This window comes from Klebsiella sp. K5-204, from assembly GCF_030128585.1.
In the GTDB taxonomy this organism is placed as follows: Bacteria; Pseudomonadota; Gammaproteobacteria; order Enterobacterales; family Enterobacteriaceae; genus Klebsiella; species Klebsiella quasipneumoniae.
In genome coordinates, this window is the sequence record NZ_JAKUZS010000003.1 from 223,294 (window position 1) to 280,964 (window position 57,671).

At 59.9% G+C, this 57,671-nt stretch carries 47 protein-coding genes and 2 pseudogenes (1 of these 49 running past the window's edge); 32 read left to right on the plus strand and 17 right to left on the minus strand.

What is annotated here, in order from left to right:
* Positions 1–73 precede the first annotated feature (73 nt).
* Positions 74–1,252, plus strand: a complete 1,179-nt coding sequence (locus tag MKR05_RS09795) for an acetyl-CoA C-acetyltransferase (RefSeq protein WP_023290922.1) — start codon at positions 74–76, stop codon at positions 1,250–1,252.
* A 249-nt stretch (positions 1,253–1,501) separates the two neighbouring features.
* A complete protein-coding gene (gene ompK26 / locus MKR05_RS09800) occupies positions 1,502–2,197 on the plus strand; it encodes a KdgM family porin OmpK26 (protein WP_004205398.1) in 696 nt (231 codons plus the stop codon).
* Positions 2,198–2,329: 132 nt separating this feature from the next.
* On the opposite strand, the gene MKR05_RS09805 is transcribed toward ompK26, so the two are convergent.
* Entirely contained in the window at positions 2,330–3,505 is a 1,176-nt protein-coding gene (locus MKR05_RS09805; protein ID WP_032453989.1) for an oligogalacturonate lyase family protein, read from the minus strand.
* A 483-nt stretch (positions 3,506–3,988) separates the two neighbouring features.
* Between MKR05_RS09805 and kduD the strand changes: the two genes are divergently transcribed.
* Together kduD and MKR05_RS09815 are read left to right on the plus strand one after the other, a co-directional pair.
* Positions 3,989–4,750: a 2-dehydro-3-deoxy-D-gluconate 5-dehydrogenase KduD gene (kduD, locus tag MKR05_RS09810; protein ID WP_023290920.1), complete on the plus strand. Its 762-nt coding sequence runs from the start codon at positions 3,989–3,991 to the stop codon at positions 4,748–4,750.
* Positions 4,751–5,046: 296 nt separating this feature from the next.
* On the plus strand, positions 5,047–6,468 hold the full coding sequence (locus tag MKR05_RS09815; RefSeq protein WP_004205402.1) for a sugar porter family MFS transporter: 1,422 nt from the start codon (positions 5,047–5,049) through the stop codon (positions 6,466–6,468).
* Here MKR05_RS09815 and MKR05_RS09820 read toward each other — a convergent pair.
* Positions 6,465–7,460, minus strand: a complete 996-nt coding sequence (locus MKR05_RS09820) for a LacI family DNA-binding transcriptional regulator (RefSeq protein ID WP_032453988.1) — start codon at positions 7,458–7,460, stop codon at positions 6,465–6,467. The two genes, MKR05_RS09815 and MKR05_RS09820, sit on opposite strands and share 4 nt — an antisense overlap.
* 94 nt (positions 7,461–7,554) lie before the next feature.
* Between MKR05_RS09820 and MKR05_RS09825 the strand changes: the two genes are divergently transcribed.
* From MKR05_RS09825 to MKR05_RS09840, 4 genes are all read left to right on the plus strand, one after another.
* Complete coding sequence (locus tag MKR05_RS09825) at positions 7,555–7,689, plus strand: hypothetical protein (protein WP_032429210.1); 135 nt, start codon at positions 7,555–7,557, stop codon at positions 7,687–7,689.
* Between the two features lie 12 nt (positions 7,690–7,701).
* Positions 7,702–8,943, plus strand: a complete 1,242-nt coding sequence (locus MKR05_RS09830; RefSeq protein WP_023290917.1) for an MFS transporter — start codon at positions 7,702–7,704, stop codon at positions 8,941–8,943.
* A gap of 19 nt (positions 8,944–8,962) precedes the next feature.
* Positions 8,963–10,396, plus strand: a complete 1,434-nt coding sequence (locus tag MKR05_RS09835) for a glycoside hydrolase family 32 protein (protein ID WP_032429209.1) — start codon at positions 8,963–8,965, stop codon at positions 10,394–10,396.
* A 121-nt stretch (positions 10,397–10,517) separates the two neighbouring features.
* Positions 10,518–11,861, plus strand: a complete 1,344-nt coding sequence (locus MKR05_RS09840) for a carbohydrate porin (protein WP_284118234.1) — start codon at positions 10,518–10,520, stop codon at positions 11,859–11,861.
* Between the two features lie 59 nt (positions 11,862–11,920).
* Here MKR05_RS09840 and MKR05_RS09845 read toward each other — a convergent pair whose 3' ends face one another.
* The 4 genes from MKR05_RS09845 to MKR05_RS09860 are packed head-to-tail and all read right to left on the minus strand — an operon-like array spanning position 11,921 to position 16,149.
* Positions 11,921–13,207: an ABC transporter substrate-binding protein gene (locus MKR05_RS09845; protein ID WP_032453986.1), complete on the minus strand. Its 1,287-nt coding sequence runs from the start codon at positions 13,205–13,207 to the stop codon at positions 11,921–11,923.
* Positions 13,208–13,223: 16 nt separating this feature from the next.
* Positions 13,224–14,351 (minus strand): ABC transporter ATP-binding protein, encoded by a 1,128-nt coding sequence (locus tag MKR05_RS09850; RefSeq protein ID WP_017899248.1) that lies wholly within the window; start codon positions 14,349–14,351, stop codon positions 13,224–13,226.
* Between the two features lie 12 nt (positions 14,352–14,363).
* Positions 14,364–15,266 carry a carbohydrate ABC transporter permease gene (locus MKR05_RS09855; protein ID WP_284118232.1) on the minus strand — a complete coding sequence of 301 codons (903 nt, stop codon included), beginning with the start codon at positions 15,264–15,266 and terminating at the stop codon, positions 14,364–14,366.
* On the minus strand, positions 15,259–16,149 hold the full coding sequence (locus MKR05_RS09860) for a carbohydrate ABC transporter permease (RefSeq protein ID WP_002915995.1): 891 nt from the start codon (positions 16,147–16,149) through the stop codon (positions 15,259–15,261). The genes MKR05_RS09855 and MKR05_RS09860 overlap by 8 nt, the downstream gene beginning before the upstream one ends.
* Before the next feature lie 259 nt (positions 16,150–16,408).
* Between MKR05_RS09860 and MKR05_RS09865 the strand changes: the two genes are divergently transcribed.
* Positions 16,409–16,606 (plus strand): hypothetical protein, encoded by a 198-nt coding sequence (locus MKR05_RS09865; RefSeq protein ID WP_238875611.1) that lies wholly within the window; start codon positions 16,409–16,411, stop codon positions 16,604–16,606.
* On the opposite strand, the gene MKR05_RS09870 is transcribed toward MKR05_RS09865, so the two are convergent.
* On the minus strand, positions 16,603–16,929 hold the full coding sequence (locus tag MKR05_RS09870) for a cupin domain-containing protein (protein WP_023290912.1): 327 nt from the start codon (positions 16,927–16,929) through the stop codon (positions 16,603–16,605). The genes MKR05_RS09865 and MKR05_RS09870 overlap by 4 nt on opposite strands.
* 139 nt (positions 16,930–17,068) lie before the next feature.
* Between MKR05_RS09870 and MKR05_RS09875 the strand changes: the two genes are divergently transcribed.
* Positions 17,069–17,782 (plus strand): aspartate/glutamate racemase, encoded by a 714-nt coding sequence (locus tag MKR05_RS09875; RefSeq protein ID WP_023290911.1) that lies wholly within the window; start codon positions 17,069–17,071, stop codon positions 17,780–17,782.
* Here MKR05_RS09875 and MKR05_RS09880 read toward each other — a convergent pair.
* Positions 17,748–18,674, minus strand: coding sequence for a LysR family transcriptional regulator (locus MKR05_RS09880; RefSeq protein ID WP_023319085.1), 927 nt, complete (start codon positions 18,672–18,674; stop codon positions 17,748–17,750). The two genes, MKR05_RS09875 and MKR05_RS09880, sit on opposite strands and share 35 nt — an antisense overlap.
* Positions 18,675–18,810: 136 nt before the next feature.
* Here MKR05_RS09880 and lysA point away from each other — a divergent pair, with 136 nt between their 5' ends.
* A complete protein-coding gene (gene lysA, locus MKR05_RS09885; RefSeq protein WP_023290909.1) occupies positions 18,811–20,073 on the plus strand; it encodes a diaminopimelate decarboxylase in 1,263 nt (420 codons plus the stop codon).
* On the opposite strand, the gene MKR05_RS09890 is transcribed toward lysA, so the two are convergent.
* Entirely contained in the window at positions 20,066–21,067 is a 1,002-nt protein-coding gene (locus MKR05_RS09890) for a LacI family DNA-binding transcriptional regulator (RefSeq protein ID WP_004229436.1), read from the minus strand. The two genes, lysA and MKR05_RS09890, sit on opposite strands and share 8 nt — an antisense overlap.
* Before the next feature lie 299 nt (positions 21,068–21,366).
* On the opposite strand from MKR05_RS09890, the gene MKR05_RS09895 reads away from it, so the two are divergent.
* From MKR05_RS09895 to MKR05_RS09910, 4 genes are all read left to right on the plus strand, one after another.
* A complete protein-coding gene (locus MKR05_RS09895) occupies positions 21,367–22,704 on the plus strand; it encodes a PTS sugar transporter subunit IIC (protein WP_023290908.1) in 1,338 nt (445 codons plus the stop codon).
* Between the two features lie 7 nt (positions 22,705–22,711).
* The gene (locus MKR05_RS09900) at positions 22,712–24,139 is read left to right on the plus strand and encodes a glycoside hydrolase family 1 protein (RefSeq protein ID WP_023290907.1); all 1,428 of its coding nucleotides are present in this window, start codon (positions 22,712–22,714) and stop codon (positions 24,137–24,139) included.
* 67 nt (positions 24,140–24,206) lie between these two features.
* Positions 24,207–24,980, plus strand: coding sequence for a GntR family transcriptional regulator (locus tag MKR05_RS09905; protein ID WP_087824514.1), 774 nt, complete (start codon positions 24,207–24,209; stop codon positions 24,978–24,980).
* Positions 24,977–25,456, plus strand: coding sequence for a GNAT family N-acetyltransferase (locus tag MKR05_RS09910; RefSeq protein WP_087824515.1), 480 nt, complete (start codon positions 24,977–24,979; stop codon positions 25,454–25,456). Before MKR05_RS09905 ends, MKR05_RS09910 begins: the two co-directional genes overlap by 4 nt.
* Here MKR05_RS09910 and galR read toward each other — a convergent pair.
* Positions 25,417–26,433, minus strand: coding sequence for an HTH-type transcriptional regulator GalR (galR, locus tag MKR05_RS09915; RefSeq protein WP_002915981.1), 1,017 nt, complete (start codon positions 26,431–26,433; stop codon positions 25,417–25,419). The genes MKR05_RS09910 and galR overlap by 40 nt on opposite strands.
* A 93-nt stretch (positions 26,434–26,526) precedes the next feature.
* Between galR and MKR05_RS09920 the strand changes: the two are divergent.
* The 3 genes and pseudogenes from MKR05_RS09920 to lplT all read left to right on the plus strand — a co-directional run bounded on the left by MKR05_RS09920 (position 26,527) and on the right by lplT (position 30,399).
* Positions 26,527–26,791: pseudogene (locus tag MKR05_RS09920) on the plus strand (hypothetical protein).
* A 262-nt stretch (positions 26,792–27,053) separates the two neighbouring features.
* Complete coding sequence (gene aas, locus MKR05_RS09925) at positions 27,054–29,213, plus strand: bifunctional acyl-ACP--phospholipid O-acyltransferase/long-chain-fatty-acid--ACP ligase (protein ID WP_032453978.1); 2,160 nt, start codon at positions 27,054–27,056, stop codon at positions 29,211–29,213.
* A complete protein-coding gene (gene lplT / locus MKR05_RS09930; RefSeq protein WP_248569156.1) occupies positions 29,206–30,399 on the plus strand; it encodes a lysophospholipid transporter LplT in 1,194 nt (397 codons plus the stop codon). The genes aas and lplT overlap by 8 nt, the downstream gene beginning before the upstream one ends.
* Before the next feature lie 198 nt (positions 30,400–30,597).
* Here lplT and MKR05_RS09935 read toward each other — a convergent pair whose 3' ends face one another.
* The 5 genes and pseudogenes from MKR05_RS09935 to MKR05_RS09955 form a co-directional block, all read right to left on the minus strand.
* On the minus strand, positions 30,598–31,638 hold the full coding sequence (locus MKR05_RS09935) for an NADP(H)-dependent aldo-keto reductase (RefSeq protein ID WP_048335224.1): 1,041 nt from the start codon (positions 31,636–31,638) through the stop codon (positions 30,598–30,600).
* 221 nt (positions 31,639–31,859) lie between these two features.
* Positions 31,860–32,078, minus strand: coding sequence for a YgdI/YgdR family lipoprotein (locus tag MKR05_RS09940; protein ID WP_002915974.1), 219 nt, complete (start codon positions 32,076–32,078; stop codon positions 31,860–31,862).
* 123 nt (positions 32,079–32,201) lie between these two features.
* The gene (locus MKR05_RS09945; RefSeq protein WP_023290903.1) at positions 32,202–32,915 is read right to left on the minus strand and encodes a TerC family protein; all 714 of its coding nucleotides are present in this window, start codon (positions 32,913–32,915) and stop codon (positions 32,202–32,204) included.
* 63 nt (positions 32,916–32,978) lie between these two features.
* Positions 32,979–33,674: a DNA mismatch repair endonuclease MutH gene (gene mutH, locus MKR05_RS09950; RefSeq protein WP_048298206.1), complete on the minus strand. Its 696-nt coding sequence runs from the start codon at positions 33,672–33,674 to the stop codon at positions 32,979–32,981.
* Positions 33,675–33,762: 88 nt separating this feature from the next.
* Positions 33,763–33,903, minus strand: a pseudogene (locus tag MKR05_RS09955) (hypothetical protein); the annotation flags it as partial.
* Positions 33,904–34,356: 453 nt separating this feature from the next.
* Here MKR05_RS09955 and rppH point away from each other — a divergent pair.
* The 12 genes from rppH to recD all read left to right on the plus strand — a co-directional run bounded on the left by rppH (position 34,357) and on the right by recD (position 52,843).
* Positions 34,357–34,887, plus strand: coding sequence for an RNA pyrophosphohydrolase (gene rppH / locus MKR05_RS09960; protein WP_004205443.1), 531 nt, complete (start codon positions 34,357–34,359; stop codon positions 34,885–34,887).
* A 12-nt stretch (positions 34,888–34,899) separates the two neighbouring features.
* A complete protein-coding gene (ptsP, locus tag MKR05_RS09965) occupies positions 34,900–37,146 on the plus strand; it encodes a phosphoenolpyruvate--protein phosphotransferase (RefSeq protein ID WP_023290901.1) in 2,247 nt (748 codons plus the stop codon).
* Between the two features lie 244 nt (positions 37,147–37,390).
* The gene (lgt, locus tag MKR05_RS09970) at positions 37,391–38,266 is read left to right on the plus strand and encodes a prolipoprotein diacylglyceryl transferase (RefSeq protein WP_004205445.1); all 876 of its coding nucleotides are present in this window, start codon (positions 37,391–37,393) and stop codon (positions 38,264–38,266) included.
* A gap of 6 nt (positions 38,267–38,272) precedes the next feature.
* On the plus strand, positions 38,273–39,067 hold the full coding sequence (thyA, locus tag MKR05_RS09975) for a thymidylate synthase (protein ID WP_023319077.1): 795 nt from the start codon (positions 38,273–38,275) through the stop codon (positions 39,065–39,067).
* A gap of 188 nt (positions 39,068–39,255) precedes the next feature.
* Positions 39,256–39,807 (plus strand): prepilin peptidase-dependent protein, encoded by a 552-nt coding sequence (locus MKR05_RS09980; RefSeq protein WP_238875654.1) that lies wholly within the window; start codon positions 39,256–39,258, stop codon positions 39,805–39,807.
* Entirely contained in the window at positions 39,804–40,361 is a 558-nt protein-coding gene (locus tag MKR05_RS09985; RefSeq protein ID WP_060592040.1) for a prepilin peptidase-dependent protein, read from the plus strand. Before MKR05_RS09980 ends, MKR05_RS09985 begins: the two co-directional genes overlap by 4 nt.
* Positions 40,358–40,765: a DUF2509 family protein gene (locus tag MKR05_RS09990; RefSeq protein ID WP_023290896.1), complete on the plus strand. Its 408-nt coding sequence runs from the start codon at positions 40,358–40,360 to the stop codon at positions 40,763–40,765. The genes MKR05_RS09985 and MKR05_RS09990 overlap by 4 nt, the downstream gene beginning before the upstream one ends.
* Entirely contained in the window at positions 40,750–41,073 is a 324-nt protein-coding gene (locus MKR05_RS09995) for a prepilin-type N-terminal cleavage/methylation domain-containing protein (RefSeq protein ID WP_023290895.1), read from the plus strand. Before MKR05_RS09990 ends, MKR05_RS09995 begins: the two co-directional genes overlap by 16 nt.
* Before the next feature lie 12 nt (positions 41,074–41,085).
* Positions 41,086–44,463, plus strand: coding sequence for an exodeoxyribonuclease V subunit gamma (gene recC, locus MKR05_RS10000; RefSeq protein WP_087824516.1), 3,378 nt, complete (start codon positions 41,086–41,088; stop codon positions 44,461–44,463).
* Positions 44,464–44,583: 120 nt separating this feature from the next.
* A complete protein-coding gene (ptrA, locus tag MKR05_RS10005) occupies positions 44,584–47,469 on the plus strand; it encodes a pitrilysin (RefSeq protein WP_032453972.1) in 2,886 nt (961 codons plus the stop codon).
* The gene (recB, locus tag MKR05_RS10010; RefSeq protein ID WP_077271446.1) at positions 47,466–51,002 is read left to right on the plus strand and encodes an exodeoxyribonuclease V subunit beta; all 3,537 of its coding nucleotides are present in this window, start codon (positions 47,466–47,468) and stop codon (positions 51,000–51,002) included. The genes ptrA and recB overlap by 4 nt, the downstream gene beginning before the upstream one ends.
* Positions 50,999–52,843 carry an exodeoxyribonuclease V subunit alpha gene (recD, locus tag MKR05_RS10015; RefSeq protein WP_124073688.1) on the plus strand — a complete coding sequence of 615 codons (1,845 nt, stop codon included), beginning with the start codon at positions 50,999–51,001 and terminating at the stop codon, positions 52,841–52,843. Before recB ends, recD begins: the two co-directional genes overlap by 4 nt.
* Before the next feature lie 208 nt (positions 52,844–53,051).
* On the opposite strand, the gene argA is transcribed toward recD, so the two are convergent.
* Complete coding sequence (gene argA / locus MKR05_RS10020) at positions 53,052–54,383, minus strand: amino-acid N-acetyltransferase (RefSeq protein ID WP_004149616.1); 1,332 nt, start codon at positions 54,381–54,383, stop codon at positions 53,052–53,054.
* 226 nt (positions 54,384–54,609) lie between these two features.
* Between argA and amiC the strand changes: the two genes are divergently transcribed.
* Together amiC and cobD are read left to right on the plus strand one after the other, a co-directional pair.
* Positions 54,610–55,863, plus strand: coding sequence for an N-acetylmuramoyl-L-alanine amidase AmiC (gene amiC, locus MKR05_RS10025; protein ID WP_023290890.1), 1,254 nt, complete (start codon positions 54,610–54,612; stop codon positions 55,861–55,863).
* A 17-nt stretch (positions 55,864–55,880) separates the two neighbouring features.
* Positions 55,881–56,957 carry a threonine-phosphate decarboxylase CobD gene (gene cobD / locus MKR05_RS10030; protein ID WP_117136265.1) on the plus strand — a complete coding sequence of 359 codons (1,077 nt, stop codon included), beginning with the start codon at positions 55,881–55,883 and terminating at the stop codon, positions 56,955–56,957.
* Positions 56,958–56,960: 3 nt separating this feature from the next.
* Here cobD and MKR05_RS10035 read toward each other — a convergent pair whose 3' ends face one another.
* On the minus strand, positions 56,961–57,671 hold the 3' portion of the coding sequence (locus MKR05_RS10035; protein ID WP_130952696.1) for an L-threonine kinase. 156 nt of this gene lie beyond the right edge of the window; 711 of the gene's 867 nt are visible here — the last part of the coding sequence; its start codon lies beyond the right edge, outside the window; it ends in the stop codon at positions 56,961–56,963.

The window sequence follows — 57,671 nt, forward strand, 5'->3', positions numbered from 1 at the left end:
TACAAAGTTTTTTGATAACAATTATCTAGTATATCGCTGTTTCTTTGCGCAAAAGCACGGGCAGGGGTAGAGGATGAAGGATGTCGTGATCGTCGGGGCGCTACGAACGCCGATTGGCTGCTTTCAGGGCGCGCTATCGCGCCATTCAGCCGTTGAGCTGGGTAGCGTGGTGGTGAAGGCGCTGGTGGAGAAGACGGGAATCGATCCGCAGAGCGTGGATGAGGTGATCCTCGGCCAGGTGCTGACCGCGGGAACCGGGCAAAACCCGGCCCGTCAGTCCGCTATTCGCGGCGGGTTGCCCAACACTGTATCGGCTATCACCATTAACGACGTCTGCGGTTCCGGCCTGAAAGCCCTGCACCTCGCCACCCAGGCCATCCAGTGCGGGGAGGCGGACGTGGTGATCGCCGGCGGCCAGGAGAACATGAGCCGCGCTCCGCATGTCCTCACCGACAGCCGCACCGGCGCCCAGCTGGGCAACAGCCAGCTGATTGACAGTCTGGTCCATGACGGCCTGTGGGACGCCTTCAACGATTACCATATGGGCGTCACGGCGGAAAACCTCGCCCGGGAATACGGCATCAGCCGCGAACTGCAGGACGCCTGGGCGCTCAGCTCGCAGCATAAGGCGCGCAAGGCGATTGATTCCGGACGCTTTCGCGATGAGATTGTCCCGGTCGTTACCGAGCATAACGGCGCGCCGCGCACCGTAGATACCGATGAACAACCGCGGGTGGATGCCAGCGCGGAAGGGTTGGCCAGCCTGCAGCCTGCCTTCGATCGTCTCGGATCGGTGACCGCCGGCAACGCATCCAGCATCAATGACGGCGCGGCGGCGGTGATGATGATGAGCGAGGCGAAAGCCGAGGAGCTAGGGCTGCCGATCCTCGCGCGGATCCGCGCTTTCGCCAGCGTCGGCGTCGATCCGGCGCTGATGGGCATCGCCCCGGTGCACGCCACCCGCCGCTGTCTGGAACGGGCCGGCTGGCGGCTGGACGACGTCGATCTGATCGAAGCCAATGAGGCCTTTGCCGCTCAGGCTATCTCCGTTGGCCGGGTACTGGAGTGGGATGAGCGACGGGTCAACGTCAACGGCGGCGCGATCGCCCTCGGCCACCCGATCGGCGCCTCCGGCTGCCGGATTCTGGTGTCGCTGGTGCATGAAATGATCAAGCGCGATGCGCGTAAAGGGCTGGCGACGCTGTGCATCGGCGGCGGTCAGGGCGTGGCGCTGGCGGTAGAGCGCGCGTAGCGCTGAATGTCGATTTCCATGGCCTCCTGCGGGAGGCCTTTTTTATGCGCCGCGCTTTGCCGACCCCCTCTTTTTTGCCGTATTTCCCTTCTCCCCATCGTCAATTTATTGAGCTCCGTCACGTCTTGTTGTGCCACCTTTTTTGAAACAAATAACTACGATCCTGGTCACTAAAACTGAGGTGCTTAAAAAATAAAATAACGTTTCATAAAAACGAAATGACATTTTATTTATTATAAGGGGTACCCTATGTTAAAACGATCTCTGGTTCTGGCCGCTCTCTGCGGTATGTCTTTTGCGGCAACCGCGGTCACGATAGATTTACGTCATGAATTTATTGATGGCGGCAAGAGCGATAAAAGCAATGCCGACCGCGTCTCGGTATCCCACCGCTTCGCCAACGGGCTAGGCTTTACCGTGGAGGCCAAATGGCGTTCAGGCGGCGACAACGGTTCGCAACCCTATTCGGACGTGGTGGGCAATGGCCATGAAGACACCATCAGCTGGCGCTGGAAAGCGACGTCGAACCTTTTCCTCACCCCCGGGTTTACCATAGAGAGCAACGACAGCCGCTCCATTTACAAGCCGCATCTGCACGTACAGTACAGTTTCGACAATGGCTTCTATGTCGCCGCTCGCTATCGCTATGAGTACACCCGCTATCCGAACGATGCCGGTAAAGATGATGACAAGGTGAATCGCGGCGACGCGTGGGCCGGGTTTGCCCTCGGCGACTGGCGCACCGAGCTGAACTATGTCTATGCCCGCAGTTCGGAAGGGGTGAACCGCAACGACAACAAACCCTACTCACAGGAATATAACGTGAAGGTAGCCTATAAGCTGGATAACAACTGGTCGCCGTATGGTGAAATCGGCAACGTCGGCGTGAATGACCGCAGCGATCGCCAGACCCGTTTCCGCGTCGGGGTGGCCTACTCGTTCTGATTTCCGCCAGACCCTCATCGCCTCTCTTCCCCGGCGCCGTCAGCCGGGGTTTTTTATGCGCCAAAGCGAGGGAACAAAAAAAGCCCTCCGCGAAGGAGGGCAAGGCCAGTTACAGAAAAACGTTCGCCGGGCTCAGGCGCTCAGCATCGGCGGATGGTCAGGTAATTTCGCGATATAGATGGCCGGCTTGCCGTCTTTATCGGAGCTGAACAGAATGGCGCTGTCATCCGGCGTAAACGAGGGGTGCGGGTGAGTCACCTGGCGGCTGTTGGCCACTGTCGCCCACGAGGTATCATGGCGCGCGACGCGGAAGTAGCGCTTCTCCGCTACGTTAAAGACGTAGAGATAAGGATCGTTATCAATGGAGTAGCCGCCGGTATCTTTGACATCGACCGGCGTGCCCGATCCATCGCCCACCAGCAGCGTGCCGTCGAAATTGCTCATCAGATGTGAGCAGGCGGGCATCGTCATCAGGGCCTCGTTGACGCCGCTTTCCGGATCAAAGCGATAGATCGTCCGTCCCTGCTGGCCTTTCAGATAGGAGACGTAGATCAGCGCTGAACCGTCCGGTACCCAGAATTCATGGGTGCAGCTTTCGCCCGGGGCATGCGCTTTGACTTTACGCACGTTGCTGCCATCTTCATTGACCAGCCACATGCGGGCGTCAACCAGATCGTGCGGCCCTTCATGGCAGAAGGCGACGGTATGGTCGTCGAAGGGACGATAGATCGGATGTCCCAGCCAGATTTTTTCCTCATGGATCACCTGGCTCTCTCCGCTGCGCAGGTCGACGCGCAGCAGGCGGCAGTGCGGTCCTTTGTGGAAAAAGTCATGAAAAATCTGCCAGTCGTTGAGCGGCGTCCAGTCGCTTTTCGCAATCTCAATGCCTACCAGTTTGCTGCAATCGCTGTTCGCCACCCAGGTGCCATAGCCGACCCACTCCTCGCTGACGCGGTAAACTTCACGCTCGGCGAGGGTGGTGAGGTTCACCTCCAGCAGGGTACGGTCATTTTTCACGTAATAGAGCGACTTATCGTCCGGGGAGAGGAAGCCGCCGAAGGTGTTATCCCCGGCGCCTTCCGTCAGCTGGACGGCTTCGGCGCTGGCGATATTCAGCAGATAGTAGTTCCAGTGGCCGTCAAACTCGCCGGCGAACAGTAAATGGCTGCCATCGTTAAAAAAGCACTTCTGATAGAAGTAGTTGCGATGACAGGTGACCTCCGGGGGGGTTAAGCGGGTGACTTCCGCCCCGGTATCCGGATCGCGGCTGACGTGATAGTTCAGTTTGACCCGCATGCCTTTAGCCATGTAGTGCTCCTTTCTTTCCTGCGATGCCGCTGGACCAGAGGCGTGTCGCTGAGTGATGTGTTTTAAAAGATGGGTGTTAATTTATCAAAACAACGTTTCATTATTTGTGATGTCTCACGCAGTTCAGCGCAATTCCCGCATCTTCCGCGGCCTGCTGGCCTCACTTCGACCGTCTCTCCAGACAACCGGTTGAATCATCATCCTTTTAAAACCGCTTCCTGTCCGGCGCGGGTTGCCGCATCCGTTCGCTTTTTCTTTTTTTGTAATCGACGTCATAAAAAATGAAACGACGTTTTAAATATCATTGAAAATGACAGGGCGCGGGGCTAAGATGGCACCCATTAGTAAAACGGAACTCTGTTTTATTTTTATGATGGGCTATGCCCGTGAGTTCGTCCTACGCTCAGTCGCGCCGCCGGCGCGAGCCGGGCCGAGAGAACCTTGCCTGCATACTGCAGGCTCTGAACGACTAAGGAACACATTATGATTCTTGATGCATTCTCCCTGCAGGGAAAAGTGGCCGTCGTGAGCGGATGCGATACCGGTTTAGGTCAGGGGATGGCCCTCGGGCTGGCGGAAGCGGGCTGCGATATTGTCGGTATCAATATTGTCGAGCCGGTGGAAACCATCGAGAGGGTGACGGCGCTGGGACGCCGCTTTCTCAGCCTGACCGCCGACCTGCGCCAGATCGACGGTATCCCCCAGCTGCTGGAGCGGGCGGTGGCGGAGTTTGGCCATATTGATATTCTGGTCAACAATGCCGGCCTCATCCGCCGCGAGGACGCGCTGGCGTTCAGCGAAAAGGACTGGGACGACGTCATGAACCTCAACATCAAGAGCGTATTTTTCATGTCCCAGGCGGCGGCGAAGCACTTTATCGCCCAGGGCAGCGGCGGGAAGATCATTAACATCGCCTCGATGCTGTCGTTCCAGGGCGGGATCCGTGTGCCGTCGTATACCGCGTCCAAAAGCGCGGTGATGGGCGTCACCCGCCTGCTGGCCAACGAGTGGGCTAAACACCATATCAATGTCAATGCCATCGCCCCGGGGTATATGGCGACCAATAACACCCAGCAGCTGCGCGCTGACGAGCAGCGCAGTAGCGAAATCCTCGACCGCATTCCCGCCGGGCGCTGGGGCCTGCCGTCCGACCTGATGGGGCCGGTAGTCTTCCTCGCTTCCCCAGCCTCCGATTACATCAATGGCTACACGGTGGCGGTGGACGGCGGCTGGCTGGCGCGCTAACCGTCGACGACGGCCGGCGCGACACTCATCGCCCCGGCCGTCTGAGCAATTATTGTCCATACCGTAAAATGAGGATCGTCCATATTCCAGAGTGCAGAATGAATGTTACCGCCCTGTATGAACAGGGTTATTAACTATGCGAAACGAATTTTTTGTTACTTTGAAAGTTTAATGTCCATCACAAAACCCATCTTGCCAGCAAAATAGTCCATATCTTTGGCGTATCCAGCCTGACAAACTCCTCCGCCAGTCACGTACTTTCGTCCTATGTCTTTCTCTGTGTGGCAGGAATAAAAATGACTTCAATCAGTAACGACTCTGCATTAACGCCGCGGGCGCAACGTGACACTCGGCGGATGAACTGGTTTGTTTCTATCGCCGCGGCGGTGGCGGGGTTGCTCTTTGGCCTGGATATCGGCGTGATATCCGGGGCGCTGCCCTTTATAACCGACCACTTCACCTTATCCAGCCAGCTTCAGGAGTGGGTGGTCAGCAGCATGATGCTGGGGGCGGCGATAGGCGCGCTGTTTAACGGCTGGCTGTCGTTCCGCCTTGGCCGCAAATACAGCCTGATGGCGGGGGCCGTGCTTTTTGTCGCCGGCTCTATCGGCTCCGCTTTTGCCGCCAGCGTGGAAGTGCTGCTGGTGGCCCGCGTGGTGTTGGGGGTGGCCGTTGGGATCGCCTCTTATACCGCGCCGCTGTACCTCTCCGAAATGGCCAGCGAGAACGTGCGCGGAAAAATGATCAGTATGTATCAGCTGATGGTGACCCTCGGCATTGTGCTGGCGTTTCTTTCCGATACCGCCTTTAGCTACAGCGGTAACTGGCGCGCCATGCTGGGCGTGCTGGCGCTGCCGGCGGTGATCCTGATCGTTCTGGTCGTCTTTCTGCCGAACAGCCCTCGCTGGCTGGCGGAGAAAGGGCGCCATATCGAAGCGGAAGAGGTGCTGCGGATGCTGCGCGATACCTCGGAGAAGGCGCGCGATGAGCTTAACGAGATCCGCGAAAGCCTGAAGCTGAAGCAGGGCGGTTGGGCGTTGTTCAAGGTCAATCGTAACGTGCGCCGGGCGGTGTTCCTTGGCATGCTGCTGCAGGCGATGCAGCAGTTCACCGGCATGAACATCATCATGTACTACGCCCCGCGTATTTTCAAAATGGCGGGCTTTACCACTACCGAACAGCAGATGATCGCCACCCTGGTGGTGGGCCTGACCTTTATGTTTGCCACCTTTATCGCGGTGTTCACGGTGGATAAAGCGGGCCGCAAGCCGGCGCTGAAAATCGGTTTCAGCGTGATGGCGCTGGGCACCCTGGTGCTCGGCTACTGCCTGATGCAGTTCGACAATGGCACCGCCTCCAGCGGCCTCTCCTGGCTTTCCGTCGGCATGACCATGATGTGTATTGCCGGGTATGCGATGAGCGCGGCGCCGGTGGTGTGGATCCTCTGCTCTGAGATCCAGCCGCTGAAATGCCGCGACTTCGGCATCACCTGCTCCACCACCACCAACTGGGTGTCGAACATGATCATCGGCGCCACCTTCCTGACGCTGCTTGACGCGATCGGCGCCGCCGGGACCTTCTGGCTCTACACGGTGCTCAACGTGGCCTTTATCGGCGTCACCTTCTGGCTGATCCCGGAGACCAAAAATGTCACCCTCGAGCACATTGAGCGCAACCTGATGGCGGGCGAGAAGCTGCGCAACATCGGTAACCGTTAATGTGAGGCGCGCGGCAACCACGGGCTGGCGACCTTGCGCGTCTCCCGATGGTTGTCGCCGTGAATGATATGCAGGGCGCTCAGACGCCCGATGTCGTAGTGCGGCAGCTGCACCGTGGAGAGGGGCGGCAGAAACAGATCGCCAATGCCCACCATATTGTCGTATCCCACCACCGCCACGTCCTGTGGAATGCGTAGCCCCTGGCCCAGCAGCGTCTGATAGACCATAAAGGCGATGCGATCGTTGCCGCAAATCACCGAGTCAAAGCCGGGTTTACCCTCGCGGATATGCGCCATCACCACCCCCGGAATATCGTGGTAATGCTCATCGCCCTGGGCCATATACGAGTGGGTCAGGCTGTCCGGTTCGATGCCCGCCTCCCGGCAGGCGCGCTCCAGCCCCTGACGGCGGCGGATTGTCGCCAGCTGGCTGGCGGGTAAGTGCAGGCACAGCGGACGACGATAGCCAGCGGCAAGCAGGGCTTTTACCGCGTCGTACTGACCCTGTTCATCGTCCGGGATATAGCTGGCCACCGGCTGGCTGAGGCTTTCGCAGTTGGCCAGCACGCAGGGCAGGGTCAGCAGTTTGTCCGGCAGCGGCACCTGGCGCAGGCCCATGGTGGTAAAGATAATGCCGTCCGGACGGTGGGAAAGGAGCAGGTCGACCACCGCTTCCGGCCGATCGTCGGAAAACATGTTGACCACAAAGCTGTTCCAGCCGTGGGCGCGGGCGGTCTCTTCGATCGAGAGGGTGATCTCCACCGAGAAGGGGGTGGTGACGGTATCCAGCGCCAGCACGCCGATGGTGCTGGGGGTGGCCCGCGCCCCGCGGATCTTTTTCGCCGACAGGTCGGGGACATAGTTGGTTTCGGCGATGGCGGCCTGCACGCGGGCCAGCGTCTCCGGCTTGAGCCGCTCCGGGGTGTTCAGCGCCCGAGAGACGGTCATCAGAGATACATTCGCCAGTTTTGCTACATCTTTCAGGGACGCCATTTTTTCCTCCGCCATAGCTGCAGAGTACAGGCTATACAACTAAGTCGCTGATGTAAAAGCGTGAAACGATTTTATGCTAGCCTCGTCCTCCACGCTGCCGCGGTTAATATTTGATCGCGATCGCATCTTCATTATGTTAACGTTAACTTTTGTGATTAACATCATGTATCGCAGCGAATCCCCCTGCGCTTTGTTTTTTGTTAACGTTACCATAATTGCATTCCTCTAACACGAGAATGTCATGATGAAAGCGCATCACTCACACAGCTACCCGTTGCTCAGTGCCTTACTGTTTTTCTTTTTCGTGACCTGGTCGTCATCCGGCTCCTTGCTCTCCATCTGGCTGCACCAGGAGGTCGGGCTGAAGGCCGGCGATACCGGTATCATCTACGCCGTTCTGTCGGTTTCCGCGCTGTTTGCGCAAGTTTGCTATGGCTTTATCCAGGATAAGCTGGGGCTGCGTAAACATCTGCTCTGGTATATCACCGCGCTGCTGATCCTCTCCGGTCCGGCGTATCTGCTGTTCGGCCATCTGCTGAAAATTAACGTCCTGCTGGGCAGCATCTTCGGCGGGATCTACATCGGCTTGACCTTTAACGGCGGCATTGGCGTGCTGGAATCCTATACCGAGCGCGTGGCGCGCCAGAGCCAGTTTGAATTCGGCAGGGCGCGGATGTGGGGCTCGCTGGGCTGGGCGGTGGCCACCTTCTTCGCCGGTCTGCTGTTTAACATCAATCCGCAGCTTAACTTCCTCGTCGCCAGCTGTTCCGGACTGGTGTTTTTTATCCTGCTGGCGCGGCTGCGCGTCTCCTCGGCGCCGCATGCGATGCAGGAGGCGGTTTCGGGCGGCAAGGTGACCCTGGAAGATGCGCTGCGCCTGCTGACGCTGCCGCGCTTCTGGGCGCTGGTCTTCTTCGTCATCGGCACCTGCATCTACGGCGTCTATGACCAGCAGTTCCCGGTCTATTTCTCATCGCAGTTCGCGACCCTGCAGGAAGGCAATGAGATGTATGGCTACCTCAACTCCTTCCAGGTGTTCCTCGAGGCGGCCGGCATGTTCTGCGCGCCGTGGCTGGTGAACCGCATCGGCGCCAAAAATGGTCTGATTTTCGCCGGCATGGTGATGGCGATGCGCATGGTGGCCTCCGGCCTGGTGGAGGGGCCGCTGCTGATCTCCATCACTAAACTGCTGCACGCGGTGGAGCTGCCGATACTGCTGGTGGCTATCTTTAAGTACAACAGCATCAACTTCGATAAACGCCTCTCCTCCACTCTCTATCTGGTGGGCTTCGCCTGCACCAGCTCGATTATCGCCAGCGTTTTGTCGCCGCTGGCGGGCTACAGCTATGAAAAATATGGCTTCGCTCAGTCCTATCTGATCATGGGCCTGCTGGTGTTCTGCACCACCTTTATTTCCATCTTCTTGTTGCGCTCCGGCAAATCCTCCGCCGATCCGCTGGTGTCGCAACCTACCGCTGTCTGAATCAAAAAGAGTGAAAATGATGACTTACACAATCTCCAGGGCTGAACAGGTACTCCAGACACAACGCCAGGCGCTCAATCTGCGCTGGTATCCGCACTATCACCTGGCGGCCCGCGCCGGGTGGATCAACGACCCCAACGGTCTGGTGTGGTTCGACGGCTGGTACCATGCCTTTTATCAACATCACCCGTACTCCACTCAGTGGGGGCCGATGCACTGGGGGCACGCGCGGAGTAAGGATCTGGTGCACTGGGAGCATCTGCCGGTGGCCCTGGCGCCGGAGGGGCCGGAGGATAAAGACGGCTGCTTCTCCGGCTCGGCGGTGGTCGATGGCGATACCCTGGCGCTGATTTACACCGGGCATAAATTCCACGGCGATCCGGGCGACGAAGCCAATCTGTATCAGGTACAGTGTCTGGCCACCAGCCGGGACGGGATCCACTTCGAGCGCCAGGGGATGGTGGTCGACACCCCGCCGGGCATGCACCACTTCCGCGACCCGAAGGTCTGGCGGGAAGGAGACAGCTGGTACATGATCGTCGGCGCGCGCGAAGGCGATACCGGCCAGGTGCGGCTGTACCGCTCAGCCGATCTGCGCCAGTGGCAGGATGTGGGGGTGCTGGATGAAGCGGAAAGCGCCATGGGCTATATGTGGGAGTGCCCGGACTTCTTCACCCTCAACGGCAAACGCGTTCTGATGTTTTCCCCGCAGGGGATGCAGGCCGAGGGGTTCCGCAACCGCAACCTGTTCCAGAGCGGCTATCTGATCGGCGAGTGGCAGCCGGGGCAGCGATTCGTCCGCCACGGCGAGTTCAGAGAGATGGATCACGGCCACGATTTCTATGCGCCGCAAAGCTTCGCCACCCCCGATGGCCGGCGGATCGTGATTGGCTGGCTGGATATGTGGGAATCACCGTTGCCGGAGCAGCAGGACGGCTGGGCGGGCATGCTCTCCCTGCCGCGCGAGCTGAGCCTGAGCGCGGATAACCGCCTGCAGATGCGCCCGGCGAAAGAAGTGGAGAGTCTGCGCGGCGCCTGGTTCCCGTGGCCGGTAAGCACCCTGAACAATCAGCAGACCACGATGGTCGACAACTGCGAGGCGATGGAGGTGAACCTGCGCTGGAACTGCGCCCGCAGCAGCGCCGAGCAGTATGGTCTGCGCTTTGGCGATGGCCTGCGCCTCTACGTGGATGCCCAGCAGCAGCGTCTGGTGCTGGAGCGGCATTATCCGCAGCATGGCCTGTGCGGGACGCGCAGCGTGCCGTTGACCGCGGGGGCGGATCTCAATCTGCGGATATTTTTCGATAGCTCTTCGGTGGAGGTGTTTGTCAATGACGGCGAAGCCTGCCTGAGCAGCCGTATCTATCCGCAGGCTCCCCGCCGTGAATTAGCGTTATTTGCCTGGAGCGGCTCAGCGGCATTAACTGAAGCCGGAGCCTGGCAGCTCGAATAATAATAAGGCTGTTGTCGTTAATAACCCGTCTTTGACGATGGGCGGGTTATTATTGCCTGCATCGTCGTGCATTACCCATTAATAACAAATTTAGTTCATTTCATAATAAAAGGGTTTACCGATGAATAAAATCTGGGTCGGGTGTTTTCTCACGTCTCTCTCTCTGCCACAGGCGATGGCGCAGGCGCCGTTATCGCTGGAGGATCGGCTGGCGCAAATGGAGCAGCGGCTGAAGGCGACGGAGGCGCGCGCCGTCAGCGCAGAGGCGGAGATTAAGACGCTGAAAGGCCAGCAGCAGGCCACGACGGTCGCCCGCGCGGCGCCGGCTACGCCGCGCCTGCAGCTAAACGACAATGGCGAATTAAAATTTTATGGCGATGTCGAATTTAATCTTGATGGCGCCAGCCGCACCGGCAGCCTGACGTCGGTCAAAACCAGCGCGAATAAAAGCTGGGCGCCCGGTGATAAAGAGCGTTGGGATATTAATGGCCGTATTCTGCTGGGTTTCGATGGCCGACGTAATGGCGTCGACGGGAAATATGCCGGATTCAGCGTGCAGCCCCTGGCGGATATGGATGGCAAAATGAATCTCGATGATGCGGTATTTTTCTTTGGTCAGCAGGATGACTGGAAAATAAAAATAGGCCGCTTTGAAGCCTGGGATATGTTCCCCCTGAATCAGGATACCTTTATTGAATATTCAGGAAATACCGCCAACGACCTCTATTCCGACGGCTATGGCTATATTTACATGATGAAAGAGGGGCGCGGGCGCAGCAGCAGCGGCGGCAACCTCCTGTTCAGCAAAACGGTGGATAACTGGTATTTCGAGGTTAACACCCTGGTGGAGGATGGCAGTTCGCTGTTTGTCGATCAGAACTATCACGGTAATGCGCTGGAAAACCGCAAAAACGTGGTGTACGTGCGGCCGGTGGCGGTGTGGCAGTCCGGCGCGTGGTCGGCGGCGGCGGCGATAGAGAGCAACCTCGTCAACAACGCCTACGGCTATCAGAACCAGGGCGGGCGCTGGGTCGACCAGTCAAACCGTACCGGCTACGGGATGACCATGAGCTGGAACACCCTGAAAAGCGATCCGCAGGACGGGGCGGTGATCAATCTGAGTACCGCCCTGCTGGACGCGGCGGACGAAACCGACTTCAGCGCCGGGATCAACGCCCTGTGGCATCGCGTGGAGCTGGGCTATATCTACGCGCATAACAAAATCGACCAGTTCAACATGGCCGGGGTGAGCAGCGAGTGCGATGACGACTGCGCAATCCTCGCGCCGGGGCGCTATGACATCCACACCGTGCATACTTCCTGGCAGTTGCCGAATATTATGGCGATGCCGAACTTCAATATTTACCTTGGCGCCTACGCCTCGTGGCTCGATTCCACGGCAGCGAAGAGTGGGAATCCCGATGAACGCTACGGCGCCCGGGTGCGCTTTAAATATTTCTTCTGACAGGATACTCAGGCAGGCTCTCCCGCGGCGGACGCCGCGGGAGGTTTCCGACGGGCAGGTTAGCGCATCGCGCGGCGCAGAATGCGGTCGGTCTGGCGCTGGAAGTCCTCGGCCGCTTCTTCCACCGACTTTTTACCGTAGTCGATGTACTGCAGGGTAGTGCCGAACTGGGCGACGATCTGCGGGTCGTCGAAGTACGGCGAGACCGGCAGAGTGGTGGGCAGGGATTGCGCCAGCTTCAGACCGGACACCGCCGGATCGTCGGCTTTGATGATCCCGTCTTCGGTCAGGTAGGTGACCGCCGCTTTACTCAGCGGCACGCCGCGCTCCAGTCCGAGAATATCCACCCCTTCTTTACTGTTCAGCAGGAAGTTAATCACTTTCGCCGCCGCCTGCGGGTTTTTCGTCGATTTGCCAATCGACAGCATTTGCGCAGGCTTGAAGAACAGTCCGGCATCGGTGGCTCCGGGGAGCATCGGGTATTCCCCCAGCACCAGCTTCGCCGGAGGCTTCAGGTTGTCGGAATATTTGTTGATGGTGGAGTTCCACATGTAGGTCCCGCCCCATTCACCCTGGATCCACGGCTTCATCTCGTACATGTTGCTCTTGCCGAAGGAGGCATAGTAGCGGGTGTCCGGCATGACATGGCTGTCGATAAGCTTCTTATACATGCCGAAGAAGTCCGCCCACTGCGCTTTGCTGTAGGAGAATTTGCGTCCTTTCTCATCGATGGCCGGCTGGTTGTATTTTTGCACCATGTAAGAGTTGAGCAGGGCCAGCACGTCCTGGTGCTCAAGCACCACCGGGTAGTACTGTTTCCCGAGTTTGCTTTCGAAAGTTTTCCCCGCCGCCAGCAGTTCGTCCCAGGTTTTCGGGAAGGGGATGCCCGCTTTTTTCCACGCTTCGTCGTTAAAGTAGAAGACCCGGGCGGTGACCGACACCGGGATGCCGTTGAGCTTGCCATTGACCGTGGTGGACTGCAGCTCTTTGGCGTCGAACTGGCTGAGATCGATCTCGTCTTTCAGAGTGTTGAGATCGTAAAAACCCTCGCCATTTTTCGAAAAAATCGGCAGCCAGTTCCAGTTGGTCTGCATCACGTCAGGCTCGGTGCCGCCGGCTATCTGGGTGGTCAGGCGCGAAAGATGGCCGTCCCAGCCGGTATATTCCGCTTTGACATTGATATCGGGATATTGCTGGTGAAAAGCCTCCAGCGCCTTGAGAGTCACCTGATGGCGGCCATTGCCCCCCCACCAGGACATACGCAGGTCGACATCCTGCGCCAGCGAGGAGAAGGCGCTAAGGCCCAGGGTGGCGGAGAGGGTGGCGCTTATCAGCACGTTTTTCATTGTTATGCTCCAGGGTTCACAGAGAGAGGTTCTGTTCGGTTTTGGCGTCAAAGATGTGACACTTGTTAAGATCAAAGGTGAAATAGACTTTTCGATTCAGTCCCTTAGCTATCATCGGCTTCGCATCGTCCGACGGCACGCGGGCGGTCAGCTCGTAGCCCGCGACCTGCAGATAGACAAAGAACTCATGGCCCATGTTTTCCACCCGCACCATCTCGCCCATGCAGCCGCCTTCGGCGAACGGCGCGTCGGAGAGCGACACGAATTCCGGGCGGACCCCGTAGAACACCTCCTGATGCTGATACGCGCCGACTTTCTCCGCCAGACGGTCGTTCAATGGCAGGCGCTGGTCGCCAAGGGTCAGGCACAGGCGGCCGTCGTGTTCAACCAGCTGGCTGGGGCGAATATTCATCTCCGGCGCGCCGATGAAGCCGGCGACAAACATATTTTTCGGCTGGTGGTAGAGGTTGTCCGGGGTATCGACCTGCATAATGTGGCCGAGCTTCATCACGCAGATGCGGTCGCCCATGGTCATCGCTTCCGTCTGATCGTGGGTAACGTAGACGGTGGTCGCCGGTTTACCGGATTTTTTCAACTGCTTATGCAGATCGGAAATGCGGATGCGCATCGAGGCGCGCAGCTTGGCGTCAAGGTTGGAGAGCGGTTCGTCGAACAGGAAGACGTCCGGTTTTTTGACGATCGCCCGGCCCACCGCCACGCGCTGCGCCTGGCCGCCGGAGAGCTGGCGCGGCAGACGTTCCAGCAGCTCCTCCAGTTCAAGAATTTTCGCCGCTTCCTCCACCTGCCGATCAATCTGCGCCTTTGGCAGCTTGCTCAGCTTCAGGCCGAAGGCGAGGTTTTCCCTTACCGTCATATGCGGATAGAGGGCGTAGTTCTGGAACACCATCGCGATACCACGGGATTTAGGCGCCAGGTTGTTGACGATCTTATCGCCGATCCGCACCTCGCCGCCGCTGATGGTCTCCAGACCCGCCAGCATGCGAAGGGTGGTCGATTTGGCGCAGCCGGAAGGGCCGACGATCACCATAAATTCGCCATCGGCAATCTTCAGGTCGATACCATGCACCGCTTTAAACCCGTTTGAGTACACTTTTTCCAGTTTGTTGAAAATCACTTCAGCCATGATATTTCCCTCTTAACCTTTGATTCCGCTGCTGGTCACGCCCTGCACGAAGTAGCGTTGAGCCAGGAAGAAGACGATGATGGACGGCAGAATGGAGATGCTCGCCATTGCCAGAATTTCGTTCCACGGCGCGCCTTCCGTGACGTCGATAGACATTTTTAGCGCCAGCGCGATGGGATACTTATCGACGCTGTAGACGTAGATCAGCGGACCGATAAAGTCGTTCATCGACCACATGAACTGGAACAGCGCCACCGAGATAATGGCCGGCTTGAGGATCGGCACTACCACATACCACAGCACCTGGATGGAGTTGCAGCCGTCGATCTGCGCCGCCTCTTCCATATCGCGCGGGACGCCGCGCAGAAACTGGATCAGCATGAAGGCAAAGAATCCCTGGGTGGCGAAGGCCAGCGGCAGATACAGCGGCAGATAGCTGTTCAGCATCCCCATTTCACGGAACATCAGGTACTGCGGGATCAGCAGGACGGTGCTCGGCAGGAGCATGGTGGTGATGAGCGTCGCGAACCAGAACTTCTTCCACGGGATCTCAAAGCGTGCGAAGCCGTACGCCACAATGGTGGAGGAGATGATCGTTAACACGACCTTCGGGATCACATACTTAAAGGTGTTCAGCATATAGTGGCCGAAATGGTATTCGGTGCCGGTCTTCCAGCCGTTGATGAACCCGTCCCAGGTGGCGTGAGTCGGCCACAGCCCGAGGGTGGTGAAGATCTCATGGTTCGGCTTGAACGAGGCGGAGAACATCCACGCCAGCGGGTAGAGCATCAGCAGGCCGACGAACACCAGCACGACGTAGCGCACCACCCGGCTCACCTTTTCCCGGCGCAGCGTACGGGCGACCTCACGATCGGCGTCGCTCATCACCGGCGCCATCTGTTGAATATCAGCCATTTTTGCCTCCCTTATCGGCGGAATAGAAGACCCAGTATTTCGATGACTTAAAGGCTATCGACGCAAAGACCGCCACGACGAGGAACAGCACCCACGCCAACGCGGCGCCATAGCCCATGTCGAAGTACTTAAAGGCGGTATCGTAGATGTAGAGCGAGAACAGGTAGGTGTAATAGGTCGGGCCGCCGCCGGTTATCACGTACGGGCCGGTAAACTCCTGGAACGCCTGGGTGGTCTGCATAATAAAGTTGAAGAAAATCACCGGGGTGATCAGCGGCACGGTGACCTTCATAAACATCTGCCACTTCGAGGCGCCGTCGATCATCGCCGCCTCATACTGCGACTGCGGGACGTTCTGCAGCGCGGCGAGGAAGATGACCATCGCGGAACCAAACTGCCAGACGCGCAGCAGGGTGACCGACATCAGCGCCAGCGAGGGTTCCCCCAGCCAGTTGATGGCATCGATGCCAAAGACGGCGAGAAAACTGTTCAGCAGGCCGTCAATGGCGAACAGGGCGCGCCACAGCACGGCAATCGCCACCGAGCTGCCAAGGATCGACGGGATATAGTAGGCGGTGCGGAAAAAGCCGATACCGCGCAGTTTGAAATTGAGCACAAAGGCAATGCCGAGGGCGAAAGCCAGTTTTAAGGGGATAGTTAAAAAGACGTAGGCAAAGGTCACCCCCATCGATTTCCAGAACAGGCTATCCTCGGTCAACATATAGCGATAGTTTTCAATGCCGTTAAATACCGGCGGACTCATCAAGTCGTACTCAGTAAAACTGAGAAAGAAAGATGAAACAAAAGGAAAAGCGGTAAAGACAATCAGCCCGATGATATAGGGCGATATCCATGCCAATCCCAGCAGCTTGTTTTCATTCATACATACCTACCTGGCTTACGAGTTGTAATACGGATCCGGTGACGCGGCGCTGTCGGCCTTTTGCCGCGAACCACGCAAAAAAGTCTGAACGCTTCCTCTGGTTAACATATCCTTGTTAATGAATGGGTTAGGTTTTAACTGGCCCAGCGTGGAGGGGCCGTCAGGCTCTTTTTTTATGCTGATCTGTTTTTTATAAAACACCGTTTTAATTTCATTTTATTGCGATTTATTTCCGCGTCATGCAGATCTGGATGGAAATGTGATCAAAGTCGAAACGATGTTTCAAAAAAGTGAGGTGGTAAGCATTTTAGGCGTTTGTGAGGGGCTGAAAAGTATGAAATATCAGCGTAAGCGAGGCGGGGAATATTATTATCAGGATAATGATTTTGCCGGTATATTTTATTCGAAGGTACAGGTAGATAACCGGGGGCGGCAAGCGCCCCCCGACAGGGATTAACCCTGGAGGAAATCTTCGCGGATGGGGGTAAAGGTATCGAGCAGCGTGCCGGGCTGCAGACAGACGCAGCCGTGCATGATCCCCGGCTGCTTGTACAGCGTATCGCCAGCGCTGACGACGCGCGTCTCCTCGCCGATGGTGAATTCGAACTCGCCGGACAGCACGTAGGTGAGCTGTTCGTGAGGGTGGTTATGCATCGGGCCGACGGCGCCGGCGGCAAAATTTACCTCCACGGCCATCATTTTGCCGTCATGGGCCAGAATGCGGCGGGTTACGCCATTGCCAAGGTCTTCAAGGGTGGTGTCTTTATGGAAAATAAACATCTGCCGATCCTGTTGTTAAAATGAAACATTGTTTCACTTAAGTTATCTCACTCTTCATGAAAAAGAAATACGCGGCCAGAGAAGTGGAAAGTTGATCACAAGTTTGTTTCACTGGCAGAAACAACATAAGGAGCAAAAGATGAAAACCATTGGCCTGTTAGGCGGCATGAGCTGGGAGTCAACGATCCCTTACTATCGCCTGATTAATGAAGGCGTGAAGGCGCGACTGGGCGGGCTGCACTCCGCCAGACTGGTGTTGCATAGCGTCGATTTTCACGAGATTGAAGCCTGTCAGTCCACCGGCGACTGGGATCGCGCCGGCGCGATCCTTGCCGACGCCGCGGTTGGGCTGCAGCAGGCGGGCGCCGAGGGCATTGTCCTGTGCACTAACACCATGCACAAGGTGGCGGATGCCATCGCCGCCCGCTGCCAGGTTCCCTTTCTGCATATCGCCGACGCCACCGGAAGGGCGATTGCCGCCAAGGGCCAGCGGCGGGTCGCGCTGCTGGGCACCCGCTATACCATGGAGCAGACCTTTTACCGGGGTCGTCTGCAGGCGCAGTTTGCCATCGAGACGCTGATCCCCGAGGCCGACGATCGGGCGCGGATCAATCAGATCATTTTCGACGAACTCTGTCTCGGCACCTTCAGCGAGGCGTCGCGGGATTATTATCTGCAGGTGATTGCCGCCCTGGCGGAGCAGGGGGCGGAAGGGGTTATTTTCGGCTGCACGGAAATTGGCCTGCTGGTGCCTGCCGAGCTCAGCCCGCTGCCGGTCTTTGACACCGCGGCGATCCACGCTGAGGACGCGGTCAACTTTATGCTCTCTGCAGAACCGACGCCAGCGGCGTGAGGATCTGCGGCAGACTCTGCTGCAGGTGCGTCACGAAGGCGTCGACCAGCGCCGATCGCGGGCGATGGAGCGGGCGGATCAGGCTGACGGTAAACGGCACTTCGACGCTGAAGCGGCGCACCACCACGCCGCTATCGGCATAGTCCAGGGCGGTCAGCGGGTTAACCACCGAGATCCCGGCGCCGGCGCGCACCATGGCGCAGATCGAGGCCGCGCTGTGGGTTTCGACCACCATCCGCCGCTTGACCTGATGCTCAAGGAACAGGGCGTCGAGCAGCTGGCGATAGCTGTCGGTGCGCGACAGGCTGATGTAGTTCTCGCCCTGAAAATCGGCGGGGGTCAGCGTCGTCTGCGCCGCCAGCGGATGGCCGGCGGGCAGGACGCAGACTTCATTCAACGTCAGCAGCGGGGTGCGTTCAGTGCCCGCGGGGGTATGCAGGGTCTCCGTCAGGCCAAGGTCATGGCGCTGGGCGGAGAGCCACTCCTCCAGCAGCGGCGACTCCTGGGGGACGATCTGCAGGCTGACCTCCGGGTAGCGGGCGAGGAACGGCGGCAACAGCAGCGGCAGAAAGGACTGGGAAAAGACCGGCAGACAGGCTATCGACAGCTCGCCCTGGCGGAACTCGCGCAGGCTCTCGGCGGCGCTGACGATGCGGTCCAGGCCGTACCAGGAACGCTGAACCTCCTCAAACAGGCGCAGGCCCTGCACGGTTGGCTGCAGGCGACCGCGGGTCCGTTCAAACAGCCGCAGGCCGAGCACCTTCTCAAAGCGCGCCAGCTCGCGGCTGACGGTGGGCTGGGAGGTATGCAGCATCCGCGCGGCTTCGGTCAGGTTGCCGGTGGTCATCACCGCATGAAAGATTTCGATATGGCGCAAATTGACGGCTGGCATGCGGTCTCCCTGAGGCTCGGCTGGAACTATATCATTTTTGCATAGAGTCGCGATAAAACGATATTTTTTATTCGTCCGGCGCTGTGGCGTAATCAGAAAAAACAGCGACCAACACACGCACTACACCGGAGTTCTTATGCCACACTCGCTTTACGCCACCGATACCGATCTGACCGCGGACAATCTGCTGCGCCTGCCGGCGGAATTTGGCTGCCCGGTCTGGGTCTATGATGCGCAGATTATTCGCCGCCAGATTGCCCAGCTCAGCCAGTTTGATGTGGTGCGTTTTGCGCAAAAAGCCTGCTCTAACATCCATATTCTGCGTCTGATGCGCGAGCAGGGGGTGAAGGTGGACTCGGTGTCGCTGGGGGAGATCGAGCGTGCGCTGGCGGCGGGCTACGATCCGCAGCAGAATCCAGAGGATATTGTCTTCACCGCCGATCTGATCGACGAGGCGACCCTCGATCGCGTCAAGGCGTTACAGATCCCGGTGAACGCCGGCTCGATCGACATGCTGAGCCAACTGGGTGAAGTGTCGCCGGGCCATCGCGTCTGGCTGCGCGTCAACCCGGGCTTTGGCCACGGCCACAGCCAGAAAACCAATACCGGCGGTGAGAACAGCAAGCATGGCATCTGGTACAGCCACCTGCCGGCGGCGCTGGAAGTGATGCGTCGCTATCAGCTGCAGCTGGTGGGGATCCATATGCATATCGGCTCTGGCGTCGACTATGGTCACCTGGAGCAGGTGTGCGGCGCGATGGTGCGCCAGGTTGTCGACTTTGGTCAGGATCTGCAGGCCATCTCCGCCGGCGGCGGCCTGTCTATTCCTTACCGCGAGGGCGAAGAGGCCATCGACACCGCTCACTATTATGGCCTGTGGAACCGCGCCCGGGAGCAGATTGCCACCCATCTGGGTCACCCGGTGAAACTGGAGATTGAACCCGGACGCTTCCTGGTGGCCGAGTCCGGCGTGCTGGTGTCGCAGGTGCGCAGCGTGAAAGAGATGGGCAGCCGCCACTTCGTGCTGATTGACGCTGGCTTTAACGACCTGATGCGCCCGGCAATGTACGGCAGCTATCATCATATCACCGCTCTGGCGGCGGATGGCCGCGATCTCAGCGCCGCGCCGCAGGTGGAGACCGTGGTGGCCGGGCCGCTGTGCGAGTCCGGGGACGTCTTTACCCAGCAGGAAGGGGGGAAAGTCGAGACCCGTCTGCTGCCGGCGGTGGCCCCAGGGGATTATCTGGTGCTCCATGACACTGGCGCCTACGGGGCTTCGATGTCATCCAACTATAACAGCCGTCCGCTGCTGCCGGAGGTGCTGTTTGATGGCGGCAAGGCGCGGCTGATCCGCCGTCGCCAGACCATCCAGGAGCTGCTGGCCTTGGAGCTTATTTAAAAAAAGGTCCCGTCGTCACCGACTCACGCAACACCAGCGTGCCGGTGAACGGCGGGATCGTTTCGATCGGCTGCTGGTTAGCAAGCTTGATCGCCTGATCGATAGCCGTGGTGATCATGTTGTCGATCGGCAGATAGACCGTCGACAGCCCCGGCTCCAGCCATTTCGCGCTTGGCGCATCGTCGAAGCCAAACAGCGACACATCCTGCGGAATACGCAGCCCCGCCTGATGCAGCGCCTTAGACGCCCCCAGCGCCATATCATCGTTACAGGAAAACAGCGCGCTGAAGCGGGCTTTCTCGTCCAGCAGTTCCCGGCACAGCTCGTAGCCGCGGGTCATCGTCGAGTCCCCGTATTTCACCCGGCTCGGATCCCACTCAATACCATGTTTTATCAGCGCGTTGCGATAGCCCTGCAGGCGCGCCTGGCCGGTGGGGGTGTGCATCGGGACGGTGATGCAGGCGATATCGCGGTGGCCCTGGGTAATCAGATACTCCACGGCCTGGAAGGCGGCTTCCTGCTGTTCGAAGAACACGCAGCGTTCGCGGGCCTGCGCCACATCACGGTTAATCACCACCAGCGGCATGGCGATCGAGTTAATCAGCGACATGATCGCCTTCTCGCTCATATGCCGGGTATAGAGGATGATCGCATCGCACTGCCGGTCGGCGAGCATCTGCACCGCTTCCTCTTCGCGCTCCGGCGTATCATGGCCATCGGTGACGATAAGCTGTTTTCCCCAGGCTTCGGTCTGGCGTGACGCCTGCTGCAGCAGACGGCCAAAGTAGAAGCCGTCAAAGGTGGAGACGACCAGCCCGATACTGTTGCTGGTCTGATTGGCCAGCGAGCGGGCAAGGAAATTCGGCCGATAGCCCAGCTCTTCCATCGCTTTAAAGACCTGTTGGCGGGTGCTCTCTTTCACCTGACCTGTGCCGTTCAACACGCGGGAAACCGTCGCTTTCGAGACGCCTGCGCGAATTGAGACATCCAGCATTGTAGCCATTCATCGATTCCTGATTTCACGTGGTAAGGCGCAGTTTATCACAGACCGAAAAGGGACATATCGACGGGGCGGGGCGGAAAAACCATCGCGATCACGCTTTTAGCAGGAACTGACCAACCGGCGCTATCTGGTATGCCAATAGATTTTAATATCGATATTTGGGATACCACGCAGCGGGTTGCGAGCGCTGTCACAGAACAATTTTTGCCTGGCAACTATGTTTTGGTATGCCAAAAGTCTCTGGCTGTCCACCTGGCCGCAATAAGCCCTTTACTCTGAGGTACTCTTTTATGGCATTACAGGACAAACTGATCGACGCGCTGGGGCGTTTCGCGACGACATTCAACAGCTATCGCTACATTATGGCGATCAAATCGGCGTTTATTACCCTGATGCCGGTGATCATCGTCGGGGCCTTTTCGGTACTGATCTCCAATATGGTGCTGGATCCAAAGAATGGGCTCGCCAGCTTTTCCTCGCTCTCCTTTCTCGCCGCGCTGAAGCCGATCACCAGCGCGCTGAACTACGCCACGCTCAACTTCCTCAATATCGGCGCCGTGTTTCTGATCGGCATTGAGCTGGGGCGGATCAACGGCATCAAAAGCCTGTTTCCCGGCCTGCTGGCGGTGATCTGCTTTATCTGCGTCACGCCGACCACGGTAGAGATGATGGTCGATGGCCAGATGCACGTGGTGAAAGATGTCCTGCTGCGTCAGTTCTCCGACACCCGCAGCCTGTTCCTCGGGATGTTCATCGCTATTCTGTCGGTCGAGATTTACTGCTGGCTGGAGGGGCGCAAGGGACTGAAGATCAAGATGCCGGATACCGTGCCGCCGAACGTTTCAGCCTCTTTTTCCGCGCTGATCCCGGCGATCATCACCACCACCGCGATCGCCACCTTTGGTTTTCTCTTCCACCAGCTGACGGGAATGTATCTCTACGATGCGGTCTACCAGGTGGTGCAGCAGCCGCTGGAGCGGGTGGTGCAGAGCCTGCCGGGGATCCTGCTGCTGATGTTCGTCGCCCAGCTGTTCTGGGTGATCGGCATTCACGGCAACCAGATGATCAAGCCGATCCGCGAGCCGCTGCTGCTGGGGGCGATCACCGTCAATATGAGCGCTTTTGAGCAGGGAAAAGAGGTACCGAACATCATCACCATGCCCTTCTGGGACGTCTACATGAGCATCGGCGGCTCGGGGCTGACCATCGGCCTGCTGATTGCGGTGATGATCGCCACCAGGCGCAAAGAGATGAAAGAGATCGCCAAGCTGTCGATAGGCCCGGGGCTGTTCAATATTAACGAGCCGGTGATCTTCGGGATGCCGATCATGCTCAACCCGATCCTCGCCATCCCGTTTATCATCACCCCGCTGGTGACCGGCAGCATCGGCTATTTCGCCACCCTGACCGGCTTCGCCGGCAAGGCGGTGGTGATGGTGCCCTGGACCACGCCGCCGCTGATCAATGCCTGGCTCTCCACCGCTGGCTCGATGGGGGCGGTGGTCACCCAGCTGATCTGCATCGTGGCCGCGGTGCTTATCTATCTGCCTTTCGTCAAAATCGCCTCCCGCCGTGCCGATGCCGCGCAGCGTCAGGCAGACAATCAACAGACCGCCAACCCTGTCTGAGGAGCCTATGACTACCGTACGGATGACTATTCCCGATGATTTTATCCTTGGCGCGGCGGCTTCCGCCTGGCAGACCGAGGGCTGGAGCGGGAAAAAACCGGGGCAGGACTCCTGGCCCGATCTCTGGTACAAAAACGACCGTCACGTCTGGCATAACGGCTATGGCCCGGCGGTGGCTACCGATTTTATCAACCGCTTTCAGGAAGATGTGCAGCTGATGAAGCTGGCCGGGCTGACCCACTACCGCACTTCGATCAACTGGTCGCGCTTTCTGACCGACTATGAAAACGTCACGGTGGATGAGGAGTATGCGGCCTATTACGACCAGCTGTTCGATGCGCTGCTGGCCAACGGCATCACGCCGATGATCTGCCTTGAGCATTACGAATTACCGGGCTATCTGCTGGAAAAGTATGGCGGCTGGGGGTCGAAAACGGTGGTCGAGCTGTTTGTGCGCTACGCGGAGCAGGTTTTTGCCCGCTACCACCCGAAGGTGACCCGCTGGTTTACCTTTAATGAGCCGATCGTGGTGCAGACCCGGGTCTATCTTGATGCCCTGCGCTGGCCCTATGAGCAGAACACCAGCACCTGGATGCAGTGGAACTACCATAAGGTGCTGGCGACCGCTTGCGTCGTGAAGCGATTTCGCGAGCTAGGCTATCCCGGGACCGTCGGCTGCATCCTCAATCCGGAGGTGACCTACCCGCGCTCACGCGCCCCGCATGACCTGCGCGCGGCGGAGATCTACGATCTGTTCTACAACCGTATGTTTCTCGACCCGCTGGTGCACGGGGTCTGGCCGCCGGCGCTTCTCGCGCTGCTTGAGCAGCATCAGGTGACGTGGGAGGCCAGCGCGGAGGATCTGGCGATTATCCGCGAGCACACCGTCGATGAGCTGGGGATTAACCTTTACTATCCGCACCGGGTCAAAGCCCCGTCGCGGGCCTGGCATCCGCATACCCCGTTCCATCCGGCCTGGTATTATGAGCCGTTTGAGCTGCCCGGCCGGCGGATGAACGCCTCCCGCGGCTGGGAAATCTACCCGCAAATCATCTTTGATATGGCGATGCGGATAAAAAATGACTATCGCAACATTCCCTGGTTCGTGGCGGAGAGCGGGATGGGGGTGGAAAACGAAGGCCAGTTCCGTAACCGCGAAGGCGCCATTGACGACAGCTACCGCATTCGTTTTATCAGCGAACATCTGTGGCACACCCTGCGCGCCCGCGAGGCAGGAGCCAACTGCCAGGGCTATATGCTGTGGGCGTTTACCGACAACGTGTCGCCGATGAACGCCTTTAAAAACCGCTACGGGCTTATCGAAATCGACCTGCAAAACCATCGCGCCCGGCGACCCAAAGCCTCGGCGCACTGGTTTCGTCAGCTCGGCGAACGGCGTGAACTGGTGCTGGATATCGATGATGAATACCGCTAGCCGGGGGCAATATTTGCTAAGATAGCGCCGTGTTTGACTCGCAGGCATGTAACGCACAGGTGATTTTGTGGAAAAAGCGATAATTCCGCCGGAAAAGAAGCCCTATCAGGAGATTGGTGATGACCTGCGCGCCCAGATCACGCAGGGGCGCTACCCGGTCGGGTCGCGCTTGCCGCCGGAACGCCATATTGCCGAAACCTATGGCGTCAGCCGGACCATCGTGCGCGAAGCGCTGCTGATGCTGGAGCTGCAGGGGACGGTGGATATCCGTCAGGGATCCGGGGTGTACGTCATGCGTATCCCGCACGAAAACGACAGCGAAGAAGAGCAACTGCTCAGCAGCGACGTTGGTCCGTTTGAAATTCTCCAAGCGCGCCAGCTGCTGGAGAGCAATATCGCCGCCTTTGCCGCGAAAATGGCCACCCGCGCCGATATCGATAATCTGAAGCGGATTATCGAGCAGGAGCAGCGGGCAATCGCCCTCAACGACACCGCCCAGGATAACGCTCGTCTGTTCCATCTGGTGCTGGCCGGGGCGACGCAGAACCAGATGCTGTTAGCGACGGTGGAGCGGATCTGGCTGCAGATGGACAGCAGCCCGCTGTGGCAGCAGTTTAATGTGCATATTGCCAGCCGCGCCTGGCGGCTGAAGTGGCTCGGCGACCGGCAGACCCTGCTTGCCGCGCTGCGGCGTCGCGATGTGATGGGTGCCTGGCAGGCGATGTGGCAGCATCTGGAAAACGTTAAAAACAGTCTGCTGGAGCTGTCCGATGAAGACGCCCCGGACTTTGACGGCTATCTGTTCGACTCGGTGCCGATTTTTCAGGGGAAGCTGGTATGACGATCCTGCCGCTGTACGCCGCGCCGCAGTTCGCCCGGGAGGTGACCGACTGGCTGTGGCAGGCCTTTGGCGGCGAGGCGCTGCCGCGGGAGTTTTTCGCCAGCATTGTGCAGCATAGCCAGACGGCGGAGGCGCTGCCGCTGACCTTTATTGCCATGGAAGGGGAGCAACTGCTGGGAACGATTGGCCTCTGGCGCTGCGATTTGATCAGCCGCCAGGATCTGTTTCCCTGGCTGGCGGCGCTGTACGTCGCGCCCGCCGCTCGCGGTCAGGGGCTGGCCGGACAGCTGCAGCGGCATGTGATCGATTATGCCCGCCGCGCGGGCTATCGGGAGCTTTATCTCTACTCCGCCTGCCGCGATTTTTATGAACGCTTCGGCTGGCGCTACATCGGCGAGGGGCTGGATTACCCGGCCACCGCCGTGCATCTCTATCGCTACGACTTATCGCCTTCCTGCGGGGCCACCACCGAATGACGGCGCACCAGCGTCGGGCTGAACAGGTGGGTGATCTCCGGCGCCGGGCGCTGCTCCGCCAGGGCTAAGGCCAGCTCGGCCGCCTGGGTCGCCATCGTGACGATCGGGTAGCGGACGGTGGTCAGCCTCGGGCGAACATAGCGCGAAATCAGGACATCGTCGAAGCCGATCAGTGAAATTTCCCGCGGGACGTCGATGCCGTTGTCGTTCAGCACCCCCATCGCGCCGGCGGCCATCGAGTCGTTATAGCAGGCGACGGCGCTAAAGTGGCGGCCGCGGCCAAGCAGTTCGGTCATCGCCTGTTCGCCGCCGCTTTCATCCGGCTCGGCGAACGTGACCAGCCGGTCGTTGCACGGCAGGCCGCTCTCCTCCAGCGCCGCGTAGTACCCCTGCAGGCGATCTTCCGCATCAGAGATATCGTGGTTTGAGCACAGGTAGCCGATACGCGTGTGCCCCTGCTGGATCAGATGGCGGGTCGCCAGCCAGGCGCCGTAGCGATCGTCCAGCGCCACGCAGCGCGTTTCATATCCGGGCAGGATGCGGTTGATCAGCACCATGCCGGGGATCTGCTTCATCAGCCCGGCGAGTTCCTCATCGGGGATCATTTTGGCATGCACCACCAGCGCCGCGCAGCGGTGACGGATCAGCTGCTCTATCGCCTGGCGCTCCTTCTGCACGTTGTGGTAGCCATTGCCAATCAGCAAAAAGTTGCCGGTGCGATAGGCCACCTGTTCGACGGCTTTGACCATCGCGCCGAAGAAGGGGTCGGAGACATCGCCCACCACCAGGCCGACGGTTTCCGTGGACTGCTGGGCCAGCGCCCGGGCGTTCGCGTTGGGATGATAGTTGAGGGTTTCCATCGCCGCGCCCACGGACTGACGCGAGGCTTCGCTGGCTTTGGGAGAGTTGTTGATGACGCGGGAGACGGTAGCGACGGAGACTCCTGCGAGTCGGGCTACATCCTTAATTGTCGCCATACCATGCCTTTTATAGGGTAAGCGTTTACATACTGCTATGTTACGGGAAAGAGCGGCAGATTCAAGGCGCGGCGGCGAAGGAATGGCGCAAATGTGATTCAGAGCGGGCTTATCGGTGACCTGTTTACATTGACGCTATCAGTAATTGAAACCGGCTCGGGGAAATACAAACCTTTGCTTACACTTTGCGATGCGCTGTTGCGAATGTTCGCTGGTTTGTCCGCCGAGCAGGTTGATATTCTGGCTATCCCAGAGGTATTGATAGGTGGAGTCAACGTCATGTTGACCACTTTACTTACACCAGCCTGCGCAGATGCGCAGGTTTTTTTTTGCCCGTCGCCGGCGTTGTTACAGATAGCGAAAATCGTAATAACTGGTTGCACTTAGGCTCACTCCCTTGCGTTTTCCCGCTGGCCCGAACCGGGCGAAAAACGCGACAATCGAGATCCCAGAGGTATTGATAGGTGAGTTTCTCAGGTACGCTCTTCGTACTGGACGTCTTACACCAGCCTGCGCGGATGCGCAGGTTTTTTTTATTCTGAAAATCCCCCCGCTGCACTGCTTTCCCACGCCTTCTCGTGTAACCTGCTTTGACTCATCACCGGTCACATGGAGTTGTTATGCTTTTGGGATTTTTCAGACTGCTGTTCAAGGGGTTATACCGGGTCAGACTGACCGGCGACACGCAGGCTTTGCACCAGCAAAAAGTCTTAATTACCCCGAACCACGTCTCGTTCCTCGACGGCATTCTGCTGGCGCTGTTTTTGCCGGTCCGACCGGTTTTTGCCGTCTATACCTCAATCAGCCAGCGCTGGTTTATGCGCGCGCTGACGCCGATTATCGATTTTGTGCCGCTGGACCCGACCAAACCGATGTCGATCAAACATCTGGTGCGCCTGATTGAACAGGGGCGGCCGGTGGTCATCTTCCCGGAAGGGCGAATTTCGGTCAGCGGCTCGCTGATGAAAATTTATGACGGCGCCGCCTTTGTCGCCGCCAAATCGCAGGCGACCATCGTGCCGCTGCGCATTGAAGGCGCTGAGCTGACGCCCTTCAGCCGGCTGAAGGGGCTGGTGAAACGTCGCCTGTTCCCGCGTATTCAGCTGCATCTGCTGCCGCCCACCCATCTGCCGATGCCTGAGGCGCCGCGCGCCCGCGACCGGCGCAAAATCGCCGGAGAAATGCTGCATCAGATCATGATGGAAGCCCGGATGGCGGTGCGTCCGCGGGAAACCCTGTATGAGTCGCTGCTGGCGGCGCAGGACCGCTTCGGCGCGCGCAAACCCTGTGTGGAGGATATCAACTTCCAGCCGGATACCTATCGCAAGCTGCTGACCAAAACCCTGTTTGTCGCCCGCATTCTGGAAAAATACAGCCAGCGGGGCGAGAAGATCGGCCTGATGCTGCCCAACGCCGGCATCAGCGCGGCGGTGATTTTCGGCGCGATCGCCCGCGGGCGCATTCCGGCGATGATGAACTATACCGCCGGGGTGAAAGGGCTCAGCAGCGCCATCGCCGCCGCGGAACTCAACACCATTTTTACCTCGCGCACCTTCCTTGATAAAGGCAAGCTCTGGCACCTGCCGGAGCAGCTGACTCAGGTGCGCTGGGTGTTCCTGGAAGATCTCAAAGGCGATATCACCCCTGCGGACAAACTGTGGATTTTCGGCCATCTGCTGGCGCCGCGTCTGGCGCAGGTTAAGCAGCAGCCGGAAGACGCGGCGATGATCCTCTTCACCTCCGGCTCGGAGGGCAATCCGAAAGGGGTGGTGCACAGCCATAAAAGTCTGCTGGCCAACGTCGAGCAGATCAAAACCATTGCCGACTTTACCGCTAATGATCGCTTTATGTCGGCGCTGCCGCTGTTCCACTCCTTTGGCCTCACCGTCGGTCTGCTGACGCCGCTGCTTACCGGCGCGGAGGTGTTTCTCTATCCCAGCCCGCTGCACTATCGCGTGGTGCCGGAGCTGGTCTACGATCGCAACTGCACAGTGCTCTTCGGCACCTCGACCTTTCTCGCCAACTATGCCCGCTTCGCTAACCCCTATGATTTCTATCGTCTGCGCTATGTGGTCGCCGGGGCGGAGAAGCTGCAGGAGAGCACCAAACAGCTGTGGCAGGATAAATTCGGCCTGCGCATTCTCGAAGGCTATGGCGTGACCGAGTGCGCCCCGGTGGTCTCGATCAACGTGCCGATGGCGGCGAAGGTCGGCACCGTGGGGCGTATCCTGCCGGGGATGGACGCCCGCCTGCTGGCGATGCCTGGCATTGAGCAAGGGGGGCGGCTGCAGCTGAAAGGGCCGAACATTATGAAAGGCTACCTGCGGGTGGAAAATCCCGGGGTGCTGGAAGCGCCGACGGCGGAAAATCAGCACGGCGAAAAGGAAGCGGGTTGGTATGACACCGGCGATATCGTCACCTTCGACGAGCAGGGCTATGTCCGCATCCAGGGCCGCGCGAAGCGCTTCGCCAAAATCGCTGGCGAAATGATCTCTCTTGAGATGGTGGAGCAGGTGGCCCTCGGCGCATCGCCGGACAAAATGCACGCCACGGCGATTAAACAGGACGCCAGCAAAGGCGAGGCGCTGGTGCTGTTTACCACCGATAATGAACTGACTCGCGAAGCCCTGCTGCGCTACGCTCGCCAGCACGGCGTACCGGAGCTGGCGGTGCCGCGCGATATACGCTGGCTGAAACAGCTGCCGGTGCTCGGCAGCGGCAAGCCAGACTATGTCACCCTGAAAAACATGGTCGACGAGGCAGAAACAACCCATGAGTGAGTCAGTGCATACTAACCCTTCGCTGTATTCGAAAGGGATGATGGCGGTGATCTGCGCCCAGTTCCTGTCGGCCTTCGGCGACAATGCGCTTCTCTTCGCCACCCTGGCGCTGATGAAGCAGCTTTATTATCCGGAGTGGAGCCAGCCGGTCCTGCAGATGTTGTTTGTGGGCGCTTACATCCTGTTTGCCCCCTTTGTCGGCCAGTTCGCCGACAGCTTTGCCAAAGGCCGGGTGATGATGGTGGCCAACGGCCTGAAGCTGCTCGGCGCCGGCTGCATCTGCTTCGGTGTCAATCCATTTATCGGCTATACGCTGGTGGGGATTGGCGCCGCCGCCTATTCGCCGGCCAAGTATGGCATTCTCGGCGAACTGACCACCGGCGATAAGTTAGTGAAGGCTAACGGACTGATGGAGTCCTCGACCATCGCGGCGATCCTGCTGGGCTCCATGGCCGGCGGGATCCTCGCCGACTGGCACGTGCTGGCGGCGCTGATCGTCTGCGCGCTGGTCTACGGCGGGGCGGTGGCGGCTAACCTGTGGATACCCAGGCTGCCGGCGGCGCGTCCGGGACAGTCATGGCGTTTTAAGCCGATGACGCACAGCTTCTTCAGCGCCTGCCGCACGCTGTGGCGCAACGGCGAAACCCGCTTTTCGCTGATGGGCACCAGCCTGTTCTGGGGCGCTGGTGTGACCCTGCGCTTCCTGCTGGTGATCTGGGTGCCGGTAGCGCTGGGCATTACCAGCAACGCCATGCCCACCTATCTTAATGCGATGGTGGCGGTGGGGATTGTGCTGGGGGCCGGGGCGGCGGCGAAGCTGGTGACTCTGGAGACGGTGTCGCGCTGTATGCCGGCCGGGATATTGATCGGTATTGCGGTAATGGCGTTTGCGGTGCAGCAGTCGCTGCTGCCGGCGTTCGGACTGCTACTGCTGCTCGGGGTGTTCGGCGGCTTCTTTATCGTGCCGCTGAATGCGCTGCTGCAGGAGCGCGGGAAACACTCGGTCGGGGCGGGTAACGCGATTGCGGTACAGAACCTGGGCGAAAACGTGGCGATGCTGCTGATGCTGGGGCTCTATTCCCTGGCGGTGAGCGTGGGCGTTCCGCCGGTCGCCGTGGGGATAGGTTTTGGCGCGGTGTTTGCCGTGGCCATCGCCGCGCTGTGGGTCTGGGGGCGGCGTAAATAACTTCTCGTCGCGGTTGACTCGAAATCGTAACCCCTGCCAGGTGCGCGGGCAGAGGGAAATCCCGGGTTGCGGCTTGCGCCTGACCCGGGCTACCGCGGCTGCTGAGGCGGCTACCCGACCTGGGTAGCGAAGGCCCGGTAAGGCGTAGCCGCCACCGGGCAACAACGCGACGCCAGAAGCCGGCGTCGACAGGTCATGCTACGGAGCCGGGTAGGTATAAACCTGATGCACCGCTTCAATCTCCGCTAATACCTCTTCGCTCAGCTCAAGCTGTAAACTTTCCACGTTGGTCTGCAGCTGCGCCATGGTCGTCGCCCCCAGCAGGGTGCTGGCGACAAACGGCTGCCGACGCACAAAGGCCAGCGCCATTTGCGCCGGATCGAGGCCGTGGCGTTTGGCGATATCCACATACGCCGCCACCGCTTTCTGCGACTGCTCGCTGCTGTAGCGCGTAAAGCGGCTGAACAGCGTATTGCGCGCCCCCGCCGGCTTCGCGCCGTTGAGGTACTTCCCGGTCAGGGTGCCGAAAGCCAGGCAGGAGTAGGCCAGCAGCTCCACGCCTTCGAACTGGCTCACTTCCGCCAGGCCGACTTCAAAGCTGCGGTTCAGCAGGCTGTAGGGGTTCTGAATGGTTACGATCCGCGGCAGGTCGTGCTTATCCGCCAGGTGCAGATAACGCATCACGCCGAAGGCGGTTTCGTTCGACACGCCGATGTAGCGGATCTTGCCGGCGCGCTGGAACTCGGTCAGCGCCTCGAGGGTATCCAGCAGGGTCACCGCGGGGGCGGCGTCGGCCCAGGTGTAGCCCAGCTTGCCAAAGCAGTTGGTGGGGCGCTGCGGCCAGTGTACCTGATACAGGTCGAGATAATCGGTCTGCAGACGCTTCAGGCTGGCGTGCAGCGCCTCGCGGATATTTTTCCGGTCCAGGACGTGGTTTGGTCGAATACTGCTGTCGTTATTACGCGCGGGCCCGCTGACCTTCGAGGCGAGCACCAGCTTTTCGCGATTGCCGCGTTTCGCCAGCCAGTTGCCGACGTAGGTTTCGGTCAGCCCCTGAGTTTCCGGGCGCGGCGGGACAGGGTACATTTCAGCGACATCGATCAGATTGATGCCGTTGGCGACCGCATAGTCGAGCTGCTGATGGGCATCGGCCTCGCTGTTCTGCTCGCCAAAGGTCATGGTTCCCAGCCCGAGGGTGCTGATTTCAAGTGAACTGTGTGGGATACGGTGATACTGCATAGCCAGCTTCCTTTTTATTTATAAGGTCAGGCATTCCCCGACAAAGGAGTATCAACATGGCAGAGGGTGAGAAAAAGAGGAAGTAAAAAAATCAAAAAAGCCGGGTGACGAGGAGGAGCGGTAGGTGAAACCCGCGGTGTCCTGGTGTGTCCCGACTCTTCTCAGAAGACTGGTTGTCGGTAAGCGCAGCGTCAAAAGAGGCTGGGGCCGACGGGGAAAAATTAACGCTTAATGATTTGTGAAACGTCGTCACGATTGATCTGCATTTTATTACCCTGCTGATCTTCGTAGCTGATAAGACCGGTATCGTCATCCACGGTGGGTTTACCGTCGGTCAGGATCATTCGCCCATCTTTGGTCGCCATGACGTAATCGCTGCTGCAACCGGAAACCGAGAACGCCAGTCCTACGGCGGAAATCAATACTGCCCATTTTTTCATCGTCATCACCTCTTGAGTAGCTGCACCCCATACCTGTCTATTAATAGCCTGATTTGTGAGACATAAAAAGCAGTAAAGTCTGAAAAAGGGTTGCAGCCTGTGACCAGGCTGCAATTTTGTGGTTTACAGCGGGTTTTTCTTATTGCGCAGCAGGTTAAGACTCTCCACCGCAATAGAGAAGAACATCGCGAAGTAGATGTATCCCTTCGGCACATGGACGTCGAAACTTTCCAGCATCAGGGTAAAGCCGACGAGGATCAGAAACGACAGCGCCAGCATTTTTACCGACGGATGACGGTCAACAAAATCGCCGATAGGTCGCGCGGCGAACATCATGACCCCCACCGCAATCACAACCGCCGCCATCATAATAAACAGATGATCCGACAGGCCGACGGCGGTGATCACCGAGTCGAGGCTAAAGATGATGTCCAGCAGCATGATCTGCACGATGGCGCCGAGGAAGGAGTGAACGTTAGTTTTCAGCCCCTCCTCTTCGCCTTCGATAGATTCATGGATCTCTTTACTGGCTTTCCAGATAAGGAACAGTCCGCCAAACAGCAAGATCAGATCGCGAAACGAAATCTCCTGACCGAGGACGGTAAAGAGCGGGTTGGTCAGCTTAACGACCCAGGCGATAGAGGCCAGCAGCGCCAGGCGCATGACCATCGCCCCCATTAAACCGATCCGTCGCGCGTGGGCGCGCTGGGCGGTGGGGAGCTTGGCCACAACCAGAGAGAGAAAAATAATATTATCGATCCCGAGCACGATCTCCAGCAGCGTCAAGGTGCCCAGCGCCAGCCAGGCGTTAGGATCGGTTATCCATGCAAATAACATTGTTCAAAGTCCTGCAAAATAGAAAGCAGCAATTATATGCAAGCCCCAACGCAGAACAAAAAATTAATCGTGTTGTAACAAGAAATGGCGGGCGAGCAGGGCGGCGGTAAAATTCTTTTTCAGGTAGAAACCGCGCGGCAGCGTGAGGATCGTCTCCCCGCGGGCGCCGATGGCTTCGGTCAACGCCTTGCTGTTGGCCGCTTTCGGTCTTAGCTGCAGCACCTCGCCGTGGCGGGCAGTAATGCGCTCCACCTCACCGAGGACAATAAGATCCATCAGCTCTTCCCAGTCCATGCGCAGCTGGCGCTCCTCTTCTTCGTCCGGACTCCACAGCAGCGGTGCGCCGACGCGCCGCGCCGCCAGAGGAATGGCGCGCTCTCCCTCCACTGGGATCCACAGGACTCGCTGCAGCTTATGCCGCACATGGCTGCTCTCCCAGGTGACGCCGCTATTGCCAGTTAACGGGGCGACGCAGACAAAAGTGGTCTCCAGCGGACGGCCCCGGCTGTCGATAGGGATCGTTTTGAGCTCCACCCCCAGCGCGGCGAAATCCTGCTCGGGTTTACTGCCCGCGCTGGCCCCCAGCCACAGCTCCAGCAGGATGCCCGTCCAGCCTTTATCACGTTTCAGATCGCGGGGAATGGGGATCCCGGCCAGCGCCGCCAGCTCACCCAGCGTATAGCCGGCCAGCTGGCGGGCCTGGGCCAACAGCTGTTCCTGACTTTGCGGCGGAGAGGAGAGCGGAGCGATAGCGGGCATAGGGCGACACCTTTGGTTAAAAAATGAGCGCTAATTTTGCGCGTTGTGGATAGAGTTTATCGTTTTCTGAGTAACTATACCAATCCCATGATTTATATGATTTTTTAAGGTCATTACGCGGCAGGTGAAAACCATGAAAACAGGTTTTCCAGAACTGGTCACTGACAATAAACAGGATCTTACACCATGTTATCCACAGAAAAGTGGGATAACTGGGGAAAAGCCCCACTACTGGTTCGATTTACAGCCTTGACGTGCGACGAAAATCGAATTTTTAGAGAAAATATGCCCGCGACCTGCGCGTAATCTGTGGATAAAATCGACATTGCTCGATCTTTCATCAGTCGGCGGATCGCATGTGTGATGATCGTCACGTTATGCTGTAATAAGTGAAAGGAATATATTCTAACTTAATGAATATGCTATCATTATTATAAGGTGCTAGCAGTGCGATGTTCAGATTACTCCGGGTTTTCCCGGGTTAATTCCGTACTTCTTCACAACTCTATCCACAGAAAAAGTGAATAAAATCGGACGTCGGGCGCTTTCGCTGTTTATAACTCTGGCAATTACTGTGAGTTATTCAAATGTTATCCGTTCTCAGTGTGCGAACAGAGTGGTTTACCGTTTCCGACGAGTGTGAAACAATCATTCACATTGAAGCTTATCTTGAGGTAGTCCGGTGATTGATGACGATGGCTACCGCCCAAATGTCGGTATTGTAATCTGTAATCGTCAGGGCCAGGTCATGTGGGCCCGACGCTATGGTCAGCACTCGTGGCAGTTCCCGCAAGGGGGCATAAATCCAGGAGAATCCGCAGAGCAGGCGATGTATCGGGAATTGTTTGAAGAGGTCGGGTTAAGCCGTAAAGATGTGCGGATCCTTGCCTCAACCCGTAACTGGCTGCGTTACAAGTTGCCTAAACGTTTGGTGCGTTGGGACACAAAGCCGGTTTGTATCGGCCAGAAACAAAAGTGGTTTCTTTTGCAGTTGATCGGTAACGACGCGGACATCAATATGCAAACCAGCAGCACACCTGAATTTGATGGCTGGCGCTGGGTGAGTTACTGGTACCCGGTGCGTCAGGTGGTGTCGTTCAAACGCGACGTCTACCGCCGGGTGATGAAAGAGTTCGCCAGCGTCACTATGTCGCTGGCGGAGAGCGCACCTAAGCCGCAAAGCGCGCCTGCTTATCGACGTAAAAGAGGTTAAGCCACGCACATTATGCTCACTCGGTTGCGAGAAATAGTCGAGAAGGTCGCGAGTGCGCCGCGTTTAAACGAGGCGCTGGATATTCTGGTGACGGATGTCTGCCAGGCGATGGAGACGGAAGTCTGCTCGGTTTACCTGGCTGACAATGATCGACGCTGCTATTACCTGATGGCTACCCGCGGGTTAAAAAAACCTCGCGGGCGCACCGTTGCGCTGGCGTTCGATGAAGGCCTGGTGGGGCTGGTTGGCCGCCTGGCGGAGCCCATCAACCTCGCCGATGCGCAAAAACACCCCAGCTTCAAGTATATTCCCGCCGTCAAAGAGGACCGCTTCCGCGCCTTCCTTGGCGTGCCGATCATCCAGCGCCGCCAGCTGTTGGGCGTGCTGGTGGTCCAGCAGCGTGAGCTGCGCCAGTTTGATGAAAGCGAAGAGTCTTTCCTCGTCACCCTCGCCACCCAGATGGCGGCGATCCTCTCCCAGTCCCAGCTGAACGCCCTGTTCGGTCAGTATCGTCAGACGCGCATTCGCGCTCTGCCGGCCTCTTCCGGGGTGGCGATCGCCGAGGGCTGGATGGACGTCAGCCTGCCGCTGATGGAGCAGGTGTATGAAGCCTCGACGCTGGACACCGCCTCGGAACGTGAACGCCTGACCGGCGCGCTGGAAGAAGCGGCCAACGAGTTTCGTCGCTACAGCAAACGCTACGCCGCCGGCGCGCAAAAAGAGACGGCGGCGATCTTCGATCTCTACTCGCACCTGCTCTCCGACGCCCGCCTGCGTCGCGAGCTCTTTGCCGAAGTCGACAAAGGCGCCGTCGCCGAGTGGGCGGTCAAAAAGATCATCGAGAAGTTCGCCGAACAGTTTGCCGCGCTGAGCGACGGCTATCTGAAAGAGCGGGCCGGCGACCTGCGCACGCTGGGTCAGCGTCTGCTGTTCCATCTCGACGACAGTATTCAGGGACCTAACACCTGGCCGGCGCGCATTATCCTCGTGGCGGACGAGCTGTCGGCCACCACCCTCGCCGAGGTGCCGCAGGATCGTCTGGCCGGCGTGGTGGTGCGCGATGGCGCTGCCAACTCCCATGCCGCCATTATGGTGCGGGCCCTTGGCATCCCAACGGTGATGGGCGCCGATATTCAGCCCTCGCTGCTGCATGGCCATACGCTGATTGTCGATGGCTATCGCGGTGAGCTGCTGGTGGATCCTGAACCTGTTCTGTTGCAGGAATATCAGCGGCTTATCAGCGAAGAGAACGAGCTCAGCCGCCTGGCGGAGGACGATCTCCAGCGCGCATCGGAGCTGAAAAGCGGCGAACGGGTGAAAGTCATGCTCAACGCCGGCTTAAGCCCGGAGCACGAAGAGAAGCTCGGCAGCTTTGTTGACGGTATTGGTCTGTACCGTACCGAAATTCCTTTTATGCTGCAGAGCGGCTTCCCCTCAGAAGAGGAGCAGGTCGCCCAGTATCAGGGCATGCTGCAGATGTTTAACAGCAAACCGGTGACCCTGCGTACTCTGGACATCGGCGCGGATAAACAGCTGCCGTACATGCCGATCAGTGAAGAAAACCCGTGCCTTGGCTGGCGCGGGATCCGCATCACCCTCGATCAGCCGGAGATCTTTTTGATCCAGGTGCGGGCGATGCTGCGCGCCAACGCCGCCACCGGCAACCTCAGCATTTTGCTGCCGATGGTGACCAGTCTGGAAGAGGTCGATGAGGCCCGTCGGCTGATCGACCGCGCCAGCCGGGAAGTGGAAGAGATGATCGGCTACGCCATCCCGCGTCCGCGTCTGGGGGTGATGCTGGAGGTGCCGTCGATGGTCTTTATGCTGCCGCAGCTGGCCAGCCGGATCGATTTTATCTCGGTAGGCACGAACGACCTGACCCAGTACCTGCTTGCCGTCGACCGTAACAATACCCGGGTCGCCAGCATGTATGACAGCCTGCATCCTGCGGTATTGCGGGCGCTGGCGATGATCGCCCATGACGCGGAGCGCTTTGGCATCGATCTGCGACTGTGCGGCGAGATGGCAGGCGACCCGATGTGCGTGACGATCCTCATCGGTCTCGGTTATCGCCATCTGTCGATGAACGGCCGCTCGGTGGCGAGGGTGAAATATCTGCTGCGCCGCATCGATATCGAAGAGGCGCAGGAGCTGTCGCGTCGCAGCCTCGAAGCCCAGATGACCGCCGAGGTGCGCCATCAGGTGGCGGCCTTTATGGAGCGGCGCGGTCTCGGCGGCCTGATCCGCGGCGGGCGGTAGCGGTAGCCCGGGTGAGGCGTAAGCCGTAACCCGGGAATCCTCTGTTCGCACCCTCCGGCAAAATAGGATACCACCGGGAAAACGGCATTCTATTAGCATCCGTATACATATCTTTTACACGCCGGCGCGGATCGCACCCCAGGCTTATGCTATGATTCGCCTCCTTCGGCGTGCCCGTTTTAATCGGGCATGGATCATCACCGCTGTCCACTTTCGGCGGAATAACAAGTCTTTATGGTGACAGATGAATAGTGGCTACCTGCATTTTCCGGAGTTCGATCCGGTCATTTTTTCTCTAGGCCCGGTCTCCCTCCACTGGTACGGTTTAATGTACCTTGTGGGCTTTGTCTTTGCGATGTGGCTGGCCACCCGTCGGGCGAATCGTCCGGGCAGCGGCTGGACGAAAAATGAAGTGGAAAACCTGCTTTACGCGGGCTTCCTCGGCGTCTTCCTGGGCGGCCGTATCGGCTACGTGCTGTTCTACAACCTGCCGGTCTTTCTTGCCGATCCGTTGTATCTGTTCCGCGTCTGGGACGGCGGCATGTCGTTCCACGGCGGCCTGATCGGCGTGATCCTGGTGATGATTATCTTCGCCAGACGCACCAAACGGACCTTCTTCCAGGTCTCCGATTTTATCGCGCCGCTGATCCCGTTTGGCCTTGGCGCCGGGCGTCTGGGCAACTTTATCAACGGCGAGCTGTGGGGCCGCGTGGACCCGAGCTTCCACTACACGATGATTTTCCCGGGCTCCCGTGCTGAAGACCTGGCGCTGCTGCCGACCCACCCGGAATGGCAATCGCTGTTTGATACCTATGGCGCGCTGCCGCGCCACGCGTCGCAGCTGTACGAGCTGGCGCTGGAAGGCGTGGTGCTGTTCCTGATCCTGAACCTGTTTATCCGTAAACCGCGCCCGACCGGTTCCGTTTCCGGCCTGTTCCTGATTGGCTACGGCCTGTTCCGCATTATCGTGGAATTCTTCCGCCAGCCCGACGCACAGTTCACCGGCGGCTGGGTGCAGTACATCAGCATGGGGCAGATTCTTTCGATCCCGATGGTGCTTGCGGGTATCATCATGATGGTTTGGGCTTACCGCCACCGTCCGCAGCAACTGAATTCTTGAGGAACCATGAAACAGTATCTTGATTTGATGCAGAAAGTGCTCGCCGAGGGCACGCCAAAAAATGACCGCACCGGCACTGGCACGATCTCTATTTTCGGCCATCAGATGCGTTTTAACCTGCAGGAAGGCTTCCCGCTGGTGACTACCAAGCGCTGTCATTTACGCTCCATCATCCATGAACTGCTGTGGTTCCTGCAGGGTGACACCAACATCGCCTATCTGCACGACAACAACGTCACCATCTGGGACGAGTGGGCAGATGAAAATGGCGACCTGGGGCCGGTTTACGGCAAACAGTGGCGTTCCTGGCCTGCGCCGGACGGTCGTCATATCGACCAGATCAGCACGGTGATGGACCAGCTGAAAAACGACCCGGACTCCCGCCGGATCATCGTTTCGGCGTGGAACGTCGGCGAGCTGGATAAGATGGCCCTGGCGCCGTGCCACGCCTTCTTCCAGTTCTATGTCGCCGACGGCAAGCTCTCCTGCCAGCTGTATCAGCGCTCCTGCGACGTCTTCCTCGGCCTGCCGTTCAACATCGCCAGCTACGCGCTGCTGGTGCATATGGTGGCGCAGCAGTGCGATCTGCAGGTCGGCGATTTCGTCTGGACCGGTGGCGATACCCATCTGTACAGCAACCATCTCGAGCAGACCAATCTGCAGCTGAGCCGCGAACCGCGTCCGTTGCCGAAGCTGGTCATCAAACGCAAGCCCGCGTCGATCTTCGACTACCGCTTTGAAGACTTCGAGATTGAAGGTTACGATCCGCACCCGGGAATCAAAGCGCCAGTGGCGATTTAACTCCCTCTGCAGATATGACCAACCGGCGTCCAATGGCGCCGGTTTTTTTATGCCGTTTTCACCACCTGAATGGGGTGGCAGCCCTCGTCGCCATTAGGATAGGAACGCTTCATCCCGCCCCTGGCCACAGGCGGTTGTGGGCGGGAATGTTGGAAAGAGGCTCGCAAAAAAATGTTCTGCTGTTGATCATACAAACCTTTTTTGCGTGTCTGGCCGGGAAAGCTATTTTCCGTCGTCGCGCCAGGGCTAACCGCCGCGGCATACTCTGCGCCATGAACAGAGAACATGGCTATACCCTGATGGAAACCCTGGTGACGCTGACGTTAATGATGATCCTCAGCGTCGGCGGCCTGTACGGCTGGCAGCGCTGGCAGCAGCAGCAACGACTGTGGCAAACCGCCGTCCAGGTGCGGGATTTCCTGGTCTTCCTGCGCGATGACGCCAACGCCTACAACCGGGACCGCGTGCTTCGCGTCGGCCAGGATGAAGAGGGCTGGTGCCTGAGTGCGCAGGCGGAGGCGCCGGCGTGCGCCTCCGCGTCGACCTTAACGCTGCGCCCGCGCTGGCCGGGGATCTCGCTGGCAGGCGTCACGCCTGGCCTGGGATTCTACGGACTGCGCAGCACCGCCTGGGCGGGGAATCTGCGGCTGCAGAGCGAGGCCGGCAGCTGGAGCATTGTGATTTCACACTGGGGGCGGATTCGTTTATGCCGCAGCGACAGCGCGGGAGGGTGCCAGTGAGCCGCCGCGGGTTTTCCCTTGCGGAGGCGCTTATCGCCATGGCGATAGGCTCGCTGCTGCTGATTGGCGCCTGCCGCTTTCTACCCGCCCTGCAGCGCCATATTCTGCGCCAGGGCGAACAGCTGGCCCTGGAGAACGAACTGTGGCAGCGGGTGCATGCCGTGGGTAAACATCTGCAGCGCGCCGGATACTGCCGGGGAGCGTGCGGCGGAGCCGGACTGGAGCTTGCCGCCGACGGCGAGTGCCTGATTGTGCGCTGGGACGCGAACAGCAATGGGACATGGGAAACCTCCCCTGCGGCAGCGGCGGAGAGCACCGGCTTTCGCCTGCGCGACGGCGCGCTGGAGACTTTGCGCGGAGCCAGCGACTGCCGCGGCAGCGGATGGGAGAAAATCACCAATCCGGCCGCTATCGTGGTGACGCGCTTTGCGGCGCAGCGTCTGCTGACCGAGGGCTTCGCGCCGGAGCTGATCGTGACGCTGGCGGCGCGCTCTGCCCGGCAGGCGGGTCTGGAGGCCGAGGTGGAGCAGCGGGTGACGGGGTATAACCTGTGATCCGCCAGCGTGGAATGTCGTCGCTGCTGATGGTGCTCCTGTTGCTGACTCTCGGTAGCCTGCTGCTTGAGGGGCTTAACCTGCAGCAGCGGGCGCTGCTGGCGCAAACCGCCAGCGAAACGCAGGCGATCCGCGATACGGCTGTGGCCCATTCGGCGCTACAGTGGGGAAAACAGCAGGCCTGGTCGACACAGGCGCCGCTGGCCTGCCGCGAGCAGGCGCAGCAGGGCTGGCGCGCCTGTCTGCGCATCTTCGACGACGGTTCGCTGCTGCTCAGCAGCGCCAGCGGCGAGGTGCAGGTCTGGCAGTCCGGCGAGGTGCGCGGCGGGCAGGTGCGTTTCTCCGCCCATGGCTGGAGCGATTTTTGCCCGCTCAGGGAGGTGAGCTTATGTCAAATGCCATGAAGCGCCAGCGGGGTTTTAGCCTGCCGGAGACCGTGCTGGCGATGGCGCTGATGGTGCTGACGGTCGCCGCGCTGGGCGGCTATCAGCGCGGAATGGCGCAAGGGGTCCACCAGCTGAACCAGACGCGTCAGCTATGGCGCGACGCCTGGCGCTATAGCCAGCTCTCCGCGCCGCCTCCGCCGGCAGGCGAGCAGGTAAGCCGTATGCAGACATCGACGCAAAGATGTGTCAGCATCACGGTAACGATCAGTATGCCCGTTGCAAAGCGGGCGCAGATGACCCGGCTGCATTGCCCGGTCAGCCAGTAGTCAGGAGCAATTATGTTAAGGGTATACCACTCAAACCGGCTGGATGTTCTCGAGGCGTTGATGGAGTTTATCGTCGAGCGCCAGCGGCTGGATGACCCTTTTCAGGCTGAAATGGTGCTGGTGCAGAGTACCGGTATGGCGCAGTGGCTGCAGATGACCCTGGCCTCGCGCTTCGGAATTGCCGCCAACATCGAGTTTCCGCTGCCGGCGAGCTTTATCTGGGATATGTTCGTGCGCGTCCTGAAAGATATCCCTGGCGAAAGCGCCTTCAGCAAGCAGAGCATGAGCTGGAAGCTGATGACTCTCCTGCCGCAGCACCTGGAAGAAGACGATTTTATCCTGCTGCGCCAGTATCTGAGCGATGACGGCGACAAACGCAAGCTGTTTCAGCTGGCCGCCCGGGTAGCGGACCTCTATGACCAGTATCTGGTCTATCGCCCGGAATGGCTGATGCGCTGGGAGGCCGACCAGCGGGTTGACGGCCTCGGCGACGCCCAGCAGTGGCAGGCGCCGCTGTGGAAAGCGCTGGTGCGCTATACCGCCGAGCTCGGTCAGCCGCAGTGGCACCGCGCCAATCTCTATCAGCGCTTTATCAGCGCCCTGGAAAAGGTGGATGAACCGCCCGCCGGGCTGCCGTCGCGCGTCTTTATTTGTGGAATTTCCGCGCTGCCGCCGGTCTACCTGCAGGCGCTGCAGGCGCTGGGTAAGCATGTCGATGTCTATGTGCTGTTCACCAACCCCTGCCGCTACTACTGGGGAGATATTAAAGATCCGGCGTTTCTGGCGAAGCTACTGTCGCGTCAGCGACGCCATCACCGCGAGGCGCGCGCGCTGCCCCTGTTCCGCGACGCCGGGCAGGCGCCAGGGCTGTTTAATGACGCCGGGGAGCAGGATGTCGGCAACCCGCTGCTCGCCTCCTGGGGCAAGCTGGGGCGCGACTATATCTACCTGCTGGCGGGGCTGGAGCGCTATGAGGAGCTGGACGCCTTTGTCGATATCGTTCCTGATAACCTGTTGCATAACCTGCAGTCGGATATCCTCGAACTGCGCAACGCGGCGGTGGCCGGGCAGAGCGCAGAGGCGTTCGCTCACAGTCGCGACAAACGTCCGCTGGCGCAGGACGACCGCAGCCTGAGCATTCACGTCTGCCACAGTCCGCAGCGTGAGGTGGAGGTTCTGCACGATCGGCTGCTGGCGATGCTGGAGGCGGATCCGACGCTCACGCCGCGGGATATCATCGTCATGGTGGCGGATATCGATAGCTACAGCCCCTATATACAGGCGGTGTTTGGTGCCGCCAGCGGCGACCGCTGGCTGCCGTGGGCGATCTCCGACCGCCGCGCCCGGGAGTCGCACCCGGTGCTGCAGGCGTTTATCACGCTGCTCTCGCTGCCCGACAGCCGCTTCGCCAGCGAAGATGTGCTGGCGCTGCTGGACGTGCCGGTGCTGGCGGCGCGCTTTAACATCAACGAAGAGGGGCTGCGCTACCTGCGCCAGTGGGTCAACGAGTCCGGGGTCCGCTGGGGAATGGATGACGACAACGTCCGTGAGCTTGACCTGCCGGCGACCGGCCAACACACCTGGCGGTTCGGCCTTACCCGCATGCTGCTGGGCTACGCGATGGACAGCCGGGAGGGCGAATGGCAGTCGGTGCTGCCCTATGACGAATCCAGTGGTTTGATCGCCGAACTGGTGGGTAACCTCGCATCGCTGCTGATGCAGCTTAACCTGTGGCGACGCGGTCTCGCCCAGCAGCGGCCGCTGGCGGAGTGGCTGCCGGTCTGTCGCGATCTGCTGAATGACTTTTTCCTGCCGGACAGCGAGACCGAAGCGGCGCTGGCGCTGATTGAGCAGCAGTGGCTGGCGGTGATTGATAGCGGTCTGGAGGCGCAGTATGGCGACCAGGTGCCGTTGACGCTGCTGCGCGATGAGCTGGCCCAGCGCCTCGATCAACAACGGATCAGCCAGCGCTTTCTCGCCGGCCCGGTCAACATCTGCACCCTGATGCCGATGCGCTCTATTCCTTTCAAAGTGGTTTGCCTGCTGGGGATGAACGATGGGGTTTATCCGCGAACGCTGCCGCCGCTGGGCTTTGATTTAATGAGCCAGAAGCCGCAGCGCGGCGACCGCAGCCGGCGCGATGATGACCGCTACCTGTTCCTTGAGGCGCTGATGTCCGCCGAACAGACGCTGTATATCAGCTACATCGGCCGTTCTATCCAGGACAACAGCGAGCGCTTTCCCTCGGTGCTGGTGCAGGAGCTGGTGGATTACATCGGCCAGAGCCACTGTCTCGCCGGCGACGAGGAGCTTGATTGCGACACCAGCGAGGCGCGGGTTAAAGCCCACATCACTCACCTGCATACCCGCATGCCGTTCGACATCGCCAATTTCCAGGAGGACGAGAACAAGAGCTACGCCCGGGAATGGCTGGCTGCCGCCGGCCAGCAGGGTGAGGCGCATAGCGACTTCATTCAACCGCTTACCCCGCCGCCGATAGACAGCCTGCCGTTCGAGCAGCTCCTGCGCTTCTGGCAGCACCCGGTTCGCGCGTTCTTTCAGCAGCGTCTGCGGGTCAATTTCCGTGCGGAAGAGGATGATATTCCCGATGACGAGCCCTTCACCCTGGAAGGGCTGAGCCGTTATCAACTGAACCAGCAACTGCTCAATACCCTTATCGAGGAACAGGACGCCTCGGCCATGTTCCGCCGCTTCCGCGCCGCCGGCGAGCTGCCGTATGGCGCCTTTGGCGAGCTGGTGTGGGAGACGCAGCGTCTGGAGATGCAGGCCCTGGCCGAGCGGGTGAAAGCCGAGCGCCAGCAGGCGCAGAGCATGGAGATCGATCTCCAGTGCGGCGGCGTAAATCTGACCGGCTGGCTGCAGCAGGTGCAGCCGGACGGGCTGCTGCGCTGGCGGCCTTCGCTGCTGAGCGTCTCCCAGGGGATGCAACTTTGGCTGGAACACCTTGTCTACTGTGCCAGCGGCGGCACCGGCGAGAGCCGGCTGTTTGTGCGTAAAGAGGGAGAGTGGCGTTTTCCGCCGCTGGCGCCCGCCGAGGCGCAGGCGTACCTTAATGAGCTGGTGGATGGCTATTTGCTGGGGATGTCGCAGCCGCTGCTGCTGCTGCCGGAAAGCGGTGGCGCCTGGCTGAAAGCCTGTTATGACGCCGAAAAGGATGTCATCGTAATGGACGAAGAGACGCAGCAGAAAGCGCGGAGCAAATTCCTGCAGACCTACGAAGGTAACATGGTGGTCAGCGGGGAGGGCGCCGATATCTGGTATCAACGCCTGTGGCGTTCGCTGGAGCCGGCGCATTACGAAGAAATCATTGCCCAGACGCAGCGTTATCTGTTACCGCTATATCGTTACCATCAGTCCACACAAATTTAAATAGTATAAAAATTGCGCAGTGAATGGCGGTTCATTTATTATGCGCAACGTATCACGGACTGATGGACATAAAAGGCTGCACGCCGTGCAGCGCAAGTTTGTTAATGATGAGGTTCGTGAATGCCCCGCAGTTTATGGTTCAAGGTTTTTGTAGTGCTGGCCGCCCTCTGGGCGCCGTTGAGTCAAGCCGACACCGGATGGCAGCCTGTTCAGGAGACGATCCGCAAAAGCGAAAAAGATACGCGTCAGTATCAGGCGATCCGTCTTGATAACGACATGGTCGTGCTGCTGGTTTCCGATCCGCAGGCGGTGAAATCGCTGTCGGCGCTGGTGGTGCCGGTGGGATCCCTGCAGGATCCGGCCGATCATCAGGGGCTGGCGCATTTTCTGGAACATATGACGCTGATGGGGTCGCAAAAATATCCCCAGCCTGACAGCCTTGCAGAGTTTCTTAAGCTGCATGGCGGCAGCCATAACGCCAGCACCGCGCCCTACCGCACCGCGTTCTATCTCGAAGTGGAGAATGATGCGCTGGACGGGGCCGTAGACCGGCTGGCCGACGCCATCGCTGCGCCGCTGCTGGATAAAAAATATGCCGACCGCGAACGTAACGCGGTCAACGCCGAGCTGACGATGGCCCGGACGCGAGACGGGATGCGCATGGCCCAGGTCAGCGCAGAAACCATTAACCCGGCTCACCCGGCGGCCCACTTCTCTGGCGGCAACCTCGAGACGCTCAGCGATAAGCCTGGCAACCCGGTTCTTGATGCGCTGCACACCTTCCGCGATAGCTGGTACTCCGCCAACCTGATGAAAGCGGTGATCTACAGCAACAAGCCGTTGCCGGAGCTGGCGCGCATGGCCGCTGACACCTTTGGCCGCGTGCCGAATCGTCACATCAGCAGGCCGGAAATAAGCGTCCCGGTGGTAACCGATGCGCAAAAAGGCATTATTATTCACTATGTGCCGGCGATGCCGCGTAAAGTGCTGCGCGTCGAGTTTCGCATCGACAACAACAGCGATCGTTTCCGCAGCAAAACGGATGAACTGGTCACTTACCTGATCGGCAACCGCAGCCCGGGGACGCTCTCCGACTGGCTGCAAAAGCAGGGACTGGCGGAAGGTATCCGCGCGGATTCTGATCCGGTGGTGAACGGCAACAGCGGCGTGCTGGCGATCTCTGCCACCCTCACCGATAAAGGCCTGGCGCACCGCGACGAAGTGACGGCGGCCATATTCAGCTACCTCAACCTCCTGCGTACTCAGGGTGTCGACAAACGTTACTTTGACGAGTTGGCGCATGTGCTGGCGCTGGATTTCCGCTATCCGTCGATCAACCGCGACATGGATTACGTGGAATGGCTGGCAGATACCATGATCCGGGTGCCGGTCGAGCATGCGCTGGACGTGGTCAACATTGCCGATCGCTACGACCCGCAGGCGATCAAAGACCGGCTGGCGATGATGACTCCGCAGAACGCGCGCATCTGGTATATCAGCCCGCAGGAACCGCATAACAAGACCGCTTATTTTGTCGATGCGCCGTATCAGGTGGATAAGATCGGCGAGCAGACGTTCGCTGACTGGCAGCAAAAAGCGCAGGCGATCAAGCTGCAGCTGCCGGCGCTCAACCCCTATATTCCGGATGATTTCACCCTCATCAAAAGCGATAAAGCCTGGCCGCACCCTCAGCTGATCCTCGATGAGCCGACCCTGCGGGTGGTTTATGCCCCGAGCCAGTATTTCGCCAGCGAGCCGAAGGCGGATATCTCTCTTGTGCTGCGTAATCCCCAGGCGATGGACAGCGCTCGCCGGCAGGTGATGTTTGCCCTCAACGATTATCTCGCCGGCATCGCCCTCGATCAGCTCAGTAACCAGGCGGCGGTCGGCGGCATTTCGTTCTCCACCGGCGCCAATAACGGGTTAATGGTCAATGCCAACGGCTACACCCAGCACCTGCCGGCGCTGTTCAGCGACCTGCTGCAGGGATACTTCAGCTATACGCCGACCGAGGAGCAGCTGGAGCAGGCCAAATCCTGGTATGCGCAAATGATGGACTCCGCTGAGAAGGGCAAAGCCTACGATCAGGCGATAATGCCGATCCAGATGGTCTCCCAGGTACCGTATTTCCAGCGCGAAGTACGCCGGGCGCTGTTGCCTTCCATCACCTTGCAGGAAGTGCTCGACTACCGCGCCAACCTGAAAACCAAGGGGCGCCCTGAACTGATGGTGATCGGCAATATGTCCGCCGATGCCGCCACGACGCTGGCTCGCCAGATCCAGCAGCAGCTGGGCGCTGACGGCAACGAATGGTGCCGCAATAAAGACGTGGTGGTGAACCGGCAGCAGCTGGCGATCTTCAACAAAGCGGGCAACAGCACCGACTCCGCGCTGGCCGCGGTGTTTGCGCCGCCCAACGTGGATGAGTTCAGCAGCACCGCCGCCAGCACCCTGCTGGGACAGATTATTCAGCCGTGGTTCTACAACCAGCTGCGCACCGAAGAGCAGCTCGGCTACGCGGTCTTTGCCTTCCCGATGAACGTGGGGCGCCAGTGGGGCATGGGCTTCCTGCTGCAGAGTAGCGATAAGCAGCCGGCTTTCCTCTGGCAGCGGTTCCAGGCCTTCTTCCCCACCGCGGAGGCGAAGCTGCGGGCGATGAAGCCGGAAGAGTTTGCCCAGCTCCAGCAGGCGGTGATAAGCCAGATGCTGCAGGCGCCGCAGACGCTGGGCGAAGAGGCATCGAAACTGAGCAAAGATTTCGATCGCGGTAATATGCGTTTTGATTCACGTGATAAAGTAGTGGCTCAGATTAAACTGCTGACGCCGCAAAAACTTGCCGATTTCTTCCATCAGACGGTGGTGGATCCGCAGGGCATGACGATATTGTCCCAGATTTCCGGTAGCCAGAATGGCAAAGCGGACTACGCCCAGCCGGCAGGCGGCAAAGTGTGGGAAAACGTCAGCGCATTGCAGCAATCCTTACCCCTGATGCGAGAGAATGAATGACCGACACCGCTGAGTCTTTGGATCCCCTGCGCTTGCCCTTGAGGGGCGAGCGCCTGATAGAAGCCTCTGCGGGCACCGGAAAAACCTTTACCATCGCCGCGCTGTATCTGCGGCTGCTGCTGGGGCTGGGCGGCGAGGCCGCCTATCCCCGCGCCATCAGCGTTGAAGAGCTGCTGGTGGTGACCTTTACCGAGGCGGCGACCGAAGAGCTGCGCGGACGTATCCGCAGCAACATCCATGAACTGCGCATCGCCTGTATGCGCGGTGAATCCGACAACCCGCTCTACAGCGCGCTGCTGGCGGAGATCGCCGATAAAGACGATGCCGCGAAGACCCTGCTGTTGGCCGAACGGCAGATGGACGAGGCGGCGGTGTTCACCATCCACGGTTTTTGCCAGCGGATGCTGAGCCTTAACGCCTTCGAGTCGGGCATGCTGTTCGAGCAGCAGCTGATCGAGGATGAATCCCGCCTGCGCTATCAGGCCTGCGCCGACTTCTGGCGCCGTCACTGTTATCCACTGACCCGCGATATCGCGGCGGTGATCCATGACGTCTGGAAAGGGCCGCGCGACCTGCTGAAGTCCCTTGACCGCTGGCTGCAGGGCGAAGCGCCGCAGCTCAAGTCGCCGCCAGCCGCCGACGAGACGCTGGCCGAACGCCATCAGCAAATCATCGGCCGCATTGACTCGCTCAAGCAGCAGTGGCGCGAGCAGGTGGGGGAGATCGAAGGCGTGCTTGAAGATTCCGGCCTTGACCGGCGGAAGTTCAATCGCGGCAACCAGGGCAAATGGCTTGAGAAAGTGACCGCCTGGGCGCAGGAAGAGACGTTGAGCTATCAGTTGCCCGACGCGCTGGAGAAATTTGCCCAGTCGTTTCTGCTTGAGCGTACCAAAGCCGGTGGCGAACCGCCCGTGCATCCTCTGTTTAGCGCCGTCGAATCGCTGCTGGCCTCGTCGCTGACGCTCACCGATCTGGTGCTGGCGAGAGCGATGGTCGAGATCCGTGATGCGGTCGCGCGCGAAAAGCGCCGCCGCGGCGAGCTGGGGTTTGACGACATGCTCAGCCGGCTTGACGAGGCGCTGCGCGGCGACAGCGGCGAGGCGCTGGCCAGCGCCATTCGCCAGCGTTTTCCGGTGGCGATGATCGATGAGTTTCAGGATACCGACCCCCAGCAGTACCGGATTTTCCGCCGTATCTGGCGCCAGCGTCCGGAGACGGCGCTGTTGCTGATCGGCGATCCGAAGCAGGCCATCTACGCTTTTCGCGGCGCCGATATCTTTACCTATATGAAAGCGCGCGGCGACGTTGCCGCGCACTACACGCTTGACACCAACTGGCGCTCCTCCCCTGGCATGGTGGGCAGCGTTAACCGGCTGTTCAGCCTCAGCGATAACCCCTTCATGTTTCGCGAGATACCGTTCCTGCCGGTGAAGTCGGCGGCGAAGAACCAGGGGCTGCGCTTTACCGTTGACGCAGCGGATGTCCCGGCGATGAACGTCTGGCTGATGCCCGGCGACACCGTTGGCGCCGGCGATTATCAGACGTTTATGGCCCAGCTCTGCGCCACGCAGATCCGCGACTGGCTGAGCGCCGGTCAGCAGGGGCGCGCACGGCTGTGGCGTGGGGAAACCTCGCGCCCGGTGCAGGCTTCGGATATTACCGTGCTGGTGCGCAACCGGCTGGAGGCGGCGCAGGTGCGTGAAGCGCTCCAGACGCTGGGCATCCCCTCGGTCTACCTCTCCAACCGCGACAGCGTTTTTGAGACGCTGGAGGCCCAGGAGCTGCTCTGGCTGTTGCAGGCGGTGTTGTCCCCGGAGCGGGAAAATACCCTGCGCAGCGCGTTGGCGACCTCAATGTTTGGCCTGACCGCGCTGGATATTGAAAACCTCAACCAGGATGAGCAGGCGTGGGACGCGCTGGTGGAGGAGTTCAGCGAATACCGCCAGATCTGGCGTCAGCGCGGGGTGATGCCGATGCTGCGGGCGCTGATGACGGCCCGGCACATCGCCGAGAACCTGCTGGCGACCCGGGGCGGCGAGCGGCGCTTAACCGACATACTGCACATCAGCGAATTGCTGCAGGAGGCGGCCAGCCAGCTGGAAAGCGAGCATGCCCTGGTGCGCTGGCTGACGCAGCATATCGCCGAGCCGGACAGCAACGCCGCCAGCCAGCAGATGCGTCTCGAAAGCGATAAGCACCTCGTGCAAATCGTCACTATTCACAAGTCAAAAGGACTGGAATATCCCCTGGTCTGGCTGCCGTTTATCGCCCGGTTTCGCAAACAGGACCAGGCGTTCTATCACGATCGCGAGACGTTCGCGGCGGTGCTGGATCTGGGCCAGGATGAGGCCAGCCTCGAGCTGGCGGAGGCGGAACGGCTGGCGGAAGATCTGCGCCTGCTGTACGTCGCCCTGACCCGCGCGGTCTGGCACTGCAGCCTTGGCGTGGCGCCCCTCAGCAGTCGAAAGTCCGGCAACAGCGATTTTCATCTGAGCGCCCTTGGGCGGCTGCTGCAGGCGGGCGAAGCCATGGATGCCGCCGGGCTGGCCGCGCGTTTAGCGGACCTCTGCCATGGCGATATTGCATTACAGAGACCTGGCGAGCTGGATCTGACCCCGTGGCAGGCGCCGGCGGCGAGCATTCCCCCGCTGTCGGCGCGCGAGCTGCAGCGCCGCATCGCCGACGACTGGCGGGTGACCAGCTATTCCGGGCTGCAGCAGCATGGTTTCAGCGGCGGACAGGATCTGCTGCCGCGTCTGGATGTCGATGCCGCCGGCGTCGGCGAAGTCGTGGAAGATCCGCAGCTGACCCCGCACCAGTTTCCGCGCGGCGCCGCGCCGGGAACCTTCCTGCACAGTCTGTTTGAGGAGCTGGACTTTACCCAGCCGGTGCCGGACGGGTGGATGGCGGAGAAACTGCAGCTGAGCGGGTTTGACGCGCAGTGGGCGCCGGTGCTGACCGACTGGCTGGGGGGCGTGCTGAAGACCCGTCTGCCGGGGCCGGATATCGCGCTCAATCAGCTGGCGGCGCGGGATAAACAGGTGGAGATGGCATTTTACCTGCCCATCGCCCAGCTGCTGACGGCGGAGCGCCTTGACGCGCTTATCCGCCAGTACGATCCCCTTTCCGCCGACACGCCGCCGCTGGATTTCCGTCAGGTGCGCGGCATGCTGAAGGGCTTTATCGATCTGGTCTTCCGCCATGAAGGCCGCTATTACCTGCTGGATTACAAATCGAACTGGCTGGGGGAAGATCGCGAGGCCTATACCCGGCCCGCGATGGAGCAGGCGATGCGGGCTCACCGCTACGATCTGCAGTATCAGCTGTACAGCCTGGCGCTCCACCGCTATCTGCGCCACCGGCTGGCCGATTACGACTATGACCGCCACTTCGGCGGCGTGATTTATCTCTTCCTGCGCGGCATGGACGGGCAGGAGGGGGGGCAGGGGATCTTCACCACCCGGCCGGTGCGACCGCTGATTGACGGTCTGGATCAGCTGTTTGCCGGAGAAACTCAGGAGGAGGCCTCATGACTTTCGAACAACTACTGCTGGCGGCGGTGGAGCAGCGTCTGCTGCGGCCGCTGGACGTCCAGTTTGCTCTGATGGTGGCGCAAAACGACCCGCCGGCGGTCAAGCTGGCGGCGGCCTTGCTGAGCCGGGACGCCGGCGAGGGGCACGTATGCCTGCCGCTCTCGCGGCTGAGCGGCGACGAGGCGCTCGGCGGGAAAGCGGGGGAAATCCGCGATCTGCTGCTGGCCGAAGCCGGCGCGCCGGAAGACTGGCCCGCGCTGCTGCTCGCTTCGTCGGCGGTGAGCTGCGGCGATGCCCCGGCGCCGATGATCTTATGCGGCGACCGGCTCTATCTGAACCGGATGTGGCGCAACGAGCTGACCGTCGCCCGCTTCTTTAACGAAGCCAACCGGGTGCTGGAGATGGATGAGGCGCGGCTGGCGTCAACGCTAAATGCGCTGTTTCCCGCCACTGGCGAAACCGACTGGCAAAAAGTGGCCGCAGCGGTGGCGCTGACCCGCCGCATCTCGGTGATCTCCGGCGGTCCCGGGACCGGGAAGACCACCACCGTGGCCAAACTTCTGGCGGCGCTAATCCAGATTGAAGACAGTCCGCGCTGTCGTATTCGCCTGGCGGCGCCGACGGGGAAAGCGGCGGCGCGTCTGACCGAATCGCTGGGCGCGGCGTTGAGAAAACTGCCGCTGACCGACGCGCAGAAAGCGTTGATTCCCACCGAGGCCAGCACGCTGCACCGTCTGCTGGGCGCCCAGCCCGGCAGCCAGCGCATGCGCTATCACGCCGGCAACCCGCTGCATCTGGACGTGCTGGTGGTGGATGAAGCCTCGATGATCGACCTGCCGATGATGTCGCGGCTCATCGACGCGCTGCCGGCTCACGGGCGGGTGATTTTTCTCGGCGATCGCGACCAGCTGGCCTCCGTGGAAGCGGGGGCGGTGCTGGGGGATATCTGCGCCTGGGCGAGCTCGGGCTATACCGCCGCGCGGGCGCAGGAGCTGACCCGGCTGACCGGTTCACCGGTACCGGCGGGCGAGGGGGCTATCGCTGGCGCGCTGAGAGATAGCTTGTGCCTGCTGCAAAAGAGCTATCGCTTCGGCAGTCACTCCGGCATTGGGAGCCTGGCGCGGGCGGTGAACGCTGGCGCGCGCGCGGAGGTGAAGGCCACGCTGCGCCAGCCGTTTGACGATATCGCGCTTCATCCCCTCAGCACGACCGAAGAGTACGAAGCCATGCTCGGCGCGGCACAGCAGGGCTATGAGCGCTACCTGCAGCTGCGCCGCGAGCGGGCGGAACCGCAGGCGATGCTGGCCGCCTTCAGCGAATTTCAGCTGCTGTGCGCGCTGCGGGAAGGGCCGTACGGCGTGAGCGGCGTCAATGAGCGGCTGGAGCAGCGGCTCAACCGTCAGCGGGCGATCGCCCTGCCGCGCCACTCCCGCTGGTATGACGGCCGGCCGATTATGATCGCGCGCAACGACAGCGCGCTGGGACTGTTTAATGGCGATATCGGGATAGCGCTGGAGCGCAACGGCGAGCTGAGGGTGTGGTTCCTGATGCCCGACGGCGCCATCAAGTCGGTGCAGCCGAGCCGCCTGCCGGAGCATGATACCGCCTGGGCGATGACCGTGCATAAATCGCAGGGATCGGAGTTCGACCATGCGGCGCTGATCCTGCCGGCGCGCAGCGTCCCGCTGGTGACGCGCGAACTGGTCTACACCGCGATCACCCGCGCGAAACAGCGGTTGTCGCTCTATGCCGACGAGCAGGTGCTCTCCCAGGCCATTGTGACGCGAACCGAGCGGCGAAGCGGCCTGACGGAGATCTTCGCCGGGCACAAAGCCCCCTGAGATGCCGCGTTTGGGCGATGGGTAGCGTGACGACGCTCCTCGACGGCTGGGCGCATATCGGTGAGCCAGCGAGGTAAAGGGTCTACGCGAAAAGCAGAATTCTACCCGCGAGCCGCAGACAGCGTGCCGGCCAGGCGTAGCAGGGGACAGGCCCGGGGAGCGATAAACGCCGTTTTATCCCGGGCCGTTAGCAACAGCGAAGAAGGGCTTAAGCGAGGTCGGCCATCAGCACCTTCGACCGGCGCTGATAGTTATACATCTGCTTTTTACTCTCCGGCAGCAGGTCGATATCCACCGGCGTGAAGCCGCGCTCCTGGAACCAGTGGATGCTGCGGGTGGTTAACACAAACAGCTTGCTCAGCCCCATCTGTCTGGCCTGGGCGGCAATGCGCTCCAGCAGCACCTCTCCCCGCGACGAGCTCCGGTAATCCGGATGCACCGCCACGCAGGCCATTTCGCCGATCTTCTCTTCCGGGAAAGGATAGAGGGCGGCGCAGGCGATAGTGGTGTTATCGCGCTGAATAATAGTGAATTTGTCGATCTCCATCTCCAGCTGCTCGCGGGAGCGGCGCACCAGGATGCCCTGCTGTTCCAGCGGGCTTATCAGCTCGAGAATACCGCCGATATCGTTGATGGTCGCCCGACGGATTTGCTCTGCGCTCTCCATGACGATCTGGGTGCCGATGCCGTCGCGTGAGAATAGCTCCTGCAGCAGCGCGCCATTTTCCTGATAGCTGATCAGATGGCAGCGCCGCACGCCGCTGCGGCAGGCCTTCACGGCCCCGCGCAGGAAGCGCACGGTACCGGAGTTATAATCTTCGTCCGCTTCCAGCTCTTCGACGCGGGCCTGCGCTTCATTGGGGAACAGTTCGGAGACAATTTCCCCGGCCTGGTTGTAAACCCCTTGCGAAGAACAGAAGCCGATCATTTTCTCTGCTTTCAGCTTGATGGCCAACTGGGTGGCGATCTCTTCCGAAGTCAGGTTAAAGCTTTCGCCGGTAACCGACACCGCGACCGGCCCCATCAGCACAATGGCGCCGCTGTCGAGCTGGCGATGAATCGCCTCTTCGTCAATGCGGCGAATGCGGCCGCTGTGGCAATAATCAACGCCGTCATCAACGCCCAGCGGCTGGGCAATGATAAAGTTGCCGCTGACGACGTTGATATGGGCTCCCTGCAGCGGGGTGTTGTTGAGGCTCATCGACAGGCGGGCGGTGATCTCCAGCTGCAGCATACCCGCCGCCTGCTTAACCAGCTCCAGCGTTTTGGCGTCAGTCACTCGCGTCTGCTTATGATAGACCGGCTCGTGATGGTGCTCGGCGAGGTTAGCGTCAATCTGCGGGCGGGCGCCATAGACCACCACCAGGCGAATGCCCAGGCTATGCAATAACCCTATGTCATTGACAATATTTGAGAAATTTTCATGCTCAATGGCTTCGCCGCCCAGCATGATGACAAACGTTTTTCCCCGATGGGCATTAATATAGGGAACAGAATGGCGGAATCCTTCTACCAGTTCAGTGCGACGTTCCTTCACCATGACAAACCCTCAATGCATGATTATTCGTAATTATTGTATTTTTATTCTGTTTTGCCGTTAAACGCAAGCCCCAATTTGAGGCTAAGCCCTGAAAAACATGTGACCCGGCGCAGGGTGTCAATGAATGTTTACCCTTTTATAGATGACAGGTTATATGCCTTTCGTTAAAGTTTCTGGTCAATCTGTTTGTTTTGGGTATAAATGCGTTTTATTGCTTGGGAGTGGCATGTCGGGAAACAACTCTGGATTAAGCCGTCGCCGTCTGCTGCAGGGCGCGGGCGCCATGTGGTTAATGAGCGTGAGCCCCGTTGGGCTGGCCGCCGCCGCGCGGGTGGTTGCCGTTCGCGTCTGGCCTGCATCGACCTACACGCGCGTCACGGTGGAATCGAATCATGTGCTGAAATACCGGCAGTTTGCCCTCAGTAATCCGGAACGGGTGGTGGTGGATCTGGAAGGGGTTAATCTGAACTCGGTGCTGAAAGGCATGGGGGGGCAGATCCGCGATGACGATCCCTTTATTAAGTCCGCCCGCGTGGGCCAGTTTGATCCGCAAACCGTGCGCATGGTCTTCGAGCTCAAGCAGAACGTTAAGCCGCAGCTGTTTGCCCTTGCGCCGGTGGCCGGCTTTAAAGAGCGTCTGGTGATGGATCTTTACCCCGCCAACGCCACCGATGTGCAGGATCCGCTGCTGGCGCTGCTCGAGGATTACAACAAAGGCGATCTGCAGCGTCAGGTACCGCCGGCGCAAAGCGGGCCGCAGCCGGGCAAAGCCGGGCGCGATCGGCCGATTGTCATTATGCTCGATCCCGGCCACGGCGGCGAAGATTCGGGCGCTGTGGGCAAGTATCGCACCCGCGAGAAAGACGTGGTGCTGCAGATTGCCCGTCGCCTGCGGGCGCTGATCGACAAAGAAGGCAATATGAAGGCCTATATGACCCGCAACGAAGACGTGTTTATCCCGTTGAAGGTGCGTGTCGCCAAGGCGCAGAAGCAGCGCGCCGACCTGTTCGTATCGATTCACGCCGACGCCTTTACCAGCCGCCAGCCCAGCGGCTCCTCGGTGTTTGCGCTCTCCACCAAGGGAGCCACCAGTACCGCGGCAAAATATCTCGCCCAGACGCAGAACGCCTCGGATCTGATCGGTGGGGTCAGCAAGAGCGGCGATCGCTATGTCGACCACACCATGTTCGATATGGTGCAGTCCCTCACCATCGCCGACAGCCTCAAATTTGGTAAGGCGGTGCTGGAGAAAATGGGTAACATCAATAATCTGCACAAAAATCGGGTAGAGCAGGCGGGCTTTGCGGTGCTCAAGGCGCCCGATATCCCCTCCATTCTGGTGGAGACGGCGTTTATCAGTAACGTGGAAGAGGAGCGGAAGCTGAAAACGGCCAAATTCCAGCAGGAGGTGGCCGAGTCGATCCTTGCCGGGATTAAAGCGTACTTCGCCGACGGCGCGACGCTGGCCCGGCGTGGATAACCACACAGGAAAAGGATATGGCCTTACTGAAAAGCGCCCATGGCGGCAATATCCGCGAGGCCGCCGCCCTGCTGGGCATTGCCCCCAACGAGCTGCTGGATTTTAGCGCCAACATCAATCCGCTGGGAATGCCTGCCTCGCTCAGGCAGGCGATCGTCGATAACCTCGGCTGCGCCGAGCGCTATCCTGACGTCGAATATCAACAGCTGCACCAGGCGCTGGCGGCCCACCATCAGCTGCCGGCGGGGCATATCCTCGCCGGCAATGGCGAAACCGAATCGATCTTCACCCTCGCCCACGGCCTTAAGCCGAGGCGGGCAATGATCGTCATTCCTGGCTTCGCGGAGTACCGGCGGGCGCTGCAAACCGTGGATTGCGCGGTCGTGGAGTATGCCCTTCGGGAGTGCGATGGCTGGCAGCTGACCGACGCGATCCTCGATGCCCTCACCCCGGCGCTGGACTGCCTGTTTCTCTGCACGCCGAACAACCCCACCGGCCTGCTGCCAGAGCGGGGCCTGCTGGAAGCCATTGCCCGGCGTTGCCAGGCGCTGAACATCAGCCTGATCCTCGATGAGGCCTTCCTTGACTTTATCCCCGACCAGCCGGGGTTTATTCCCCTGCTGGCGCAGTATCCGCACGTCTGGGTTTTGCGCTCGCTCACTAAGTTTTTTGCCATTCCGGGACTGCGTCTTGGCTACCTGCTCAATGCTGACGCGCAGGCGGTAGCCCGACTGCGCGAGCGACAAATGCCGTGGTCCATCAATGCGTATGCCGCGCTGGCCGGCGAGATCATCCTCCAGGACCGGGCGTATCAGCGGGCCACCTGGCAGTGGCTGCAGGAGGAGGGGGCGCGTTTCTACGCGCAGCTGCAGGAGATGGCTGGGCTGACCGTGTGGCCCGGGCGCGCCAACTACCTGTTCTTGCGCTGCGACAGACCAGAGCTTGACCTGCAATATGCCCTGTTGCGCCAGCATGTGCTGATCCGCAGCTGCGCGAATTACCCGGGGCTTGATAGCCGCTATTTCCGGGTGGCGATCCGCAGCGCCGGCGAAAACGACCAGCTGCTGGCGGCGCTGCGCCGGGCGCTGGCCTGAGCCCTATTGCAGGGTGACGCCCCCCGGGACCATCGCCAGCAAGTGCTGCAGCGGCCAGTGGGCGGCGATGTCGCTGTCTGCCAGCCGCCATTTTATAAAGTCGACGTCATGACGACGGCGGTCCAGCAGCAGGCCGACGACGCTGCCGCTGTGCGCCACGTTAAGGCCATAGAGCCCTGCGTTTTCCACCAGGTCCAGCAGCGCGTCAAACCCCGGCTTGGGCAACAGCCGCTGGCTGGCGATGGCGCTGATGGTCGCCGCTTCGCCCAGCAGCTGCGGGCTACCGCGCTGGCAGGCCTGCTGTACTTTCTCCCACGCCAGCTGCAGCCGGGAGGCGTTAGCCAGCAGACCCGGCTCGCGCGGCAGCTGGTGGTAGTCAGTGGTGCGCAGCGTCAGCGGGCTCTCCAGCACTAACAGGTCGAGCGCCGGCGGCGCAGGGCAGGCGATTTGCGTGGCGGCGGTATTATGGTCGAACAACGTCAGCTGGCGGAACAGGGTGCTGTCGGTGGGCTCCAGCGCGACGCACAGGCGCGCCAGCGTCGGCTCATCCAGCGCGTGGCCCAGATGATGGGCGGTAGCCGCCGCGGTGGCGGCGATATCGGCGGTGCTGCTGGCCATCCCTTTGGCGACCGGGATCGTCGAGTGCAGGGTGATGCGGATCTGCTGACTCAGCGCCGCCGGGTAGCCCCAGTGGGCCAGCAGCTGGTCGACCAT

Coding starts and splice junctions, on each gene's coding strand:
- MKR05_RS09795 (WP_023290922.1), top strand. CDS start 74: ATGAAGGATGTCGTGATCGTCGGGGCGCTACGAACGCCGATTGGCTGC.
- ompK26 (WP_004205398.1), top strand. CDS start 1,502: ATGTTAAAACGATCTCTGGTTCTGGCCGCTCTCTGCGGTATGTCTTTT.
- MKR05_RS09805 (WP_032453989.1), bottom strand. CDS start 3,505: ATGGCTAAAGGCATGCGGGTCAAACTGAACTATCACGTCAGCCGCGAT.
- kduD (WP_023290920.1), top strand. CDS start 3,989: ATGATTCTTGATGCATTCTCCCTGCAGGGAAAAGTGGCCGTCGTGAGC.
- MKR05_RS09815 (WP_004205402.1), top strand. CDS start 5,047: ATGACTTCAATCAGTAACGACTCTGCATTAACGCCGCGGGCGCAACGT.
- MKR05_RS09820 (WP_032453988.1), bottom strand. CDS start 7,460: ATGGCGTCCCTGAAAGATGTAGCAAAACTGGCGAATGTATCTCTGATG.
- MKR05_RS09830 (WP_023290917.1), top strand. CDS start 7,702: ATGATGAAAGCGCATCACTCACACAGCTACCCGTTGCTCAGTGCCTTA.
- MKR05_RS09835 (WP_032429209.1), top strand. CDS start 8,963: ATGACTTACACAATCTCCAGGGCTGAACAGGTACTCCAGACACAACGC.
- MKR05_RS09840 (WP_284118234.1), top strand. CDS start 10,518: ATGAATAAAATCTGGGTCGGGTGTTTTCTCACGTCTCTCTCTCTGCCA.
- MKR05_RS09845 (WP_032453986.1), bottom strand. CDS start 13,207: ATGAAAAACGTGCTGATAAGCGCCACCCTCTCCGCCACCCTGGGCCTT.
- MKR05_RS09850 (WP_017899248.1), bottom strand. CDS start 14,351: ATGGCTGAAGTGATTTTCAACAAACTGGAAAAAGTGTACTCAAACGGG.
- MKR05_RS09855 (WP_284118232.1), bottom strand. CDS start 15,266: ATGGCTGATATTCAACAGATGGCGCCGGTGATGAGCGACGCCGATCGT.
- MKR05_RS09860 (WP_002915995.1), bottom strand. CDS start 16,149: ATGAATGAAAACAAGCTGCTGGGATTGGCATGGATATCGCCCTATATC.
- MKR05_RS09870 (WP_023290912.1), bottom strand. CDS start 16,929: ATGTTTATTTTCCATAAAGACACCACCCTTGAAGACCTTGGCAATGGC.
- MKR05_RS09875 (WP_023290911.1), top strand. CDS start 17,069: ATGAAAACCATTGGCCTGTTAGGCGGCATGAGCTGGGAGTCAACGATC.
- MKR05_RS09880 (WP_023319085.1), bottom strand. CDS start 18,674: ATGCCAGCCGTCAATTTGCGCCATATCGAAATCTTTCATGCGGTGATG.
- lysA (WP_023290909.1), top strand. CDS start 18,811: ATGCCACACTCGCTTTACGCCACCGATACCGATCTGACCGCGGACAAT.
- MKR05_RS09890 (WP_004229436.1), bottom strand. CDS start 21,067: ATGCTGGATGTCTCAATTCGCGCAGGCGTCTCGAAAGCGACGGTTTCC.
- MKR05_RS09895 (WP_023290908.1), top strand. CDS start 21,367: ATGGCATTACAGGACAAACTGATCGACGCGCTGGGGCGTTTCGCGACG.
- MKR05_RS09900 (WP_023290907.1), top strand. CDS start 22,712: ATGACTACCGTACGGATGACTATTCCCGATGATTTTATCCTTGGCGCG.
- MKR05_RS09910 (WP_087824515.1), top strand. CDS start 24,977: ATGACGATCCTGCCGCTGTACGCCGCGCCGCAGTTCGCCCGGGAGGTG.
- galR (WP_002915981.1), bottom strand. CDS start 26,433: ATGGCGACAATTAAGGATGTAGCCCGACTCGCAGGAGTCTCCGTCGCT.
- aas (WP_032453978.1), top strand. CDS start 27,054: ATGCTTTTGGGATTTTTCAGACTGCTGTTCAAGGGGTTATACCGGGTC.
- lplT (WP_248569156.1), top strand. CDS start 29,206: ATGAGTGAGTCAGTGCATACTAACCCTTCGCTGTATTCGAAAGGGATG.
- MKR05_RS09935 (WP_048335224.1), bottom strand. CDS start 31,638: ATGCAGTATCACCGTATCCCACACAGTTCACTTGAAATCAGCACCCTC.
- MKR05_RS09940 (WP_002915974.1), bottom strand. CDS start 32,078: ATGAAAAAATGGGCAGTATTGATTTCCGCCGTAGGACTGGCGTTCTCG.
- MKR05_RS09945 (WP_023290903.1), bottom strand. CDS start 32,915: ATGTTATTTGCATGGATAACCGATCCTAACGCCTGGCTGGCGCTGGGC.
- mutH (WP_048298206.1), bottom strand. CDS start 33,674: ATGCCCGCTATCGCTCCGCTCTCCTCTCCGCCGCAAAGTCAGGAACAG.
- ptsP (WP_023290901.1), top strand. CDS start 34,900: ATGCTCACTCGGTTGCGAGAAATAGTCGAGAAGGTCGCGAGTGCGCCG.
- lgt (WP_004205445.1), top strand. CDS start 37,391: ATGAATAGTGGCTACCTGCATTTTCCGGAGTTCGATCCGGTCATTTTT.
- thyA (WP_023319077.1), top strand. CDS start 38,273: ATGAAACAGTATCTTGATTTGATGCAGAAAGTGCTCGCCGAGGGCACG.
- MKR05_RS09995 (WP_023290895.1), top strand. CDS start 40,750: ATGTCAAATGCCATGAAGCGCCAGCGGGGTTTTAGCCTGCCGGAGACC.
- recC (WP_087824516.1), top strand. CDS start 41,086: ATGTTAAGGGTATACCACTCAAACCGGCTGGATGTTCTCGAGGCGTTG.
- ptrA (WP_032453972.1), top strand. CDS start 44,584: ATGCCCCGCAGTTTATGGTTCAAGGTTTTTGTAGTGCTGGCCGCCCTC.
- recB (WP_077271446.1), top strand. CDS start 47,466: ATGACCGACACCGCTGAGTCTTTGGATCCCCTGCGCTTGCCCTTGAGG.
- recD (WP_124073688.1), top strand. CDS start 50,999: ATGACTTTCGAACAACTACTGCTGGCGGCGGTGGAGCAGCGTCTGCTG.
- argA (WP_004149616.1), bottom strand. CDS start 54,383: ATGGTGAAGGAACGTCGCACTGAACTGGTAGAAGGATTCCGCCATTCT.
- amiC (WP_023290890.1), top strand. CDS start 54,610: ATGTCGGGAAACAACTCTGGATTAAGCCGTCGCCGTCTGCTGCAGGGC.
- cobD (WP_117136265.1), top strand. CDS start 55,881: ATGGCCTTACTGAAAAGCGCCCATGGCGGCAATATCCGCGAGGCCGCC.